Genomic DNA, 57,671 nt, shown 5'->3' with positions numbered 1-57,671 from the left:
ATCTTATCTCCACTCCCTCTATTCTATTAAATAAAAACTATAATTCAAAAGAATATCTTGAAAATCTTCTTAGATCAAATATAAGAATTTACTATATTAATTAAATTTTATGTTATTTATATAATTTCAGATACTATAAATTAAAATCCTGCATCATAGCATCATAATGTACGGCATTCTTTTGCCAGCCAAATATATTTAAAAGGTGTTAGCAAAATTTTGCTAACACCTTAACTAAATTGTAATATTAAATTATTTATCTTTAATGTTTAAAATGTCTACGTCCCGTAAACACCATAGCAATTCCATGTTCATTAGCAGCAGCGATTACCTCTTCATCTCTCATTGAACCACCAGGCTGAATAATTGCTTTAATCCCTTTCTTAGCTGCTTGTTCGATAGCATCAGGGAACGGGAAGAAAGCATCAGAGGCAACAACTCCCCCCTCTTGTCGTCCATCTGCTTTCCGAGCAGCTATAATCATCGCATCAATTCGGCTCATCTGTCCTGCCCCAACACCGACTATCATTCCATCTTTGCCCATTACAATAGCATTAGAGTTAACATGTTTAACTACCTTCCAGCTAAAGATTAAATCCTTCAGCTGCTGAGCTGTAGGTTCAACCTCAGTCACAACCTCTAACTCATCTTCTTTAAGTTCGACAATATCACGATCTTGTACTAGTAAACCTCCAGTCACCTTCTTTAAATCATAACCTGGCTGTTTACGATTTATACTCAATGGGCCAGTCTCCAGCAAACGAACATTGTCCCATCTCTCCTTTAAAATTTCTAAAGCTTCTTCACTAAAGCTAGGAGCAATCACAACCTCAACGAACTTATCCTCTCCTGCTATCTCTTGAGCTACATCTGCACTAACATCTTGATTTAAAGCTACAATACTACCAAAAGCAGAAGTAGGATCTCCAGCATGAGCCTTCTGATAAGCCTGTGCCAAATCATCTGCTACTGCCATCCCACAAGGATTAGCATGCTTAATCACTGCTACTGCAGCTTGCTCTGTAAACTCTTTAACCAACTCCAAAGCTCCATTGGTATCATTAATATTATTAAAGGATAATGCTTTCCCATGTAATTGCTTAGCTGTTGTTACTGATGGTTCATTTAACTTCTGCTCTTGATAAAAGGCAGCTTGTTGATGAGGGTTCTCTCCATACCTTAAATCTGCCTTCTTAGTATATTTATCTTGGATAATTGCTGGTAGACTTTCTTCATCTTCTGTAACAATGTTAGCTAAATAATCTTGAATTAAATGATCATACTCAGCTGTATGTTTAAAAGCTTTATACGCTAGCTTTAGTCTTCTTTCTTCAGTTAAAGCGGTATCATTAGCTTCAAGCTCTACTAAAATACTATCATAATCACTAGTGTCAACAACGACTGCTACATCTTGATTATTCTTAGCAGCAGAGCGGATCATCGTTGGCCCGCCAATATCTATATTCTCAATTGCTTCTTTTAATGTTACATTATCTTGAGCAATCGTTTCTGCAAAAGGATAAAGATTACAAACAACTAGATCAATTGGCTTAATTCCCTGCTCCTTTAATTCACTCAGATGCCCTTCATTCTCTCTAACTGCTAAGATCCCACCATGAACAGCAGGATGTAAAGTCTTAACCCGTCCATCCATCATTTCTGGATAATCGGTCACTTGACTGATCCCAACTACCGGTAGACCTGCTTCCTTTAACTTCCGAGCTGTCCCACCTGTCGAGATTAACGTCACCCCTAACTTATGTAAACCCTTAGCAAAATCAACAATCCCTTCTTTATTGGAAACACTGAGTAGTGCTTGACGGATTTTTGTCATCTCGATCACTCTCCTTTTATTGATATAAAGTTTCACTTTATATCAATAGTTTATAGTTGATAATTGATAGTAGATAGTTAGAAAACTCTAAAACATTAAAATTATATTATCTCTTAGTTATAAAGTCTTTAAAAGGGTTAGATTTTGAATTTTAACTCTCAATTTTAAACTATCAATTATCAATTGAAGTTACGCTATTTTGCAATTCTAACTCTTCCATCTTCAATTTCTAACTTACCTTCTGCATACAGCTTAATCGCTGCTGGATAAATCCTATGCTCTTCTTCTAAGATCCTATTAGCTAAACTCTCTTCCGTATCATCTTCCTTAACTGGTACTGCTGCTTGTAAAATGATTGGCCCTGTATCCATGCCCTGGTCAACAAAATGAACCGTACAGCCACTGACCTTGACCCCATAATCTAAAGCCTGCTGTTGAGCATGCAATCCTTTAAAAGCAGGCAGTAAAGATGGATGAATATTCATAATTCTACCCTGATAATGCTCAATAAAATAAGGACTCATTAACTTCATAAAACCAGCTAAGATCACCAACTCTACATCATTTCTCTCTAAATCATCAATAATAGCTTGCTCAAAATCTTGATTATTATTATAATCTTCCGGGCCAACATACTGAGCTTCAATCTGATGCTTAGCTGCCCGCTCTAAAGCTTGAGCATCCTCATTATCACTGATCACAACCTCAATCTCAACTGACAGCTCACCAGCTTCAACAGCATCGATAATCGACTGTAAATTACTCCCTCGCCCTGAAGCTAACACACCTAGCTTTAACATCTTGCCACCTCGCCATTCTAGTTGACAGTTTACAATGTACAATGTACAATTTACAATTAAAAATCAAAGAAATTTATAAATTCAAAAACTCTCCGTGAGCCACTGATAACTTACTGCTTAAAAATTGTAATTTCCTACTAGCGGCTCTTCACTGCTCTTAATTAATATCAATTTGTGTAATAATTTGACTTTAAGATTTTGACCTTTAACTATCAATTATCAATTGATTTTTAACTGTACACTGTCAACTGTTAACTGTAAACTGTACTTTGTTCTCCCCTGCCTTAACTTCTCCAATCAAATAAGCCGCTTCACCTAATTTTTGAGCAGTTTTAATCACTTCTTCTGCTTCTTCTTCTGGTACTACCAAGACCATTCCTATCCCCATATTAAAGGTACGATACATCTCTTTTTCTTCGATCGCCCCTAATTCCTGCATCAGATTAAAGACTGGCTGTACTTCCCAACTATCTTGGTTGATTACTGCCTTAGTCTCATCTGGTAAGATTCGTGGTAGATTCTCGATTAATCCTCCACCAGTAATATGGGCAACCCCTTTAATTTGATACTCTTCTAGCAACTTCAAAACTGGCTTGACATAGATTCGAGTCGGCTTTAATAACTCTTCACCTAGCGTAGTTCCTAATTCATCAATCTGATCATTGACCCCATACCCTGCCTTTTCAAAGAAAACCTTTCGCACTAAAGAATAACCATTACTATGGATTCCATTCGAGCCTAAACCGATGATTTGATCGCCTGGTTTAATCTCATCTCCAGTGATAATTTTATCTTTATCAACAATTCCTACTACAAATCCTGCCAAATCATACTCTCCAGCTTGATAAAAATCCGGCATCTCAGCAGTCTCTCCACCGATCAACGCAGCCTCAGACTGCTTACAACCAGCGGTAATCCCTTTCACTATCTCAGCTACATGATCAGGATCTAACTTTCCAGTTGCTAAGTAATCTAAGAAGAACAATGGTCTAGCACCTTGGGCCAAGATATCATTAACACACATTGCTACTAAATCAATTCCAACTGTATTATGTTCTTCCATCATAAATGCTACTTTAAGCTTAGTTCCAACTCCATCCGTTCCTGAAACCAAGACCGGCTGTTGATAATCAGTCAAATCTGGAGCAAATAAAGCCCCAAAACCACCCAACCCAGTTAACACCTCAGGGCCAAAGGTCGCTTGCACATCATCCTTTAACTTAGCTACTGCTTTATCTCCTGCTTCAATATCAACACCTGCATCTTTATAAGATAGTCCCATCTTAATCCCCCCAAAAAAACCATTTAATAGTTAATATTTAATATTGAATAACTAAAGAGCAAAAACTAAAAAGATAAAATTTTCATCTTTTCTGGTTTTAACTATTAAATATTCATTATTCAATATTCAATGCTTTATTCAACCCTGAACCCAACTCTAGTGGATACTCTCCATCAAGACAAGCCGTACAGAAACCATATCCATTAGCCTTAATCGACTTAGCCAATCCTTCTTGACTTAGATAACCTAAAGAATCAGCTCCAATGTGCTTGCAGATCTCTTCGATACTATTATTAGCAGCAATCAACTCCTGACGCCGTGAAGTATCCAATCCATAAAAACAAGGATGGGTCACTGGTGGAGAAGAAATAGCCACATGAATCTCTTTGGCCCCTGCTGCTTTAACAGCTTTAATAATCAATTTACTTGTTGTCCCCCTAACAATTGAATCATCAACCAAAACAACCTTCTTACCTTTAATAATATCTTTGATTGGATTTAATTTGATCTTGACCTTTAAATTTCTGATCTCTTGGGTCGCTTGGATAAAGGTTCGACCAACATACTTATTTCTTAAAATCCCTTGTTCATAAGAAACCCCTGACTCTTCAGCAAAACCTAAAGCAGCTGGAATTCCAGAACTGGGAACAGGAATCACTAAGTCAGCTTCAACTTCCATCTCCTTAGCCAACTGTCGTCCCATCTCTCGACGGGCCAAATGGACATTCTGCCCTCCAATCACACTATCTGGTCGAGCAAAATAGATAAATTCAAAGACACAAAAGTTATTTAGCTCTCGCTCCCAATAATAGATACTATTAATCCCATTTTCATTGATAATTACCATCTCTCCTGGATTAACCTCTCTGACTAGCTTAGCTCCAATAATATCAAAAGCACAGCTCTCTGAAGCAACGACATAACTATCTCCCAACTTACCTATAGCTAGTGGTCGAAAACCATGAGGGTCTCTAGCTGCTATTAAACTATCTTCAGTCATTGCAACAATACTATATGCTCCTCTAATCTGTTGTAAACTATGAGTAAATGCTTCTATAATATCATCCTTAAATGAACGAGCTACCAGATGAGCTATTACCTCTGTATCAAGAGTTGAATGAAAGATAGAGCCTTGTTGTTCTAAGTTGGCCCTCATCTCAGCACTATTGACCAAATTACCATTGTGAGCAATAGCAAGATCTCCTTTGATTGAGTTGATCAATAATGGTTGAGCATTAGCCAATAAACTAGAGCCTGTTGTTGAATAACGGACATGACCAATTGCCATCTCTCCAACCAACTTTGCTAACCTCTCTTCATCAAAGACATTAGTAACTAAGCCCATATCTTTATAATTTCTAAATTTACCGTTATGATTAACACAGATCCCTGCACTCTCTTGACCACGATGCTGTAAAGCATGAAGCCCTAAGTAGGTTAAGTTAGATACATCTACTTCTTTATTAGCATAAATTCCAAAAACACCACATTCCTCTTCCATCTTGTCAGTCAAATCTTTATTATGGAGTGAATAATCCTTTTTCATCTCTTCCTCCCCTTTACTTAAAATATCAATTGATAGTTTACAATTGACAATTGACAGTTAAAGATCTTAAATACTTAAAATTTAAAAATCTTAAAGAGCTTAACTATAATTTTTAACATTGTTTTTGTTCTTGAAGTTCTAACTATTCATTATTCAATATTATCTATTCATTGATTTTTATTAACCGCTAATTCTCTCTAAAATCTCATGGTAAGCCGCTTCTACCTCTCCTAAATTACGTCGGAACCGATCCTTATCCAACTTCTTTTTAGTCTCACTATCCCAGAACCGACAAGTATCTGGAGAGATTTCATCAGCTAAATAAATCTGATCATTCTTATCTTTCCCAAACTCTAACTTGAAATCTATCAGATCAATCCCTCGTTCTGCTAAAAATCCGCTTAAAATCTGGTTAATCTTTAAAGCCAACTCTTCAACCTCTGCTATCTCTTCTGCAGTTGCCAATTGTTGAGCATAAATATGATAACGATTAATTAATGGATCACCTAACTGATCATCCTTATAATAAAACTCTAAGACTGGTTGATTTAATTCAACCCCTTCTTCTAAACCTAACCGCTCAGCCAAACTACCTGTTGCTATATTCCTGACTACAACCTCTACTAAAATAATATCTAATTTCTTAACTAATACCTCAGTTTCAGTCAACTCTTTAACCAAATGGGTTGGAATACCATTCTCTTCTAACAACTCAAAAAAGATGGTTGAGATTTTAGCATTCAACCTACCTTTTTCTAAAATTTGACCCTTTTTCTCCCCATTAAAAGCAGTAGCATCATCTTTATACTCTACAATTACCTGATCCTGCTCAGCAGTACTATAAACCCTTTTAGCTTTTCCCTCGTACAACATCTCTTTTTTTTCCATCTTTTAACCCCCAAATCCTAATCTTTCTTCCCAATAAGCAACGACCTGTTCCGTCTTTTTAGCAGAAATTCCTGTATACTTCTCTGGATTAATCAGTAACTCCTTTTGTTTCTCAGATAGCTCTTCCCAATATGATTCTAATTCAGGCTCAGTTTGAATCAACTCTCTTAATGGTTGCTCTTTTTGTTGTGCTTCTAAGGTCAATTTTCTAACTGCTTCATGAGCATCAGGATGACCTAGTGAAGCTAACAGGATATAAAGTGGTTCTGCTACTACCATCTCTTTATTCTGTGCAAAATTTTTCTCCAAATTATCATAATCAACCACTAACTTCTTACAAACCCTAATCAATCGATTAGTTGCCGATAATAAACCGACTATTATTTCAGGAATAAAACGGCTTGAAGCTGAATTGGTCAAATCACGCTGATGTTCAGATAACTGATCTTGATAAACTGTAACCATCCGTGGCATAAACTGCTTCCACAAACTCTTTACATTTTCATAGTTAATCGGATTTCTCTTATGAGGCATCGTTGAAGAACCAACCTGATCTTTAGCAAAATGTTCTCCTACCTCTCCAATCTCCGAACGTTGTAAATGGCGCATATCATCACTAAAGCTGGCTAAAACTCCAAAACAAGAGGTCAAAGCATGGACAAAGTCAGCTATATACTCTGGTTCAACAATCTGAGTCGAATGAGTACCAGCCTCCATCCCTAACTCTGCTAAGACATCACTTTCAAACTTTTCTGGATCAGCAAAGAATAGGTGACTGGCATTATAGGCCCCAACTGCTCCAGCAATCTTTCCTTTTAACTGTTGACCGGTCTTGTTAACTACTTCAATTCGATTCCCCAACCTGCTGACATACTCAGCAACCGCAAAACCAAAAGTAATCGGTACTGCATGTTGACCATGAGTTCTACCAACTTGAATCGTCTCCTTCTCCCGCATAGCAATCTCCATCAGTACCTCTTCTAACTCCAATAAAGTAGGTACAATCAATTCTGCCATACACTCTTTATAGCGTAATGAGTTAGCAGTATCAACTATATCAAAAGAGGTCGTTGTAAAATGAACATATGGCTTTGCTTTCTCACTAACCTTTCGTTGTAGGCAATTAACCAAAGCCCGAATATTATGCTTCGTCTTCTTCTCTTCTTGATAAACTTCTTGAGGAGTTATCTGCTCAGCAGCATCTACTAGCTCTTGAGCAACTTCACTACTACAGATCCCATTCTTAGCTAAGGCTTTAACTAAAGCTACTTCTACTGCTGCTTGATAATCTATTTTGGCCCATTCCGATAAAAACTTACCATATTCCTTAAACTCCTCTTCTCGTAAGGAATAACGATGATCTAATGGACTTATATTCTCAAAAATATCACGTATGGTCATTACTATATCCACTCCTCTGCCTCAATTTTACAATGATTTTAGTATTTTTAATTATTAAATATTAAATGTATTTCTAGTTCTGTTCTAAATAATCTTGATACCCTAATTCTTCAACTTCTGCTGCTGTCTTTTCCACTTTAGCTCTTAGATTTTCCTTATACTCCTCTAACTGCTGACTGATTTTTTGCTCTGCTACCCCTAAAATCTGCAATGCCAATAAACCAGCATTCTTGGCCCCATTAATAGCTACCGTAGCTACAGGAACCCCTCCTGGCATCTGAACGATTGAATGTAAAGAGTCAACACCATTTAGAGTAGAAGTCTTAACTGGTACCCCAATAACTGGAACTGTAGTGATCGAAGCTACCATCCCTGGTAAGTGAGCTGCTCCCCCTGCTCCAGCAATAATCACATCTACCCCTTTCTCTTTAGCTTCCTTAGCATAGTTGTATAACCGTTCAGGTGTTCGGTGAGCAGATACAACAGTCAACTCATAGTCAACTTCAAATTGATCTAAGATCTTTGCTGCTTCTTTCATCACCGGTAAATCTGAATCACTTCCCATAATAATTCCTACAGTTGGCTCCATTTTAATTCCTCCCTATTTATATCAGTGTACAGTTTACGGTTGCCAGTTGACAGTAAAAACCAAAGGCAAAAATAATAAAAAACTAACTCAAATTTTGAATTATAATTTATTTGCTTTTAAAGGCTCTTGATTTTGAACTTTAACTGTAAACTGTTCACTGTAAACCGTCAACTTTTTATGACTATCCACTATCAATTATCAACTATACACTGTTATTTCCCTCTAACTTGAATCAAACCCTCAGCTTTACTCGCCCGTTCAGCTGCTTGTTCTATATCATCTGCCATCACAGTAAGATGCCCCATCTTCCGTTCATAATAAGACTCTCGTTTACCATAAATATGAACTTTAGTCTCTGGAATTCTTAAAGCTTCTTCAATTCCATCAACTGCTGTTTGACCTTCTTGCTTGCCTCCTAGTAAATTCCGCATCACTATCGGTCGCAATAAAGTCGTTGGCCCTAATGGCAAACCTGTAACTGCTCGAATATGCTGTTCAAATTGAGAGGTAATACAACCTTCAATACTATAATGTCCTGAGTTATGAGGACGAGGTGCTATCTCATTAATTAATACTTCTCCGTTTTCAGTCGTAAACATCTCAATACAAAAGATACCAACCCCTGTAAAGACATCTATTACCTGCCGGGCCAACTCTACTGCTCGCTCCTTTACTTGCTCTGTAATTTGAGCAGGAACTTTAGTCTCGATTAAGATGCTATTTTGATGCTCATTCTCCGCAATTGGATAAACTACTCTCTTACCAGCAATATCACGACAGATAATCACAGATATTTCTTTAGTAAACGAAACAAATCGTTCTGCCATCAATGATCGCTGACCTGCTCCTAATTCCTGATAAGCTGACTCAACTTCAGCTTCTTCACTGATCAAAGCATTACCTTTCCCATCATAACCACCAATACAGCTTTTTAACATTATAGGATAATCAAGTTGACTAGCTACCTCTTTAATCTCTTCTACTGTACTGACCTTCTTAAACTCAGGTGCTGGAATATCTGCTGCCATTAACTTTTTTTTCTGCTGATATTTATCTTGAATAACTTCTAAACTGGTTGGTGTCGGATAAATCTGATAACCTTGTTCTTCTAATTGCTTTAAAATCTCAACATTAATATGCTCAAACTCATAAGTTACAACATCTGACTTATCAGCTAACTGCTTAATTGCTTGCTGGTCATCAAATTGAGCAACAATCTGCTGATCAGCAATACTACTAGCAGGACAATCAGAACTAGGGTCTAAGATAATAACTTCAAAGTCCATCTTCTTCGCTTCTAGAATCATCATCTTCCCTAGTTGACCCCCACCAATAATTCCAACCCTTTTATTTGTAATTTCTTCCTGACTCATAATAACACCTCGATTTCATAAAGTTTACAGTTTACGATTTACAATTGACAGTTAAAAATCTAAATTCAAAATCACTCTAGACCTATAATTCTAAAGCTTTTTATGGGTTTAAAGCTTTTAAGATTTTAAACTTATCCTTCGGTTCTTTGAACCCTTCGTGATGAAAAAATCCGCTCTTAGATTTTTTCTATTCACTGTAAACTGTTCACTGTTCACTGTCAACTCTTTTCAAAGCTTTTTGCCCAATATCAGTTCGATAATGAGCTCCAGCAAAATCTATTCTTTCCACCACTTGATAAGCCTGCTCAATTGTAGCTTGATAATCATTACCTACAGCAGTAATTCCTAATACTCTACCTCCTGCTGTGACTAACTTCCCTTCTTCTGTAGCTGTTCCTGCTTGAAAGACAATCGCCTGCTCATCTGTTATCTGCTCCAACCCTGTTATCTCTTTACCCGTTTCATATTCAACTGGATAGCCTCCAGATGCCATAACTACACAAACAGCCTTCTGTTTACGCCAGTTTACTTCTATCTCCTCTAGTTTACCAGCAATCACTGCTTCTGCTATCTCGACTAGATCAGTCTGGAGTAATGGTAATACAACCTGAGCTTCAGGATCACCAAAGCGAACATTATACTCTAATACCTTAGCTTCACCTTCTTTAATCATTAACCCTGTATACAAAACACCTTTAAAGGTAATCCCCTCTTGCTGTAAAGCCTCAATTGTAGGCTTTAAAATATTTTCGTAAACATCGTTTAACAGCTCTTTTGTAGCTACTGGTGCTGGAGCATAAGCGCCCATTCCTCCAGTGTTTGGCCCTTGATCACCATCATAAGCCTGTTTATGATCCTGAGAAGCTACCATCGGAACTATCTCTTCCCCATCAGTAAAGGCCAATACTGTAGCTTCTTCCCCAGTCAAAAATTCCTCAATAACAACCTGTGCTCCTGCCTGACCAAATCTCTGATCAACCATAATCTTCTTTACTGCTTCAATTGCTTCAGCCTCAGTTTCAGCTACTATTACCCCTTTGCCTGCAGCTAAACCCTCTGCCTTAACTACAATTGGTGCTCCCTCTTGTTTTATGTATTCAATTGCTGCTTCTGCATCACTGAAACTTTGATATTTAGCTGTTGGAATCTCATACTTCTCCATTAGATCCTTAGAAAAGACCTTACTACCTTCTAATTGTGCCGCTTTTTGATTCGGGCCAAAGATCTGTAAACCTTCTTCCTCAAAGCGATCGACAACCCCTGCCACTAATGGAGCTTCTGGCCCTACAAAGGTCAGATCAATCTCTTCCTCTAAAGCAAAGTTTAATAACCCTTCAATATCATTACTATCAAGGTCTACATTAGTAGCCAACTCAGCTGTTCCAGCATTACCTGGTGCTACAAATAGCTCTGTTACCTGTTTACTCTGCTTTAATTTCCAAACTAGAGTATGTTCTCTCCCTCCACTGCCAATCACTAATATCTTCATCAAACCCCACCTTTCTCAAATTAGTTTACACTATATCCGGAATAATATAAGTTGCATACGATCTAAAATACCCAGCCAGAAAGGCTCTACTAGTAATCAAACTAAGAGTAGAACCTCCCCGCCTGGGCTTTTTTCCCTTCGGTGTAATATAAATATCTGTATCGCTTGGACCAGCCACTGAAAAGCAGTTAATACTTAACATTTAATATTGAATAGTTAACATTCAAAACCTTAAAAGATAAAAAGTTGATTTTTTATTTCTAATTATTCAATATTCATTATTCAATATTAAATAAACTTCAGTGCGGAACCCTAGATACACTTCCCCCCATAGTCAGATAGTTTGCGGCTATCCGGTAGAAACTTGTGAGCCTTATTCTCACCATTATATGAGGTGCTTATTCACCACTATTTTCTTTACAAGTTTATAATAACAAATAAAAGTTAGTAAGTCAATATTGAACCGAATATTTTTCCCTGAAACATTTTTATTATTCAGCATTAAGCTAACTATCTGCTTTATCTAATAACTAATCCTCAAGCTCTTCTAGTCTGCTCAATACCAGTTCCCCTTTAACTTCTATTACCTGATCACTTTCAGACATCTCGATTGCAGTTTCTAAATCATCAATTGCTTCTTCTAACCTTTCAAGTTCTTTATTCTCTACTTCATCTTCTAAACTTTGATCGAGCGCAAAATATAAGCCTTTTAACCTCTCTAATTCAATTTGCTGTTCTTTTTGTAACTCCTCTTCATCTAGTTTCAAGCGATTTAAAAAAATTATCTTTCTGGTAGTAGCCATTGTCTCTTTTATCTCTGCTTCTCCTTCTAGATCATATCTTCTATATAACTTAGCAACTTCTAAATCAAATTGGATTGTACTCACTAATGCTGCTAAAAAGAGCTTATCAGCAATCTCTTCTGTCAATTGATTGAGTTCAGATTCAATTTTTTCAATCTGCTCAGGTTTTAATTTAACCTCACTTTCATACTCATTCCAATTTTGGTGAAGAGCTTCAACTTCACCTTCTAATTCATCCCAACTTTCTTCTAATTCTTCTGCTAATTCTTCCTCTTCTTGGGGTAATTCATTATTTTCTTCGTTGTTCTGTTCGTTATTTAATTGATTTAAATCAGCTTCCCTACTTTGTTCTCTTCTTTCTAACCTTATTTCTTCTTCCTCTCTCCGCTCCTCAATCTGATTATAAATTTCCTCTAACTCTTCAATAATCCCTTCACTAATAGTACTAATTTCCAATAAAGAATCAGGAGGGAGATTTTGTTTGGGTTCATTTTCATTATTCTCTTCTTCACCGCAACCAACTAAAATCATTAGAAAACTGATAACTACTATCGTAATTAATTTTTTAGTAACTAACACCTTTGCCACCCCTAAATGAAGGCTTTTACCTTAGCATAACTCAGCTTAAACTCTCTTATTCATAACTAAAATGACCTTGGGTTATAGTCTAAGGTTAAGTCTGAGTCTAAGTAACCCATTTAAAACTTCAAAAATAAAACCTGACTGGTGATTAATCACCAGTCAGGTTAATTAAAGTAAACTATTCATCTCTTCCAAATAATCTATCAAGCACCATTGCTAAAATAACCACACCCAAACCAGCTTCAAAACCTAAACCAATATCAACTGTAGATAAAGAACGTAAAACGGGTTCACCTAATCCTCCAGCTCCAATCATAGCAGCAATTACTACCATAGATAATGATAGCATAATACACTGGTTAATCCCCAACATAATTGAAGGTAATGCTAACGGTAATTCAACTTTATATAACATTTGCCAAGTAGTACAACCATAAGCTCTACCTGCTTCTTTTAACTCATCAGAAACCTGTTTAATCCCTAAAGCAGTTAAACGAATTGGTGGAGCAATAGCAAAAATTACAGTAGCTAAGACCCCTGAAACATTTCCTAATCCAAAAAACATTAACGCAGGAATTAAATAAACAAACGGAGGAATCGTCTGGATGAAATCAAGAAATGGTCTTGTAATTAAATCAATTACACTATTATGAGCCTTTAGAATTCCAATTGGAATCCCTAACATTAAAGAAATAATAACTGAAGTAATAATGGCAGCTAAGGTAATTACTAAATAGTCCCACATCCTCAAATTCAATACTAATAAGAAACCTACAGCTACAAAGGTAGCTATCTTAACACCTTTCAATTTCCAAGCCAATAAAACAAAGATTATAATTAATAATAACGGATGACCAAAAGACAAAACCCCTTCAAAACCATCAATTAATGAACTGACAACTTCAGAAAAAAGATTTAATGGTCCACTAAAATTAATAATTAAAAAATCTACTACTGCTTCTACCCAATCCCCTAAAGGAATTTTAGTACTTAACAGATCAACTAAATTATTCATCATCACTCAACCTCCTCTAACCAAATTAACACTATAAAATTTAGCGGCATTCATGATCATGAATGCCGCTAGATAAAAACTTAGCAAGCCTTATTTAACTTTTCGCTCAATCACTTCTATTGCATCTTTCCCTTCTACAGAACTAAGTCCTACGACCCATTCTTCAACAAGGTCTAAATTATGCTTAATCCAGTCTGCAGCTACTTCATCAGCCGGTCTTTCTTGTTTTCCATACTCATAAATCCATTCATTTTGAATCTCAGAAGTTACAGCAAATCGCTCTAAAAACTGATGAAACTCAGGTAATTCATTCTTAACTTCAGGTCGAACTACAGTCTTAACCCGATCATCCTCACCCCAAATTCCTTCTGGATCATCTAAGTACTTAATATCATAAGCAACATTCATCCAATGAGGCTTCCACCCATGAAAAGCAATCCATTCATCATTTCTAACTGCCCGTTCCAAAGAACTCATCATAGCTGGAGTACTAGCTACTGTCAACTCCCAATCTCCTAATTGATAAATATCATCTTCAATAGCTTCTTGGATAATGATATTACCATCATTACCTGGCTCCAATCCAACTATTTCATGATCAAATCTTTCTCCATGCTCATGTAAGTCCTCTAAAGACCGAACCCCAGCTTCCCAAACATACTCAGGAACTGCAGTCCGATACATAGTCTCATCAAGATTAACTCGAACAGGCTCAACGCCCCCTCGTTCCTCATACTCTCTATAATTTACTTCCATAGTTGGCAACCAAACTGCTAAAAAAGCATCAATATCCCCTGCTTCCATACCTTGAAGCAATGGCTGCTGCATTAAAGCATGCATCTCTGTCTCATATCCTAAGTAATCAAAGATTGTCCCTACTACATGAGTCTTGACTGTAGCTCCTGGCCATTCTACATAACCAAAATCAATACTAACCTCTTCTTCAGTAATTACATCTTCCTCTTGCCCACAACCTACTACAGTAAATACTAATAATAAAACCAATAAAACTGAAATCAACTTAGCTTTAAACATATATTCCCCTCCTATTTAAATAATAATTAAACTTTATTCCCAGCTAAATTTGCTAAAACATTACTCTTAATCACTATCCCTAATAACCGACCTTGATCATCTAAGACCGGTAACGGAATATCTAAATCAGCTATTTGAGCAAACAATTCATTTATATTATCTTCTGGGCCAACTGTAGAAACCTCCTGAATTAAACCATCCAACTCCTCTTCCCCTTGATTAATTGCTGTCACTACATCCTCAATCTTAACTATTCCTTCAAGCTTTCTTTTATCCTTCACAGCAAAGATACTAGAAATTTGATTCGTTCTCATCTTATGTAATGCTGTATGTGGGCCATCCTGCTCATAAACCAATTCAAGTGGTTCAGTCATAATATCTTCTGCAGTTAAGATACGAGAACGATTGACATCTTGGACAAACTCACGAACATAATCATTTTTAGCATTAGTTAAGATCTCTTCTGAAGTCCCTAACTGAACAATCTCTCCATCATTCATAATCGCAATCCGATCTCCTAATTTTAAAGCTTCATCCAAATCATGGGTAATAAAGATTATTGTCTTATCCAATTGATAATAAAGGTCTAATAATTTGTCCTGCATTTCCTTTTTGATTAAAGGATCCAAAGCACTAAAAGGCTCATCCATTAATAAAATATCTGGATCAACAGCTAAAGCCCTAGCTAACCCTACTCGTTGTTGCATTCCCCCACTTAATTGTTCTGGATACTGCTCTTCCCAACCAGCTAAGCCAACCTTCTCTAATGCCTCCTTGGCTTTAACTTCTCTTTCCGACTTATCTACTTGCTGTACTTCTAGTCCAAATTCTGCATTTTCCAACACAGTTTTATGTGGAAAGAGAGCAAAGTTTTGAAATACCATACCAAATTTATCCCTTCTCAGTTGACGTAACTCCTCCTGATCCAACTCTAATAAATTCTCTCCTGCTAACTTAATTTCACCTGCAGTTGGTTCATTCAATCTATTTAAACATCTTAATAGTGTTGACTTTCCACTACCTGATAACCCCATAATTACAAATATCTCTTGCGAGTTGATGTCAAAACTAACATCATTCACTCCAACGGTCAAATTAACTTCTTCCAATACTTCAGCTTTAGAATAGCCTTCATTTAATAGTTTTAATCCTCGCTCTGGATTATCACCAAATATTTTAAATAAATTTTTAATCTCCATCATCTTCATTATCTAAGTCAACCTCCTCAACTTATTATCTCTCCTAAATAAAAAAAGCTTTGAAATAAACTTAAGTTTATTTCAAAGCTTTTAAATCACTATTTTGCTCCATTGAATAATTATCTCTCAACAATTCCCTTATAAGGATATAATATCTAGAGTAATTTGTCAAATGTATGCAATTGTTAATTTGTGGAATGTATTCTCCCTTATTTAAATAACACCCTGCTCTACCATAGCGTCAGCAACTTTCAAGAAACCAGCAATATTGGCCCCTGCTGCTAAATCACCCTCCATACCATACTCTTTAGCTGTCTGACTTGAAATCTTATGAATGTTGATCATAATTCCCTTTAACGTCCCTTCTACCCGCTCAAAAGTCCAAGACTCTCTCATGCTATTTTGTGTCATCTCAATAGCTGAAGTAGCAACTCCACCTGCATTGGCAGCCTTAGCAGGTGCAAATAAGATACTATTTTCTTTAAAGACTTCAATTGCTTTAGGAGTTGAAGGCATATTAGCCCCTTCACCAACTAGTATAACATCATTATCCACTAAAGCTTGAGCTGATTCTTCATTCAATTCGTTTTGAGTAGCACAAGGTAGAGCAATATCACAGTCAATCTGCCAAATAGCAGAGCTATCAGCAGTAAATTCTGCAGAAGGATGCTCTTCAACATACTCTTTGATTCTTCCTCGTCTTACCTCTTTGATCTCCTTAACTGTATCAAGCTTAATTCCTTCTGGATCATAAACATAACCACCAGAATCACTGAGTGCTACAACCTTACCACCTAATTCTTGTACCTTCTCTGTTGCATAGATTGCAACATTACCAGAACCAGAAATTACAACCTCTTTATCAGCAATTGAATCACCTTGTTCTTTAAGCATCTCTTCAACTAAATAAACCAAACCATATCCTGTAGCTTCAGTTCTAGCAAGACTTCCACCCCAGTTTAAACCTTTTCCAGTCAACACCCCTGCTTCATAAGCATTGACTATTCTTTTATATTGCCCAAATAGATAACCAATCTCCCGACCACCAACACCAATATCACCAGCCGGAACATCTAGATCAGGGCCAATATGACGGTACAGCTCAGTCATAAAACTCTGACAGAATCTCATAATTTCACCATCTGATTTTCCTTTAGGATCGAAATCACTACCACCTTTACCACCACCGATTGGGCGTCCAGTTAAAGCATTTTTAAAGATCTGCTCAAATCCTAAAAATTTAATAATTCCGACATTAACAGATGGGTGAAATCTTAACCCACCTTTATAAGGGCCAAGAGCACTATTGTACTGTACTCTAAAACCTCGATTCACTTGAACATTACCTTCATCATCTACCCAAGGTACCCGAAACATAATCTGACGTTCAGGCTCTACAATCCTTTCCAAAATACCAGCTTCTTTATACTCCGGATTCTTTTCAAAAACTGGTTCTAACGACTCAACTACTTCCTTAATCGCCTGATGAAACTCAGGTTGATTAGGATTTCTCTCCATCATTTCCTCAATTACTCTTGTCGTATATTGACTCATTCTCTCACTCCTCAATTTTAATTTAAGTATAACTTGATGAAATTTTCTCCTCCACTACTTCCAGGCTCTTTTACATTATAAAAACAATTTTCATAATGTCTATTGTTTTATTAATTCTAGATTAATTTGAAAAATCCTGCTTTAATAATCAAAAAAAGTATGATACCCTAGGGTACCATACTTTTAGCTTAATTACTAATTAATCTAATAAGTCTTTTAAAATCATCGTTTCTTTTCTTTTCGGGCCAACAGAAACAATTGAAAGCTCAACTCCTACTAATTCTGAGATATATTCTAGATAATTTTTAGCATTCTCAGGTAATTGATCGTAAGATTTAATTTGAGTAGTCTCCTCTTGCCAACCAGGTAAAGTTTCATAAACCGGTTCACAACCTGCTAAAATATCATCTCGCGTTGGAAAGTCCTTAATAATCTCTCCTTGATACTTATAACCTGTACAGACTTTAACCTCTTCCATACCATCCAATACATCCAATTTAGTAACTGCCAAGCCAGTCAGTCCATTAACTCTAACAGCATAATCAAGAATTACTGCATCAAACCAACCACAACGGCGTGGTCGACCTGTGGTAGTACCAAATTCATGCCCCTTTTCCCTTAAATGTTGCCCCATTTCATCCTCTAATTCTGTTGGAAATGGCCCTTCACCAACTCTAGTAGTATAAGCCTTGACTATCCCTAAAACATCTTCAATCTTCGTTGGGCCAACACCTGTACCACTACAGACACCACCAGCAGTTGGGTTCGATGAAGTTACAAACGGATAAGTTCCATGATCAATATCTAATAAAGTACCTTGTGCTCCTTCAAATAAGACATTCTTACCAGTTGCTAGCTCTTGATTGATTAAGACTGAAGTATCTGTAATTAAATCTTTAATCTCTTCTGCATATCCTAGGTATTCTTCAATAATTTCATCCGTTTCTAAAGGTTCGAGACCATATACCTTTTCTAAAGTTAGATTCTTCAACTCCACAGCTTCTCTCACTTTATCAGCAAAGGCATCTGGAGTCAATAAATCTTCCATCCTAATACCGAATCTACCTATCTTATCCATATAGACTGGGCCAATCCCTTTCCCAGTCGTTCCAATCTTACCGTCTCCCTTTCTAGCTTCCTCAGCCTTATCTAACAGACGATGATAAGGCATAATCATATGAGCCTTAGAGCTAATATAAAAATCAGTTACTTCAATTCCTTTTTGCTTTAAGTAATTTAACTCTTTAATTAAGACCTGCGGATCAACAACTACTCCATTACCAATAACACATTTAGTATTTTGGTAAAGAATCCCTGATGGAATTAGATGTAATTTATACGTTACATCATCTACAACAACAGTATGCCCTGCATTGTTACCTCCTTGATAACGAACTACAAGAGCGGCCTGCTCAGAGATCAAATCTGTAATCTTACCCTTACCTTCATCGCCCCACTGCGTCCCAACTACTATTATCGTTGACATCTAAATCCCCCTCGAAAAAATCAAATTTACAGTGTACAATTAACAATTGACAATTGACAATTAAAATTCTTAAAGCTTAAAATCGAAATCAACCAAAACTTATATAATATTTATTCACAGATTTTAAATTTTTAAGCTCTTGATCTTTAATTGTAAATTGTACATTCTGTCAATTGTAAATTAATTTTAACTATCCATTATTCACTATTAAATATTAAATGTTGTCTGCTACTCTAGTCCAAGTCTTTGATAAATAGCATCAATATTTCTTAAGTGATAAGCATAGTCAAAGAGCTCCTCTATCTCTCCCTCACTTAAATGCTCCCTAACACCTTCATCTACTAATAATAATTCTTTAAAACTCTTGTTATCTTCCCAGGCCTGTAAAGCATTACGCTGTACTAGTTCATAAGCATCATCCCTTAATAAACCCTGATCAACTAAGGTAAGCATCACCTTCTGAGAAAAGATCAGCCCCTTAGTTTTATCTAAGTTAGCTTCCATATTCCCTTCATGAACCCCTAGATTTTGTACTACATCGATAAACTTAGTCAGCATATAATCAATCAAAATACTACTATCAGGTAACACTACCCGTTCTGGTGAAGAATGGGTCAAATCCCGTTCATGCCACAGATTGACATTATCTAACCCTGTCTGTACATTCGATTTTACTACTCGTGATAAGCCAGATACCCGTTCACAAATGATCGGATTCTTTTTATGCGGCATTGCTGATGAACCCTTTTGGCCCTTCTGGAAGGACTCCTCTACCTCTAAGATATCCGTTCGTTGTAAATTCCTAATCTCAGTTGCAAATTTATCTAAAGAACTAGCAATGATCGCTAAAGTCGATAAGTATTCAGCATGACGATCCCGCTGTAAGATCTGTGAGGATATTGGTGCTGGATTAATCCCTAACTTTTGACAAGCTAACTCCTCTACTGCTGGAGTAATATTAGCAAAAGTACCTACTGCTCCAGATATCTTACCCACACTGATCCTTGCTAATAGTTGCTTTGTTCGCTCTAGATGCCGCTCTATCTCAGCATACCAAATAGCCAATTTCAAGCCAAAGGTTACTGGTTCAGCATGAACCCCATGGGTTCTACCGATCATTACCCTCATCTTATACTCTTTAGCCTTGGCCCCTAAAACCTCTTTTAACCTTTCTAAATCAGCAATAATCAACTCAACAGCTTCTTTCATCTGTAAAGCACGAGCTGTATCCTTAATATCAGATGAAGTTAAACCTAGATGAATATACTTAGACTCTGCACCCAAACTCTCAGCTACAGCAGTCAAGAACGCTAAAATGTCATGGCGTGTCTCCTGTTCAATCTCTTTAACCCGATTGACTTCAAATTGAGCATTCTCTTTAATCTTTTCTACTGCTTCCTGTGGTATCTCCCCTACTTCAGCTAAGGCTTCACAGACAGCTATCTCTATCTCTAACCAATAATTTAATTTATTATTTTCTTCCCAAATCTCTTTCATTTCAGCTAAACTATAACGTTCAATCATTTATTAGCCTCCTATAAAATTAAACTTGAAAGTTTTAACAACACTAATATAATAGCAAATTATCAGCTTATTGTCAATAATATATCGAATTTTATTAGGTAAACATATTATAACATTCGTTTATTTTGTTACTTTAATACCCTAAAGAATGGATTGTACGTAAACAAAAAATCGTGTAGGCTAATATTAGCCTACACGATTACTAATCTACTTATCCTTTTTTAAAGCTTTTGGTACCTTTGGCTCATAAAGCGAAATACCACTAGTACAGCTACTACTTTTATGAGCAACCTTCGTTAATACTTTCGCTATTACCTTTTTCCCTTTCATTAATCACACCTCCTTATGTATTGTCTATTAAATAACTTATAAGCAACTGGAGTAGTTGAAAACAAAGTCCAAAGCATTCCTAATAATCCTGCTAATATATAAGAACTAGCAACTTGATTTAAACTTAAAATTAAAAAAACTAGATTTAGACAACTAAAAATAAGAATTGAATGGATCTTAGCTTTAGATTTCTTTTTAACTGAATCTAGAGGTTTTTCTTCTACATCAGCTGGTGCATATAAATATAAAATATAAGTTCCACTTAAAAATACAAGCCCTAATAATAGATTGTTTTCAATAATTATTAAAGAATCAGCATGATAACTAAACCAACCTATTGTTGTAAAAATAATTGCACTAATAGTAGCACAAGTTCTAAAATTAGCAGCATGAACACCACCTGAAAAGAGTTTAACTATTGAAGCACTTACAGCAGCAGTTATAGCTAACGGTGTTATCCCTACTAAGCCAGATAAGAAAATAATTGCTAAGAAACTACCAATTGTCGTACAAACAACTGTCAACCCATAAGCTATGATTTCCTGTTCCTCTTCTGTTTCATCAACAAATAATTTATCGACCAGAGCTGCACTGAATTTTTCCACCTTGGTTTTATTATCCATTGTTGCTACCCCTTTCATTTTATGTATTAATTATACTACATTCGTATTTTTATGTCAAATTAAATAAAGCAGACTGCTTGTCTGCTTTATTAATACTCAATCTTTAATTGGTAGTTGACAACGAAATTCAGTTCCATAGCCCTCTTCACTTTTGACAATCAACTTACCTCCCACGTCTTCTACTAAAGACTTAATAATATGTAAGCCAAAACCTCTATCTTCTCCCTTAGTTGAAAAGCCTGCTGCAAAGATCATATCTTCTAGCTCGCCTGGAATAATTGGCCCTGTATTATAAACCGAAATAAGATATTGCTTCTCTTTTCTCATTCCTCTTACTTTAATCTTTCTCTTTTTTTTATATTCTTGAGTAGCGTCCAAAGCATTATCAACCAGGTTAGATATAATTCGAAAAACCTTATTCAATGGTAAAGCTACCTGCTCCACCTCTTCTTCAATCTGGTATTCAAATTTAATCCCTTGTTTGACTGCTTTCATCTTTTTAGGAATCAAAATTGAATCAAGCACAGAATTAGCTACATCCGTCTGACCAAAATTAAGCTGAGTTAATTCCTGACTTAAAGACTTAATATAATCTTTTGCTTTTTGTTGTTTATTTAATTGAATCATTCCATATAGCGTCTGTAAATGATTCGAAAAGTCATGTTTTTGCTGTCTTAAACTCTTGATTAACTTCTGGTTTTCTTCTAATTTAATCTGTAGTACTTTAAACTCAGTTTTAAATTTACTTAACTTAAATAGTTCTTTGACCATTACTATTGATAAAATCGATAGAATAAGTGCTAGAAATAAGATAAGATCTAACAACATCTGACAATAAAATAGCTCTAAAAAACCGACACTTCTCCACGTACTGAGTAGCAACAATAAAAAGGATTGGGCCAATAAAACAATTATAATAGTCTTGAAATTGAAATAATTGGACTCAAACATGCTTTTCACCAACTAACTGGCTGAAATCAAGGTCAAAGAAACGACTGACCTGGGCAATTATCAATAATAGTAGTTGAGTTGAATAAGCAATCAAATAATTTAAAGTTGAACTTTCGATAACCTCTATCAGAGTAAAGCCAAAGTAATTAGTAACTACCAGTAATAAACTTGATTCTACTAAGAGAAGAATAATAAGACCCAATAAAGTAGCTCCAAAGGCTACTTGTAGATTTAATTCAACTATTAATTTTAATAAGATTACTAATAATGAACCTAATAACAAAGTATGTAGTCCATGTATATCAAGTACACCTCTAATAATTATTGCACCAATCGTCTGTAGTACACCAAATTTAAGATAATTATTTAACTCAGTATTAATCCCCAATAAGCCCAAGCTAAGATAGGCTAATAATAAACTTTCTGGAAACCCAATCAAAATAATTCTTAATATTGATAGCTCCATCTTCTCCCCCCCTAACTATTACATAATGCTCTCAGCTAAATCAAAGCCTGTTATTACAATGCTTCGCAAATAACTAAATTTCTCTGCACCCCCGTCTTAATGTACAATTTACAATGTACAGTTGACAATTAAATTCAAAACCACACAATCAAAATACTAAAAAATCAATGTCTAGGAGCTAAAAACTAACTACTTCTTTGAATTTCTAATATTTTCTTTTAGCTGAAAGTACTCTTACAGTACTCTTAGCTAAATTTCTCTGCCCCCGTCTTAGTGTACAATTTACAATTTACAATTTACAATTGAGTTCAAAATCATAAAATTTATTCCATTTCTAAAGTAAAAAATCAGATTCAAACATGATCTACATCAGCTAGTTCACTGAATTTGAAATCGAAAAAATGAATCAACAGAGCAATCATCAATAATGGTAATTGTTGTAAGTAACTAAGTAAAAGCTTTAAAAATAAGCTATTATTAATAGTTGCCCAATCAATCTTAGCATAATTAATAATAACAAAAAATATAATTGCCTCTATAATAAACAAAATAATAAATACTAATAAAACACCTATCACAGCTAATTTTAAATCTACTTTGACTATTAACTTTAATAGTGTCATTAGTAATAAAATCAATAATAAACTATGTAATCCATGAAATTGAAATACATATCTAAGCAATATCATACCACTCGTATAAGCTATACCAACCTTAAGATAACCCTTAACCTCTGTCTTAACCCCTACTAAACCCAAGCTAACATAAGCTAATAGTAGACTTTCTGGAATTCCAGCTAAAATCATTCTCCATAGTGATACCTTCATCTTCTGACCTCCTAACTATAAAACTTAAAACCTTCATAGAAAACATAAAAAAAGAGCAGATAAAAACCTCTACTCTTCTGCCCGTTTGGCTAAATCGACAAACTTTGTATATTCCTTTTGGAAAGCCAATTCAACAGTACCAACTGGGCCATTTCTCTGTTTACCAATAATAATTTCCGTAATCCCTGCTTTTTCAGAATCAGGATTATAATAATCATCCCGATAGATAAAAGCCACTATATCAGCATCCTGTTCAATAGAACCACTAGATCGTAAATCACTTAACTGTGGTCGTTTATCATTTCTCTGTTCTACAGCTCGACTGAGCTGAGATAAAGAAACAACTGGTACATCAAGTTCTCGGGCCAACCCCTTTAGTGACCGAGAAATTTCCGATACCTCTTGTTGCCTACTTTCAGAATTCTTTCGCCCCCGCATCAACTGCAAATAATCGATCAAGATCAACTCTAGACCATGTTCAGCTTGGATTCTACGAGCCTTGGCCCGCATCTCCATCACTGTGATCCCTGGCGTATCATCAATAAAGATCTTAGCTTCCCCTAACCGACCTGCTGCCTGAGAAATTCTCTGCCAATCAGTCTCATTTAAATAACCAGTTCTTAATCTATGGCTATCAACTTGTGCTTCTGAGCATAACATCCGCTGTACTAATTGAGCTTTAGACATCTCTAAAGAAAAAATAGCAACTGGAGTATCCTCTTCAACAGCCGTGTATTGAGCAATATTCAAAGCCAAAGCAGTCTTTCCCATACTAGGTCGAGCAGCTATAATTACTAGATCTGCCTTTTGAAAGCCTGAGGTCATCTTATCTAAATCTCTAAAACCAGTTGGAACCCCAGTCACATCGCCCTTATGCTTATAAAGTTGCTCTAAATTATCAAAAGTATCCATTAGAATATCCTTGATCACCGAAAAGCTCTGAGTATTTCTCCGTTGTGAAAGATTAAAGACCAATTGTTCAGCCTCATCTAACACAAAATCAATCTCTTGCTCCCCTTGATAACCCAACTGAGCTATTCGGTTAGAAGTCTTAATCAGCCTTCTTAAAATTGACTTTTCCTCTACAATCTTAGCATAATGCTCCACATTCGATGCTGTAGGGACACTATTAACTACAGATGTAATATAAGATGCACCACCAACTTCTTCTAATTTTCCTCTTTCCCGTAACTGTTCACTCATTGTAACTAAATCAACCGGTTCTCCTTTATCAAACAGATCATTAATTACATTAAATATAATAGCATGACTTTGACGGTAAAAATCTTCTGCTTGTAAAATTTCAATCACCTTAGCTATTGCATCACGATCAAGTAACATTGAACCTAAAGTAGATTTTTCCGCTTCCAAACTATTTGGAGGAATCTTATCTACATCTTCCATTCACTTACCTCCCCTCTAATATCAAAGATTTTAGCCAATACTTCTTCTATATCGGTTACTGAAGTAACCTTAATATCTTCATCCTCTACAAAACAGGATTGATTCTCTGCGGGAATTAAAACTTCATCTACTCCAGCTTGGTATGCACCATGGATCTTTTCTACAACCCCACCAACAGGTTTGACCTTACCATGTAATGAAATTTCACCGGTCACTGCTATATTCTGCCTCACAGGAATCTTCTTTAAGGCACTAATAATTGCTACTGAAATAGCTACCCCCGCTGAAGGGCCATCAACTTGGCCCCCTCCTACTAAATTAACATGTAGATCATAACTATTTATATCTTCACCGGTTACCTTTCTAACTATAGAAGCAGCATTAAAGATCGAATCCTGAGCCATACTTCCTGCAGTCTGATTAAACTTTAATTTACCTTTCCCAGCTTCAGTAGCAGGAAAAGCTACAGCCTCTACTTCTAAGACTGAACCTAAAAAGCCACTGACTCCTAAGCCTAAGACTTGTCCGATCTGACTATCTTGACTTCCTGTTGAACGATGAATCGGTACCAAACGACTCAACTTAATCGCTTCTTCTACCTCTTGTTTAGTAATTCTTTGTTGCTCAGTTTCTAATACTAAATTATAAGCATCGATCAATAAATTAACAGCCTTCCGCCCTTGGACTGTATATTGAGCTATTAATTCACCAACCCCAACTTCTAACTCAATTCCTAATTTAGCACTAGCTTGATTAACAATTTCTCTAATATCATCCTTAGTCAAAGGAGCAAAAAAGATACTCGTCGCTCTAGAACGCAAAGCTGGATTGAGCTCTTGAGGACTCCTAGTTGTTGCTCCTACTAAAATAAAATCAGCGGGTGCTCCATCTTTAAATAACTTTTTAATATATTGTGGGATATTTTCATTGTTTGGATCATAATAAGAAGAATCAAAATTGACTCGCTTATCCTCTAATACCTTTAATAACTTATTTTGCAATAAAGGATCTAACTCCCCAATCTCATCAATAAATAAGACCCCTCCATGGGCTTCTGTAACTAAACCCGGTTTTGGTTCTGGAATTCCCTGTTTAGCCAAATTACCTTTACCACCTTGATAAATTGGATCATGAACAGAGCCTAATAGAGGATTGGTCACTTCTCGTGGGTCCCAACGTAAAGTAGTAGCATCGACCTCCACAAAGCTAGCATCATTTTGAAAAGGACTCTGCTCTTTAACTTTAGCCACTTCTAAAGCCAAACGAGCTGCCGTTGTCTTACCAACTCCTGGTGGTCCATGAATAATTATATGCTGGGGATAAGGAGAGGCTAGCTTGGTCAATAAAGCTTTGATCCCTCTTTCTTGTCCAATAATTTCTGTCAAGCTGTCAGGTCTAACTAAACCTGTTGCTGAAGAATTTAATCCCTGTTCTTCTAACTGCTCTAATTTGATATATTTTTTTAAAGTATGAGAATTGTCTATTGCTCCTTCTTCAGTCTCATTTTTGATAATCTCTTCTTTAATTTCATTTAGATATTCCTGATGCTTTTTCTGCAATCGATCATTAATCTTATCTTCTAGATCTTCTTTAGCTGCTTTTTGCGCTAGTTTATCAGCCAGTTCATTCTCCAATTCTTCAAGCAATTCTAACTTACAACTAAATTCTTCAGGAATATCATCTAACATTGGATGATCAAAAATTAACTTCTGTAGTGCAATTAATTGTTTGTCAATTTCTTCAGCATCTAATAGATCTAAAATATCTAATTTTCCTGCTTTTAATAGTAGTTCATCTGTGCCATATAGTTCAGTTAACAGACCAAAAAGAGCAGTGACTTTAACTGTTAACTGCTCTTTTCGCTCTTGCTTTTTCTCATCCATCTAATCACCCTTCTATTTCTATGCTTTATGCTTCTATAACTTTAACTTTTATCGTAGCTGTTACATCTTTATGTAGCTTAATATCTACTTTTCTAATCCCTAAACTTCTGATATTTTCAGCTAGATCAACCTTACGTTTATCAATCTTTTCTCCCAGAAACTCTGCAACTTGCTCAGCAATATCATTAGTAGTTACTGAACCGAATAATCTACCATTCTCTCCTGCTTTAACCGAAATTGTAAAGACTTGATCGGCAATCTTGTCTGCCTTTGCTTGAGCTTCCTCAAGCTCCTTCTCCTTCTTCCTAGCTTTAACCTTCTTTTTCTGCTTCAATTTCTTCATATTAGCATTCGTTGCTTCTTTAGCTAACCCTCTAGGAATCAAATAATTTCGAGCATGACCATCAGCTGCCTTTACAACTTCTCCTTTACTACCTAAACCTTTAACATCCTTTTTTAAAATAACCTTCATTGATTATCCCTCCACTAACTTAATGTAATTATATATTACCAAGTTAAGATTGACAATAAATTATTGTTGACAAAAATCTAAATCTTATCCAATTTACGAAAGTCAAACCACAGATCCAAAATCCCGATCAATAACAATAGGGGGTTAAACAAAGGAAAGAAAATTAATGTAAAGATTAAGACCACAGCTAATCCTTGATTTAAATCCCACTGCATAAAGTAATAATAACAGACTGCTATTCCTTCTAATAATAATAAAAAGGTTATAATCACATAAATATTCTGCCATATAACTGAGTGATTGAAGATTATAGAAATAATATAGAAGATTACTATTATTTTGGGAAACTTAATCTCTTGTACTGAAAACCTAGCAGGCAACTGAACATCTAATCTATCCATAATAGTATAACTAAAATAATAATTTACCCCAGCAATAACAGCTCCTGCAGATAAAAATAAAGCAGGATAAGTAGCTGTGATCAGTTCAATAATTTGTTCAAATAACTCCTCTGCTTGTAAAATAACTTCAGCTGGGAGACCTATTTCTCGATACAGATCTAAAGAGATTTGTAAACTTTGCTCTAATTGAACTATAACATCAACTTCTAGAATATAAATACTGATCATCAAACTCAACAACAGAGAAAATGCCCCAGCAATAATTCCTATTAATAAAATCGTTACTGAAGAAAAACCATCTTCAAAAGCTGCTCCCATACTGATTCCAATCAATCCAATATTCAAAACAACAACTAAAAACATCACCGGATTAATCAAAAAAGCTAAAATTAGAGCAGTTGCTAAACTGGCTATAATCCCAGGCTTTCCACCAGCTCTAACAGTCAATACAATTAAGGGAACAGGAGTCAACAAAAACAAGAAACTACCTAGGATCGGTAAATAAATTGCTAAAATAGCTAAAATTACTGTAATTGTTGTTAAAATTGCTCCCTCTACCACTGCCTTAGTTTTCAATTGCTCCACCACCTTAACTCCTATCCTTTAGATGCTCTAATAACTTAGTCAAATCTCCATACCAAGCCTCTATCTGGTGCTTATCGTTTACATTATCTTTAATCTTCTTTTGTAACTTCCTATCTAGTTGCTCAAATGAATAACCCAATCGTTTAGCTAGTAAGTAAGTTATCATGATAATATTTGTAACTATCTCTAATAATCTTGCTTCATTATTTTTAATTATTACCTTAAATAACAATGACACATTACTCAATAATTCTGTCTTCAACCACTCAATTATCTTTAAATTTTTAGTAATAGATCCCTTCTTAGAATTAAACTTCTTCATGGCGAACCTCCTGCCAAAACAATCTATCTACCTATTTCTGCAATCAAAAATTTTTTCCTGCAAAATAAAGATAAAAGGAGACAATAATTGTCTCCTTTTATCTTACTTACTTAGTCAATTTTAAATGGCAATAAAGCAACATTCCTTGCTCTTTTGATTGCCTTAGTTAATTCTCTTTGGTGTTTAGCACAATTACCAGAAATCCTTCGTGGTAAGATCTTGCCACGATCTGTTATATATTTGCTTAAGATGTTAGTCTTTTTATAATCGATTCTATCTACTTTATTAGCACAGAAATCACATGACTTTCTTCTGCCTCGTCCCATCTATTTTCCCTCCTTCAGCCAATTTTAGAAAGGGACATCTATATCTTCTTCAATAGCTTGCCCTTGTTTCTTATTATTTTTGCCTCCGTTACTGCTTGGCCAGTCCAAAAACTGAACATTATTAGCTACAACTTCAGCATTTCTCCTTTTTTGTCCCTCATCAGTTTCATATGAACGAATCTGCAATCTACCTTCAACTGCAACTAAACGTCCTTTATTCAGGTGGTTTGCACAATGTTCTGCTTGCTTGCGCCACACAACAATATCAATAAAGTCAACATCACGTTCCCCATCTCTGTTTTTATAACTTCTCTCTACAGCTAAAGAAAAATTACAAACAGCCGTACCATTTGGAGTATAACGCAATTCTGGATCTCTTGTTAGTCGACCTATCAAAATAATCTTATTAAGCACTTCAAAACACCACCTAGTTTATTTATTATTCATCTTTTAAAATTAAATAACGCATGATATTATCATCAATACGATAAACTCTTTCTAATTCATCAAGTGTAGCAGGAACAGCTTTAAAATTAACTACTGCATAATAACCAGCAGTATGATCATTAATTTCATAAGCCAACTCCTTAGTACCCCACTTGTCCAACTTAAGTACTTCGCCTTCATGATCCTCAATTACACTTGTTACCTTCTCTACTGTTGCTTCAGTAGCCTCTTCATTCAATTCAGGACTTACAATTAACATAGTTTCATACTTAGTCATCTCTGTCACCTCCCCCATTCGGTCACTGGCCCTTAATTTATTAAGAGCATGGATTTTACCTACCTATTATAACACTAACCTAATCAAATTGCAACAATTAGACATTAAACTTGAAATGGCAGACATCACCATCTTTAATAATATAATCTTTCCCTTCCAACCTTAAGGTACCTGCTTCTCTAGCCTGAGCAAAAGAACCTGCCCCTATTAACTCTTGATAACTTACTACTTCAGCTCGAATAAATCCTCGTTCCATATCAGAATGAATCACCCCAGCAGCTTCTGGAGCGGTAGCTCCTTCTCTAACTGTCCAAGCTCTTACTTCCTTTTCTCCAGCAGTAAAGTAAGTAATCAATCCCAATAACCGATATCCAGCTTTTATTAGTTTATCCAAGCCTGATTCCTTTATACCTAATTCTTCCAGGAACAACTCTTTTTCTTCGCCACTCAATTCAGCAATTTCTGCTTCTACTTGAGCACTAATTACTACTACTTCAGCATCTTCTTCTTCAGCTTTATTCTTTACTGTAGTAACTAGTTGCTTATCTGCTGATCCGATCTTATCTTCAGCAACATTAGCAGCATATAAGACAGGTTTTAATGTTAATAGATTTAAATCTCTAATTAACTTTTCTTCTTGAGCAGTTAAGTCAACATTACGAGCAGGATTGCCCTCTTCTAACACCTCATTGACTTTAGTCAACACCTCAAACTGCTCTTGATAAATTTTATCCCCAGTCTTCAATTGTCTTTCTGTCTTTTCTAACTTTTTACTAACACTTTCTAAGTCCGCTAAGATTAATTCCATTTCAATGATTTCAATATCACGTAACGGGTCAACATTTCCTTCGACATGGGTAATATTTTCATCATCAAAACAACGAACAACATGAATAATTGCATCTACTTCCCTAATATTACCTAAAAATTTATTACCTAATCCTTCCCCTTTACTAGCCCCTTTAACCAAACCAGCAATATCAACAAATTCAATTGCTGTAGGAACTGTTTCTTGCGGTTCAATCAATGCTGTCAGCTTGTCCAATCTCTGATCGGGCACTTCTACAATTCCAACATTAGGATCAATTGTACAGAACGGATAATTAGCTGAATCAGCTCCTGCTTCAGTAATTGCATTAAACAATGTTGATTTACCTACATTAGGTAACCCAACGATTCCACATTTCATTCCCATAATCTAAACTCTCCTTTATATTAGTTTACAGTGTACAGTTGGCAGTTGACAGTTGACAGTTAAGTTTAAAATTATTTATCATGTGCGTCAACTTAATACATTCTTTTCTAACTAAATTGTTCTTAGTTGATATATAGCTTCACTCAATTTACAATGTACCATTAACAATTGACAATTAAAACTAAAGCTTATTACTATAAAACTTTTCAAAGAAATTATGCTTTTAAGAACTTGATCTTATCCTTCGTGATGAAAAAATCTACTCTTAGATTTTTCTATCCATTATAAATTGTACATTCCGTCAATTGTCCATTGTGTAGTTATTTTGCAATAAGATTTCAATTTGAATTCTTATAATATCAAAACTTGTATTAATTTAACGTGTATGAATCATTTATTTAAAAACTGTCAACTATCAATTATTAACTATCAACTATTTTTTTAACACTCTTTTCAAATTTAGAACGTGATAACATGATTACTCGTCCACATTTTAAACATTTAACCCTAAAATCCATCCCCGTCCGTAAAATCTCCCACTGATCACTACCACAGGGATGCTCTTTTTTAAATTGTACGACTTCCCCAACTACAAATTTCATCCTGCCACCTCCTAAATTTTAACTAATGCTCTCAGCTAAATCAAAGCCTGTTATTACAATGCTTCGCAAATAACTAAATTTCTCTGCACCCCCGTCTTAATGTACAATTTACAATGTACAGTTGACAATTAAATTCAAAACCACACAATCAAAATACTAAAAAATCAATGTCTAGGAGCTAAAAACTAACTACTTCTTTGAATTTCTAATATTTTCTTTTAGCTGAAAGTACTCTTAACTTCAACTAACAGTATATAAAGAAACTTTTTTAAATTCAAGCCTCTTTATCCTTAATTTTGGTTTTAAACATTTTATACGGTCTAAGTTTAAGTTTGAGTTTGAGTTTGAGGCTAAGTCAACCACTAAAAACTAAGGTTTTAGCTCTTACTTAAACTTGAACTTAGACTTAACCTTAAGTTATAGGATTTATCGGCAGAAAACCAGATGGGCTTGCCCTCTGGATGAATGCCGATATTTCTAAAATAATTCGATATTATTTTAGAAATATGATATACTAAAAATAAGTTAAGGTAAATCTAACAACTAAATATATGGAGTTGCAACAGGAATTGAAGCGAAAACCAAGCTCCTCTGTTGCGTAAAATATTCAAGGTATCAGAAATCCTTAATCGTCAGCCTACAAGTCTAAAAATCAAGACTTTTCGTGAAATACATAAAAATCATATCTACCGTAGGGCGTACGGGATTCTAAGCCTCTGGAGAAACTGTAAGACCTACCAAATCTAATAATTGATATTAGGTTGACAATAGGCTTGTTTCTAGGAATGAGGAATCCACGTTGGGCTTGCCCCGTGGAGCGTCAATCTTTATTAACAACAGTCAGGTGTTGATACGGAATTGTAATTCCGACTTGGTCAAACCTTTCTTTAATCCTCTGTTTCATAACCCTTCCTATCTGCCATGACTCCATTGGCTCTACCATCGCTATCACTCTGATCTGAACGCTGGAATCAGCTAACTCTTGCACTCCCTGCACAGTTGGCCCTTCCTTTATCTCTTGATACTCGTTTTTCAATTCACTAGCTAACTCTTCCAAAACTGAAATTGCTTCCTGAATACTCTGTTCATAATCAATTGGAGCATTGACCACTACTCTTCTTGCCTCTGTACTAAAATTAGTCACCTGCTCAATACTACCATTAGGAATAATATGTAAATCTCCATCAAAGTTTTTAATTTTAGTCACTCTTAAGCCTATCTCTCTTACAATACCTTCTACTTCCACAATCTGTACATAATCTCCAACTACAAATTGCTTTTCAAAAAGAATAAAAAAACCTGTGATTATATCTTTAACTAAATTTTGAGCACCAAAACCTAAAGCTAGACCAACCACCCCAGCTCCTGCTAAGATAGAGGTTGTAGGAACTCCTACTACGTCCAAAGCCATCGTTCCCCCAATAAAATAGATTGAATACCTTAAACCACTTTTCAAAACAAAATTCAAGGTTTTATTTCTCTGTTTAGTATATTTTTCATATTCTTCTCTTTCTTCAAACAACCTCTCAATTAAAAAATCTCCAAACCTTAATAATAGTTTAATAGCAACTAAAATTGCAGCTAACTGTAAAAAGGCTAATCCAATCTGTTGTAGTATTGTAGCTGATAACAAATCAACTGTAATCATTTTAAAGAGTTGATCCCAAGCATCACTTAACTTATCCATTATCTTCCTCCTCTATTCCAATTTTAAAGCCTTTTAAACAGATTTAAACAGCAATGGATTAATGTAAACATCTCCTTGTTAAAATCTATCTTGGCATAAGTAATTTATAATTAATAATGATAATAATCCTAAACTAGCTTTTCCCAATTGTGGATAAATCCATTCGATCAATCTAGCAAAAGAGAGATTACTAATCGGGCCAATCAATACCATAAGTATAATTAATATTTTCTGTCTAGTCAATTTAACTGTTGACTCAATTCTATCTAACAAACCATATAAATTACAACTAGCAGTTGTTAACATTGCTAACCATAATGTAACTGCATAGATATGGTATAAATCTTTTCTATGTTGTGAAATTATTTCTAACATTGGAATTTCTGTATTTAATACTTGGGGATAAAATTGATTCAATACATAACCGATCAAAAAAGCTAATAACCCTAACAGTAAACCTCCTGCTATAACCCCTAAAGTCAGTTCCCTCTTCTCTGCCTTATCCGCTAGTGGAAGCAAAACTGTTAATCCTAAAATTAGATTATAGCCACTATAAACCAAAGAAGAAAATATCCATTCTAATTCAAAATCAACTGTAGTTAAATCAATTTCAAATCCAGTTACTAAGCCATTAATTACAAGCAAAGTAACAATTATCAAGAAGGGAATTAATACTAAGTTCAATTTCATAATTCCCTCTAGACCATAATAATTAGCTAGTACTACTATTACTATTGAAACTAAGAGTGCTATATTAGAATTAATACTAAATAAAAAAGCAACTATCTCCTTACTTCCTGCCAGCATAACAACTAAACTCCCGAACAAAAATAAACTAAAAAAGAAATCGGCTACACAACCTAACTTCTTTCCAGCAAGTCTATAAAATAATTGCTGATAATTAGCTACACTTAAATTCTTTCCAATGTAAACAATGTTGACGCCTAATATACTAAAAATTATTCCCGCTAAAATTATTCCTAACAAACCATTATTTCTATAGATAATAAAGAACTGAAATATTTCTTGTCCCGAAGCAAATCCAGCTCCTATTACCGCTCCTATATAGGTTACTGTTATTTTCATAGTTACTCCTAACTTCAAAGTAATCCCCCCTCTACACATCTATATTACTCTTACCTTTAATAAATCAAGGTAATAATTTACAGTTTAATTAAAAGGATAATTACATACATTAAGAGTAAGTAAGGGACAGTCTATGATTAATCATAAAATAATTCTGATTCACTAAACGTATGATTTAAATTTAGCATTCTCAACTAAACTATTGAAAGATGAAAATTTCAGTTGTCTTCTAGTTCCTAAAGTCATAGGTGTTCGATAAAAATTGTGATAATAAAACTAAATTTAGCTGAGAGCACTATATATTAAGTAAGGGGGGAACCAATGAAAAATAACAAACAAGTTAGTTGCTATTATTGCGGCAAGATATTAGATAGCCCAAAATTAATTGCTCAAAAAAAGTTCTTTTGCCAAAATTGTTATTCAAGTTATCAAAATATATCTTCGACTAAATCAACTAATTTTAATCGCCACGAGTTATTGAGTCGTAATCGAGTACATATTGATGATCCTTTGGCAATGACCAATCTTAAAAAAATAATCAATAACCAGTTAGAACAAATTTATAATCCCCTCAAACAAAAGTTAGCAGTAATCTGCATTGGAACCGATCGCTCAACAGGAGATTCTCTAGGACCCTTAACTGGTTCAAAATTATCTAATTTTAAATTAAATAACAGTATTAGAGTCTTTGGTACCTTAAACTCGCCAATTCATGCCACTAATTTAAATAATAAACTAGAATCTATCAATCAAAAATACCCTGACTCATTTATCATTGCTATCGATGCTGGATTAGGAAAAAGTAATAGTGTAGGTTCAATCTGTGTTAATGAAGGGCCACTAAAACCTGGTTCAGGCGTTGATAAAAAATTACCTAAAGTCGGTAATATGCATATAACAGGTCTAGTCAACGTTTCAGGATACATGGAGTACTTCGTTTTACAGAGTACTCGACTAAGTTTAGTAGTCAAAATGGCTAAAATCATCTCTTATTCGTTAGTTCAAGGGATCAGAAAAGTTTATCAACAAATTAAATAAGGCTTTAATCTTTTAAAAGATTAAAGCCTTATTGTTATAATTTCATACCCATTTTAACATGTTTACTTCCTGCTTCGGTAAAAACTTGATCAGATATAACTTCAAAATCATGATTTAGATAAAAATCTTTAACTTGCAATTGAGCATGAATAATAAGTTCAGATAAACTTCTTTTCTTAGCCACCTTAATAACCTCGGTCAATAAAGCAGAACCTACCCCTTGTCCTCTACATTCCTTTATAACAGCCATTCTTTCTATTTTTCCAACTTTCCCATTTGTAAGTAACCGACAAGTCCCTACTATTTTACCAGTTGACTGAGCTATAAATTGAGCTGCCTCTTTATCTTTACCATCAAATTCTAGCTTTGCCGGTACCTTTTGTTCTTTAACAAATACTTCTTGTCTTAACTTTAAAGCCTGTTTTAAAACCTTCTCATCGCTAACTTGTTTAACCTTAAGCCGATTTATTTCTTTTTTTTTTGCTATTATCATCTTTAGGAGTTTTTTCTTCCTTGCTTTCAGCCATCTTAGATGTACTATTTCCTTTAAATATAGCCCCATCATGAATAATTAAATTTGAGATAAAAATATCTCCAATTAACTTTCCAGTAGTAACAATTTCTAGTTTGCCTTCTGCTATAACATCTCCTTCTACCTCTCCTGCAATCATTATGTTAGCACCTTTAACATCTGCTCTTAGTTTCCCTTGTTTGCCAATAAAAATATCACCTTCAACTTCTAACTTTCCTTCTATTTCCCCATCAATCCTAATTGATTCATCAACTTTAATTTCCCCTTGAATCTTTGTGCCAGCACTTATTACAGTTCCTACATCTTTAGTGTTTTTACTCTTTTTCTTCTTTTTACTTCCAAACATTATTTTTAGCCCCCTTATTCCAACTAATATAAGTTTAATACACAATATCTAATAAAATTATCCCATGAAATATCAATCTATCTTATGTAATCAATCGGATCAATTGGTTCATCATTAAAATGAACTTCATAATGAAGGTGAGGACCCGTACTTATACCAGAACTACCAGATAAAGCTATTGTTTCTCCTCGCTCTACCTTATCGCCTACTCTGACTAATAATCGATTATTATGAGCATATAAAGTTTGATAACCAAAGCCATGGTCTATAACCACAACCCGACCATATCCCCCTTTATTTCCTGCCTCAACTACTGTTCCCTCTCCAGTAGCAATCACTTTATGATTATACCAAACTGCTATATCAATTCCATTATGAAAGCTCTTCCGCTCTAAAACTGGATGGAAGCGTTCCCCAAAGGTAGAGGTTATTCTTCCTTCTTTATTTTTAATTGGCCACCCCTCTGGTCTTGCGGCTAAATAATCACTATACTCTTCAATATCCCTCTCTAAGTAATTTAATTCTTCCTGCTTTTGTGGTAAAGATGTTTGTAACCTTCTAATAGTAGATTCTGTATGTTGAACTAATTCTTTACTAGAATCATTAAATTGACTATAATCAACCGTTTGAATTGCATAATCATTAGAATCATTAAATTCAAATTCTTTACTGCTAAACTCTTCCTGAGAATCTATTAATTCTTTAATCTTCTCATTCTCCCGTTTAATATTATTAAATTTCACCTCAATCTGTTCTGTCTGCTGTGAAATCTCGGCCAACTTATCATGTAAGTACTGATTTTTTTCAACTAATTCTACATTTTCTTCCCTATAATGAATCAGTTGCTCAATTCGCTGTAAGGAAAAATCATACTGCCGATTATAATAATACAACGCCCCCACTAAACCCAATAAGCCAACTAGCATTAAAGTTGAAATAAATTTAATCAATTTTTTTGAGATTCGTAAAGTAAGTATATCCTTTTGTGTATGAGGAACAATTTTAATTGTTACCTTTTCTTTTTGCTTATAATATGACATATTACTGCCCCTCCAGTTTTGATAATCTAACATCTAGTACACATATTCTACATAAAGAACTATTTTCCTTTTTTTTTTAAGATAGGAAATTAAAATTTAAATTACTAATTATAAAATAATTACTTGTTAACTGCTAATATTTCATTATAAATATAATTATTAAAAATTTATGTAATTAAACTAAAATAAATATACCAAAAATATAACTACAGCAATGGCTGGTAATAAATTACCTACTTTAATCTCGGTTATTTCTAATAAATTTAATCCAATAGCAAAAATCAACAACCCACCAACAGCTGTCATTTCAGTAATTACAGCTGAAGTCAAAATTACTGTAACTTGAGCAGCTAATAAAGTAATTATTCCTTGATACACAAAAACAGGTATAGCTGATAAGACAACTCCTATCCCTAGTGTTGAAGCAAAAGCAACTGCAGAAAAACCATCCAGTAGTGATTTAGCGTATAAAATAGAAGGGTCTTGTTGTAACCCATCTTGAATAGCACCCATAATAGCCATTGCCCCTACACAATAAATCAAACTACATTGAACAAAGCCTTCAGCTATTTGTCCTTGATTACTTAATAACGATTCAAACCACCTTGCTAATTGCTTTAGTTTCTTCTCAATATTAATTCCTTCTCCAATCAGTCCGCCTAACAGTAAAGCAAAAATAATATAAACTGGACTTTCAGTTCCTAAAGCCATTTTAAACCCAAGCAATAAAACTGCCAAACTTAACCCTTGCATTGCAATCTTTTTAAATCGTTCTGCCAACCTATTTCCTAATAAGATTCCCAAACTTCCTCCAATTACAATTGCTACTGTGTTAACTATTGTCCCTCTCATGTTAGTCTCCTTTAGTATTTATTACTAAATCTTCAGTTAAATTTCACCAGCTATTTCATTAATAGCAGTAATAAATTCCTCTATTTCCTCTTTAGTATTAAAACAACTAGGACTTACTCTTATAATCCCTTGTTCTAAAGTTCCTAGAGATTTATGAACCAAAGGTGCACAATGCAGCCCAGTTCTAACCGCAATATTAAAAGCCTTGTCTAAAACATAACCAATTTCTCCTGAATTTTCAAACCCAAGATTGAATGCTACTAACGGAACCTGTTGCTTTAAATCTGCTGCACCATATAGGGTTACCTCTGGTATCTGCTTTAGTTGATCTTGTAAATACATTACAAGATCATTGTCATGCTCTTTAATCTTATCCACCCCTTCTGCTAACACAAACTCTATCCCTGCTTTTAAACCCACAATCCCAACTGTATTTGGTGTTCCACTCTCATAAAGATCAGGTCTTAACTTAGGTTGATTAAGATCTTCTGAATAACTACCAGTCCCCCCTTGAATTAATGGTTCTAATTCAATTCCTTCCTTAAGATATAATCCTCCCGTTCCCTGCGGGCCAAACAAGCCTTTATGTCCAGTAAAAGCTAACATATCAATTCCTAACTTTTGTACATCGATCTGATAGACACCTGCTGTTTGAGCAGCATCAACCAATAACTTAACCTCAGAATCTGCCACTAATTGACCGACTTCCTTAATCGGTAATAAAGTTCCTGTCACATTAGAAGCATGAGCCATTACTACTAATTTAGTATTTTTTCGAATAGCATTCTTTATCTTCTCAGCTTGAATTTGTCCCTGCCGATCAGCCTCTATGATCGATACTTCTACCCCTCGCTTTTCTAGCTCTTTAACTGGTCGTAAGATAGAATTATGGGCCAAACTAGTAGTAATTAGATGCTCGCCTGGCTTTAAATATCCTTTGATTGCTAAATTCAACGCTTCAGTGGCATTAGCAGTAAAAATAATCTCCTGTATACTGGCAGCATTAAATAATCTAGCAACCAGTTTTCTGGTAGTAAAAATTATCTTTCCCGCTTGATTAGCCATCTGATGTCCAGCCCGTCCAGGGTTGGCCCCATAATTTCTCATAAAATTATCCATTGCTTGATAAACTTGTTCTGGTTTAGGCCATGTAGTAGCTGCATTATCTAGATATATCATCTTGCTCCCCCTTTTAATTAGTTTGCCAAATTCTATAAACTGTTCCCGTTTGATATCCAAAAAAATCCCTTCCTCCCGGGAGGAAGGGATTTTTTACTCCACTTTCTAATTTAACTATAATGGACTTTTTTTAGGTTTCCCTGCTCGGCGGGGATATTGGACAGGGGTCTGAGCCATTTTATCGATCACAACTAAATGGCGTTCTGCCTCACTATAAGGCAAATTGACCTTTCTTAGATCAAAAATTGCACCTCCTAAGCTTTGCACTGCTTGTTGGCTTTCTATTACCTCTTGTTCAGCTTCAGAACCTTTTTGAGCAATCAATCTACCATTTATTCTAGCAAAAGGTAGGGTATATTCAACTAAAATATTTAAAGAAGCTACTGCTCTAGCTACTACATAGTCATATTGCTCTCGATAATTTTGATCTTGCCCATAATCCTCTGCCCTACCATGGATAAATTCTATTCCTTCTAAGTTTAATTTATAGCATAATTGTTTTAAAAAATTAGTTCGTTTTCTTAATGAATCAAGTAAGGTTAATTTAAGTTGGGGATAAATTATCTTAAGAGGTACTCCAGGAAATCCAGCTCCCGTCCCCACATCAATTACTTTCTCTCTTCCAGTCAGATCCAACTCTACTAGGCAAGTTAATGAATCTAAAAAATGCTTGACAATAATTTCTCGAGCAGTATCTAAAGCAGTTAAATTCATCTTTTGATTCCACTCTTGTAATATTTCTAGATAATCTATAAATTTATCTATCTGCTCCTCAGTCAACTCAACTCCTAACTGTTGAGCACCAGTTACTAATAGTTCTTTCTCTTCCATCAATTACTCCTCCTCATTCCTACTGATCTGCTCCAAATAAACGGTCAACACCGATATATCTGCTGGAGAAACTCCAGAGATACGAGCAGCCTGTCCGATAGATACCGGTCTAATCTGACCTAGTTTCTCTCTAGCTTCAATTCTTAGACCTTCTATCTGCTGATAATCTATCCCTTCAGGGATCTTTTTATCTTCTAACTCTCTCTGTTTTTCAATCTGTTTTAATTGCTTTTTAATATAACCTTCATATTTCAATTGAATTTCAACTTCTTCTTGGACATCATAGGATAGATCCGGTCGGTTCGAATCAAGTGGAGCCAACAATTCATAATCAAGCTCTGGTCTCTTAATTAACCTCCCTAGATTATCCTTATTCTTCAACTTAGTACTACCTAAATCCTCTAACTGCTTTTGAATCTCTTCTTCAGGATAAATAGTAGTCTCTTTTAAGCGAGTCATTTCCTCTTCAATCGCTTCCTTTTTAGTTTCAAATTTCTCAAATCTTTCCTCAGCAATCAATCCCAACTGATAACCTAGAGGAGTTAACCTTAAATCTGCATTATCTTGTCTTAAAACCAACCTATACTCAGCTCGAGAAGTCAGCATTCGATATGGTTCTTCAGTTCCTTTAGTAACTAAATCATCGATTAAAACTCCAATATAGGCATCAGAGCGTTTCAAAATAAATGGATCCTCTTCCTTTAATGCTAGAACAGCATTGATTCCAGCTAACAAACCTTGAGCTGCTGCTTCCTCATAACCACTTGTTCCATTAATTTGGCCCGCTGTATATAAATTTTTGACCCGTTTAGTCTCTAATGATGGTTTTAACCTGGTAGGATCAATAGAGTCGTATTCGATTGCATACGCAGGTCTAATAATCTCTGCTTCTGCAAATCCATCTAATGTCCGTAACATTTCAACCTGAACATCTACCGGTAAACAAGTAGAAAAACCGGATAAGTACATTTCATAAATATATTCTCCCTCAGGCTCAACAAAAACCTTATGGCGATCCTTATCAGGAAATCTATCGACCTTAGTCTCAATTGAAGGACAATAACGAGCCCCTTCCCCTTCAATCTGACCGCAATGCATTGGAGAACGCTCTAGATTATCCATAATTACTTGATGAGTCTGCTGATTAGTATAGACCATCCAACAATCACGACGTTCCAGTTGATTATCAATCTGTTGATTAGTAAAAGAAAAAGCTATCGGTCGATCAATGCTAGGTTGTTTTTCTAATTGACTAAAATCTATAGTTCGCTTATCGACTCTAGGAGGCGTACCTGTCTTAAATCGTCTTAACTCAAAACCTAATTCTTTTAAATAATCAGATAATACATTAGAGGGAAATTGATTATGCGGACCAGAGTTAAATCTTCTCTCTCCAATAATTATCTCACCTTTCAAGAAGGTTCCCGTCGTTAAAATAACCTTCTTCCCTTTAAATTCAACCCCACTTTTAATCCTAACTCCTGTTACAATATCCTGCTCAACAATTAACTCCTCTACCATCCCTTGCCGTAAATCAAGATTTTCTTCCCGCTCTAATGTCTCTTTCATCTTCAGATGATAGATCTTCTTATCAGCTTGAGCCCGTAAAGCATGAACTGCTGGCCCTTTACCTGTATTCAACATCCTTAACTGAATACAAGTCTTATCAATATTTTTAGCCATTTCTCCTCCTAAAGCATCTATCTCCCGTACAATATGGCTCTTAGCTGGCCCGCCAATAGCAGGATTACAAGGCATCAAAGCAATATTATCTAAATCAATAGTCAATACCAAACTCTTAAATCCCATTCGAGCAGCAGCTAAACCTGCCTCACAACCAGCATGTCCTGCTCCTACCACAATCACATCATAATCAGTCATCTTGCCTTCCTCCTCTTTGTAGCTCTTCCAAATGAATCATCAAGACTGAAATATCAGCTGGTGAAACTCCAGAAATTCGAGAAGCCTGTCCTACAGATACTGGTCTAATCCGCTCTAACTTCTCTCTAGCTTCTTTCCGTAAATTATCTAAGCTTTGATAATCAATCTCTTCAGGAATCCTTTTATCTTCCCTCTGTTTAAACTTCTCAACCTGACTCAATTGGCGATCAATATAACCCCGATATTTAGTCCTAATCTCCAATTGTTCTGCTATCTCTGGAGTAACCTCTGGCACTTCAGAAGTAAATTTATCTAAATTTTGATAATCTATCTTTGGTCTTTCTAAGATAGTAGCTAAGCTGACAGGTTTCTTTAAACCTCCACTACCCAATTCCTTGAGTGCTTCTAATACCTTTTTAGTTGGGGTAATTTGAATATCATTTAATTTCTCTAAATTTTTAGCAATAGCTTTACGTTTATCTTCAACCTGCTGATATTGCTGCTCACTGATCAATCCTAAACGATGACCAATTGAACTCAATCTCAAATCAGCATTGTCCTGTCTTAAAATCAATCTATATTCTGCTCGAGAGGTCAACATTCGATATGGTTCATTAGTTCCTTTAGTAACTAAATCATCAATCAAGACTCCAATATAAGCATCCGAGCGCTTTAAAATTAATGGTTCTTTACCTTTTAAAGCCAAAACAGCATTGATTCCAGCCATTAACCCTTGAGCTGCTGCCTCTTCATAACCACTTGTTCCATTGATTTGACCTGCTGTATATAGATCTTGAACTACCTTATTCTCCATTGTTGGTTGCAACTGATATGGTGGAATATAATCATACTCAACTGCATAACCAGGTCGCATAATCTCGGCTTCTTCTAAACCAGGTACACTTCTGATAATATCAACCTGAAATGCTTCAGGCATACTCGTTGTTAGGCCATTAAGGTAAAGTTCATTAGTATGTAATCCTTCAGGTTCAACAAATACCTGATGGCTATTTTTATCAGGAAATCTCATTATTTTACGATCGATTGAGGGACAATACCTTGGCCCTTCCCCTTCAACAATTCCAGTTGTCAACGGTGAATGTTCAATATTATCTTCAACTACCTGCTTAGTCTTATGATTAGTATAAGTCAACCAACAGGGAACATCTTCTCTTTCTTGACGAGGTTGAAAAAAAGAAAACTGAATTTTTTCTTTCGAACTAGGATGAATTGTCATCTTAGAAAAATCTACAGATTCCTTATCAATTCTAGGAGGAGTTGCTGTTTGAAATCTCTCTAATTTAATTCCTGCCTCCGTTAAACTTTCTGCCAAATCAGTCGCTGCAAATTCCCCTTGTCTACCGCCAGTATATTTAATATCTCCAATAATTACTTTGCCATTAAGTGAAGTTCCTGTCGTCAGGATAACTTTAAAGGCTTGATAATCCATTCCAGTTATCGTCTTAACTCCTGTTACTTGTTGATTATCTACTATCAAATCAGTTACTACAGTCTGTTTCAGATCTAAATTATTCTGTTTCTGTAGGACTTTAGTCATCTCAAACTGATACTTATGCTTATCAGCTTGAGCCCGTAAAGCATGAACTGCTGGTCCTTTAGAGGTGTTTAATAACCTAATATTAATATAAGCCTTATCAATATTTTTAGCCATTTCTCCTCCCAAAGCATCTATCTCTCGCACAATATGCCCTTTAGCTGGACCACCTATTGATGGGTTACAGGGCATTAAAGCAATATGATCAGCATTTAAAGTTAATAATAAAGTTTTACAACCCATTCGTGCACTAGCTAAAGCTGCTTCACAACCAGCATGTCCTGCTCCAATAACTATAATATCATAATTCTTCATCTTTCCCCCTCCTTATTTCCCTAAGCAAAAATCAGCAAAAATTTGATCGATAATATCTTCACCAATTGTATCCCCCGTAACCTCTCCAACTGCCTCTAGAGCTGCCCGTAAATCAATCGTAATAAAGTCATTCGGCAATCTTCTTTCAAAAGTTTGTTGAACATCTAATAGCCTCTGGCGAGCTCTATCCAAAGCATTTTTATGCCTCATATTCGTAATTAAAGTCTGATTACTAGCTCTAATATCACCACTGAATACTAAATCTGAAATTACATCCTCTAACTTATCAATTCCTTGATTCTCTATAGCAGAGGTCTTAACAACAGGAGCTTGAGGTAAAAGTTGATCTATAACTTCTAAATCTAAATTATTATCTAAATCAAACTTATTAGCAACAACAACTGTCTGTTTACTCTTAATCAATCTCATTAATTCACGATCTTCTGCACTAATTCCTTGATTTATATCTAGTACTAATAATACAAGATCTGCTCGTTTTAAAAACTTTTCACTCTTTTCTACTCCAATCTTTTCTACTTTATCCTCTGTCTTTCTAATTCCAGCCGTATCAATTATCTTTAATGGAATTCCATCAATATTAATTACTTCCTCAATCACATCCCTTGTCGTTCCTGGCACCTCGGTTACAATCGCTCTGTTTTCCCGTAATAATGCATTTAGTAGGCTTGATTTTCCAACATTTGGTCTCCCGACAATAGCAACTTCCAATCCTTCTCTTAAAATTTTACCCCGTTGGCTTGTTTCCAATAACTCACTTGTCTTCTTAAGTGCTCCATCAATTCTATCACCTAACTGTTCGGGATTAAAATCTTCAATCTCGTCTTCTGGAAAATCAATAGTTGCCTCTAAATGGGCCAATAAAGAAACTATATCCTCCTTAATCTGATTAACCTTGTTAGATAAACCACCTTCTAGCTGATCAATAGCCACCTCTAACCCTATTTCAGTTTGAGAACGAATTAAATCTATAATTGCTTCTGCTTGAGCCAAGTCTATTCTCCCATTTAAGAAAGCACGTTTTGTAAATTCACCAGGATCAGCTAGTCGTACTCCCATATGTAAGACTACATCTAATATCTTCTGTAATACTATTGGCCCACCATGACAATCAATCTCTACAATATCTTCAGTGGTATAAGTTTTAGGTGCTTTCATCACTAAAGTAATCACTTCATCAACAACCTGTTGGTTACGCGGATCAATAACCTGACCATAATGGGCAGTATAACTATCTACCTCAATTAGACTCTTCTCCTTCTTATTTTTGAAGATCTCTTCTGCTATCTCAATAGCCTCTGGTCCGCTAATTCTAACAATCCCAATTCCACCTTCACCTACTGCAGTAGAAATAGCAGCAATTGTATCAGTTACATACATCCATATCACCTCTAATTAATAGATTACCCTAAATCAATATTTTTAATTAACAATTAAACAAGCCCAGTATTCTAGAATACTGGGCTTAAATCTTAGTCAGCTACAATAACTACCTTGCGATAAGGTTCTTCTCCCTCACTATAAGTAGAAATACCAGATTTATTTTGCAAAGCTCTATGAATAACCTTTCTTTCATGAGCAGGCATTGGATCCAACATCACTCTTCTTCTTTTCTTTTTAGCTTTCTTTGCCATACGAAAAGCTAATTTTTCTAACGTTTTCTCCCGTCGTTCTCGATAACCTTCAGCATCTACAATTATTCGTACATATTCACTATTACCTTTATTAACTGCTAAATTAGTTAAATACTGCAATGAGTTTAAAGTTTTCCCTCTATATCCGATAATAATCCCTAATTCATCGCCAGTTATATCTAAAGTTATTCTTTTATTAGTTGAATCTTTATCAATAACTTTAATTGTCAAATCTAACTCCATCTGCTCAATAATTTCCTCTAAAAAATTCTTAGCTAACTCAGTTTTATTTAACCTTTTAATTACCTCTAGTTTAGCATCTTTCTTCCCAAATAAACCTAAAAAGCCTGATTTAGCCTCTTCTAATACTTCATAATCTACATCTTTTTTACCTACTCCTAATTTTTCTACTCCTTTAGTAAGGGCCTTTTGAATCGTCTCCCCTGTTACAATGACCCTCTCCATTTTAAGTTGATTCCTCCTTTAAATCAGCAGGTTCCTTATATAAAAAGTATTGCTGAACTGCCATGATCAAATTAGAAGTAAACCAATACACTAAAACACCAGCCGGTAATCTAAATCCAATTAAAATAATAAATAGTGGCATAAATAATGCCATCTTATTATTTCCTTCTTTACCTGATAGTTTTTGAGTCATTAAACTTTGTCCTAACATTACTAAACCAGTTAAGATAACTAAAGGTAGATAAGGTCCACTTAAATCAGGAATTAATAAGAAAGATTCCCCTACTAATTCTTCCCAATCCTGCAACGCCCTAAATAGAGCAACTAAAATTGGCATTTGAACAAGTAATGGTAAACAGCCTGCCGCAGGATTTACTTTATGTTTTTGATATAACTTCATTGTCTCCTCTTGATATTTTTCCTTGTCGTCACCATACTTCTCCTTTAATTCTTCCATCAAAGGTTGTAACTCTTGCATTTTTTTCATAGAACGTGTTTGTTTGGATACTAATGGAAATAAAAGCAACCTAATACTTAGAGTTAATAAAATAATCGCTGAACCATAACTCCCAGTAAAACCATATAACTGGGTCAATAAATTTTTCATGAATTCTCCTAACCATCCAAATACCCCTACTGAAAATAAATTTATCAAAATAAACCCTCCCAAGTAATTTAATCTACTGGATCATATCCTCCAGAATTAAATGGATGACATTTAAAAATTCTACCAACTGCCTTAATTCCTCCTTTTAAAACCCCATATTTTATAAGTGCTCTAACTGTATATTCAGAACAAGTAGGGTGAAAACGACAACTCCTCCTTAGCTTCAAGGGAGAAATAAAGGATTGATAAAATCTAATCAAATTGATTAATACCTTACTAATTAGTTTACTCATCAGATCAACCTTTCAATATTTTAGCTTTCCTAAATAAATGATTCAATCTATTTTCAATCTGTTGATAAGATGCGTTCACAATTGGCTTTCGTGCAATCAAAACAAGATCAATTCCTGAAACCAATTTACTATTATTATGTCTATAAACTTCTCTTAAAACCCTTTTCACTCTATTCCTAACAACAGCATTACCAACCTTCTTAGTAACTGAATATCCTACTCTTCTATTCGAATCTCCAGTAAATAATACATATAGAACAAGTAATCGATTAGCAACAGACTTTCCTTTTTTATAAACTTTCCTAAATTCATATGTCTTTTTCAACTTTCCATCTTTGACCATTAAAAGTTCCTCCCTAAAACTAGAGCAGCTAAATTGACAATATTTTATAATCTAACTAAGACACTATACTAAATTATAGATTATCTAGTCAGGACATGTCAAGACTAATTAAATTATTTTAATAAATTATCCACAAAACTTGTTGATAAGTTGTTAATAATTTGTTATTATTAATTTGTATCTAGAGTTTAATTTCTCTAGAATTTAATGTCCTAAAATTTAATAATTTGACTACTTAAATTTATAAAATTAGTTGTTCACCCAAGTCAAGTACTTATTGTGGATAACTAATTCTTTTTTTAGCTTTATTTTTAGATAACAAATAAACCATCCACAAAATGTCAACATTTTGTGGATAACTTTTCTAGGAGGTTGTACTGTGCTTGAAAAAACTCCAAAAAAATTATGGAACAAGACAATGAGTAAAATTGAAACTAAGCTAAGTAAACCAAGCTTTGAAACATGGTTTAAATCAACTAAAATAGTCACAATTCAAGGCAACTCACTCGTTATTGAAGTTCCAAATGAGTTTGCTAAAGATTGGCTAGAAACAAGATATTCTAATCTAATCAAAGAAACAATTTCAGAAATAACCAATGATTCTTATAATATTAAATTCACTATCCCGCAACTAAAAGAAACTGAGGAAATAATTTTGGAAGATGACTCAAAAACATTGGAAGAAAAAAGCAAACAAAAAGATAATCCTTCCGTCTTAAATTCTAAATATACCTTTGATACTTTTGTTATTGGTAATAGCAACCGCTTTGCTCATGCAGCTTCTCTGGCAGTAGCAGAAGCTCCAGCTAAAGCTTATAATCCTCTTTTTATTTATGGGGATGTCGGTCTAGGAAAAACTCATTTAATGCATGCAATTGGAAATTACACTTTACACCATAATTCTAATATGAAAGTCATGTACTTAACTTCGGAAAAATTTACTAATAAACTAATTAATTCCATTAGATATGACAAAACTATAGAATTCAGGGATCAATATCGAAATATTGATATCCTATTGATTGATGATATTCAGTTTTTAGCTGGTAAAGAAAGAACTCAAGAGGAATTTTTTCATACTTTTAATGCTTTGCATGATGCTAATAAGCAAATTATTATCTCCAGTGATCGCCCCCCTAAAGAAATACCTACTTTAGAAGAAAGATTGAGATCAAGATTTGAATGGGGACTTATTACTGACATCCAAAAACCAGATCTAGAAACTAAAATAGCTATTTTGAAGAAAAAAGCAACTTTGGAAGACCTTGATATTCCAAATAATGTACTAGTTTATATTGCTAATAAAATAAAATCAAATATTCGCGAGTTAGAAGGAGCTTTAATTAGAGTAGTTGCTTATTCATCATTAATTAATGCAAATATTACAATCAATCTGGCTCAAGAAGCACTTAAAGATATCGTAAGTGATTCTTCAGTTACTAGAAAACCTAAAGAAATTACAACTAATCTAATTAAGAAAGTCGTTGCACAACATTATGGAATTGGAATCGAAGATATGAAATCTAAAAAAAGAACAAGAGCAATTGCTTTTCCACGTCAAATAGCAATGTATATTTCAAGAAAATTAACCGATCTTTCTCTACCTCAAATTGGTAATAGGTTTGGAGGGAGAGATCACAGCACAGTATTACATGCGTATAATAAAATTAAAACTAAAATAAAAGAAGAACCAAACTTTGAAAGTACTATAAATAAATTAACAAATCAAATAAAAAAACCTTAAATAGATCAACAAAACAACTCAACAACCTGTGGATAACCCTGTGGATAACTTGTGGATATCCTGTGGATATCCTTCTTTTTTTGTGGATAATCAAACAGAAAGTATCAAGTTGTGGATATGTGGATAACTATCCACAACTTGTCCACAACTTGTCCACAGGCACAATTACTATTGTATCAAGGGCTGAGCCAACTTATCAACATTATCCACAGCCCCTACTACTACTACTACTATCTTTTAAAATAAAAAAATAATAATAGTGTTTTATGTAAGTAACTACATAAACCTAAAATAGATAAAAATTAATTAATTGTGATATAATGAATAAGGAGGTTTCAAAAATGAGAATTAAACTTCAACAGAAAGAATTTTATCAAGGAATTCAAACAGTACGAAAAGCAGTCTCATCAAAAACAACTTTACCTATTTTATCAGGAATATTACTAAAAACAGAAAAAGGTAAATTAAAACTTGTTGGTACCGATTTAGAAATAGGAATAGAGTGTTATGTTGATACTGGAATTATCCAAGATGGTTCTATTGTTTTACCTGCACAACATTTTGCTAATATTATTAGAGAACTACCTAATCAAGAAATAATTTTATCAGCTGAAACATCTAATAACACTGCTCAAATTAAATGTGGAAACTCTCAATTTAATATCCATGGTTCACCAGCAGATGAATTTCCATTATTACCTGAAATTGATTCAGGAACAATATTTACAGTTGAACAACAAAAATTAAAAAAAATAATTGAGCAAATTAAATTTGCAACTTCTAAAGATGAAAATAAACCATTTTTATCTGGAGGTTTGTTATTACTTGAAAACAAAGATATAAAGTTAATTGCTACGGATACTTATCGTCTTGCTTACAAAGAAGATGTTACTGATAATAAAAAAAGTGACTTGACTAAAGCAATAATTCCTAATACCACTCTACAAGAATTAACAAAACTATTAGATAACAAAGAAGAAAGGGTTGAGGTTATTCTTACTGATAATCAAATTTTATTTAAATTTTCTGGAATTTCAGTTGTATCAAGATTGATAGAAGGACAATTCCCAAATTACAAACAAGTCATTCCAGATGCTTCAGAAACAGAAGTATCAGTTGATACAAAAGAGTTATTACAAGCTACTAAACGAGCAGCTTTATTAGCTAAAGAAGATTCTGATATCATTAAAATTAATTTCAATGAAGATAAATTGATTATCACTTCTAATGCTCCTGAAATTGGTCAAGCATATGAGGAAGTTCCTATTTCTTTATTGGGTCAAGAAACTGAAATTGCCTTTAATGCTAAATATGTTTTAGATGCTCTAAAAGTGATTTCTGATGAAGAAGTTAATATTAAATTGTCAGGACCATTAGCTCCAGGCGTTATCGAAACTAGTTCAGAACAAAAATATATTTATGTAATTATGCCAGTAAGAAGTGCTTAATCAACTTATAAAAGGAGGGTGATTTCATGAAAAAAATCAAGTTGAAGACTGAAACTATTAATCTAGATCAATTTTTAAAATGGACCAACATAGTTAGTACAGGAGGAGAAGCAAAATTGATCATTCAAGCAGGAAAAGTAATGGTAAACCAAGAAGTAGAAAAGAAGAGAAGTAGAGTCTTAACAGAAGGTGATGTAATTCAATACAATGACCATAAATATCAAATAACTACTTAGTTAGGGAGTGGGTAGGCTACATTGTTTTTATCCCAGCTTTATTTAAAAAATTTTAGAAATTATAAGCACCAGCACTTAAAATTCAATCAAAATTTAAATTTAATTGTTGGTGCTAATGCTCAAGGGAAAACTAATATTTTAGAAGCTATATATCTATTGGGAACTGGAAATTCCCATCGGACTAATTTAGATTCTGAATTGGTTAACTGGAATAAAGATAATTTTTATATAAAGGGAGAATTAATAAAAAAGAGTCAAAATTACCAACTAGAAGTTAACTATCAAGGAAGAAACAAAATAATTAAAATTAATTCTAATAAATTACAGCGAATAAGTGACCTAGTTGGTTATCTGAATATAGTTATTTTTTCTCCAGAAGATTTAAGCTTAGTTAAAGGCAGTCCTAGTCGAAGAAGAAAATTTATTAACTTAGAGGTTTCTCAAATCAGCTCTTATTACAAACACTTATTAACAGAATATGGAAAAATTTTAAAACAAAGAAATAATCTACTAAAAGAAATCAGAGATAATAATATTCCTCAACATATGTTACAAGTCTGGGAGCAACAATTAATTGATACAGGAAGTAAAATTATAAAGAGAAGGTTAGAAGCACTTGATAAGTTAAGTATTTTAGCTAAATTAATGCAACGAAAGATCACTGATGGCAAAGAAACACTTTTGTTAAAGTATGATACTAAATTAGAAATTAATACTGAAAGCTCAATTCAAGAGATCAAAGAGCAATTCAAATATCTATTAAACAAAAAAAGAGAACGGGAAATTGAACATGGAGTTACAAAAGTTGGTCCGCATAGGGATGATATTTCCTTAATTGTAAATAATATAGATATAAGAAAGTTCGGCTCTCAAGGACAACAAAGAACGACTGCTTTAGCCATTAAGTTAGCTGAATTAGAATTTATGAAAGCAGAAATAGGAGAATATCCAATACTTTTACTAGATGATGTGTTTTCAGAATTAGATGAGGGACGACGTTTTAAATTGTTAAAAGTAATTCAAAATAAGATTCAGACTTTCATTACAACTACTCATTTAAAACAGGTACAAGAATTTAATGGAAAACATAAATTTTTTAAAATCAAGAAAGGATCCGTGATTGAGGGATAACAATGCCTAAATCTATCAAAGAAATTTTAGATAATACTTTAAACCAATTAGGAATTGAAAATAAAATTAAGGAGAAACAGGTATTAGATCTTTGGGAGAAGATTAACAAAAAAGAAATTAATCTTCATACACAAGCAAAATATATTAATAACGGGATTTTATTTATAACAGTAGATGATCCTACGTGGGCTCATCAGTTGTTATTTATGAAAAAAAAGTTAACAACCAAAATAAATGATAAATTGGACTTAAACCTAGTTAAAGATATCAGGTTTAAAGTGGGTAGTATCTCTAAGAGTAAAAGAAAATTACAAATTAAAGGACAAAACAAGGAGCAAGAGATTAAATTAAATTCGCAAGAACAAAAAGATATAGAAGAAATAACACAAAAAATTTCAGATCCTAAATTAAAAGATAACTTGTACAAGTTAATAAAAACATTTAAAGAAAAGAATAAATGGAAGAAAACAAATAGTTGGAAAGTTTGTCCTGATTGCTCAGTTTTGATTTCACCAAATAATAATAAGTGTCCAATTTGTGAATTAAAGAATAATAAAGAACTTAGTTTAGAGATTGAAAATTTATTGTCTAGTAGTCCTTGGGTTAAACATGAAGATATTGTCGAAATTTATCCTAACTTAACAAAAAAAGAATTTGAATCAATAAAAAATAGTTTACTTAAAAAATTAAAAACTAAAATAGATCAATTAATAATAAAGGCTTTAGAAAAGAAAGTAGAATCTAAACAAGTAAAAGTACTAATCCAAAATTATGTAATGTTAAAGACAGAAATAAAACCAACCAATTTAACTAATAGATTAATTAAAGAAATAATTGGAACAAATTACATGAAGATTTATCAACAATTATAAGGAGGAAAATTAATCTATGTTGCATCTAGGAAAGGGAAATACTATCTCTCTTAAAGATGTTGTTTTGATAGCTGACTTAGAAGCCACGACTTATTCAAAGGAAACAGAAAATTTTTTAAAAATAGCTGAAGAAGAGGGGTTTATAATTGATTACTCTGGAGGGGATCCGAAATCTTTTGTTGTTACAGATGAAACAGTTTATTACTCAATGATTTCATCAAATACATTAGCTAAAAGAGTAAACGTTAAAGATAACCTAAACTGTGATTAATTAATCACAGTTTAATAAGTTTAAACGGGGGTTTTATAATGGAAAGAGAATTGAATTATAATGCAGAACAGATTCAAGTGTTAGAGGGACTAGAAGCTGTTCGTAAACGACCAGGTATGTATATAGGAAGTACTGGAGAAAAGGGATTGCATCATTTAGTTTATGAAGTTGTTGATAATAGTATAGATGAAGCATTAGCTGGTTACTGTGATCAAATTGAAGTTCAGATTAAAGACGATAATGTGATTACAATAATCGATAATGGACGTGGTATTCCAGTTTCAGCACATTCAAAAATGAAAAAGCCAGCTGTTGAAGTTGTAATGACTGTATTGCATGCTGGAGGTAAATTTGATGGGAAAAGTTATAAAGTTTCCGGTGGTTTACATGGTGTTGGAGTATCTGTAGTTAATGCTTTATCAGAATGGTTAGAAGTAGAAGTTTGGAGAAATAATGAAGTTTATTATCAGCGATATCAAAGAGGAATTCCAGAAGAAGAATTAAAAGTAATAGATAAAACTGATAAGACTGGAACTAAGATTACATTTAAAGCTGATGAAGAAATTTTTGAGAACATTAAATATAAATATAAAATCCTAGCTCAAAGGTTAAAAGAGTTAGCGTATTTAAATAAAGGTATTGAAATTAAAATAGTTGATACTAGAAAAAAAGAAGTGATCGAGCAAAACTTTAAATATGAAGGTGGAATTATTTCATTTGTAAAAGAAATAAATAAACATGAGACTACCTTACATGAAGAGGTTGTTTTTTTTGAAGAGGAAGTAAACGATGCTCAAATTGAAGTTGCAATTCAATATAATACTAATTATGTAGATAAAATATTTACATTTGCTAATAATATCAATACTCATGAAGGGGGTACTCATCTCAGCGGATTTAAAAGTGCCTTAACAAGAACGGTTAATGACTATGCTCGAAAGAGTAACTTTCTTAAGAAAAATGATAATAATCTTTTAGGAGATGATATTAGAGAAGGAATTGTAGCTATAATAAACATAAAATTAGTTGAGCCTCAATTTGAAGGTCAAACTAAAACTAAACTAGCCAATAGAGAAATAAGAGGGGTTGTAGATTCAATTGTATCCCACAAATTAAGTACTTTTCTAGAGGAAAACCCTAAAGTTGGAAAAAAAATCGTAGAGAAATCACTTACTGCTGCTAGGGCTAGGAAAGCTGCTAAGAAAGCAAGGGATTTAACAAAGCGGAAGAGTGCCCTAACAAGTACTTCCCTACCAGGAAAATTAGCTGATTGTTCGTCTCGTGATCCAGAAAAAAGTGAAATATATATAGTTGAGGGGGATTCTGCAGGAGGTTCTGCTAAACAGGGAAGAGATAGAAAATTCCAAGCTATTTTACCACTAAAAGGTAAGATTTTGAATGTTGAAAAGGCTCGACTGAATAAAATTCTAAATAATAAAGAAATAAGAGCTTTAATTACTGCTTTAGGTGCTGGTATAGCAGATGAATTTGAGATTAATAACCTCAGATATGAAAAAATTATTATTATGACTGATGCTGATGTAGATGGAGCCCATATTAGAACTTTATTATTAACCTTCTTTTATCGTTATATGAAACCTTTAATTGAAAGAGGACATATTTATATTGCTCAACCTCCTCTTTATAAAGTGACTAAAGGAAGAAAAAAGAAATATGTTTATAATGATAGACAACTACAAAATTTACTAAATGAAATTGGTTCAAATAGAGTTTCTTTACAGAGATATAAAGGGTTAGGTGAAATGAACCCAGAACAATTGTGGGACACTACAATGAATCCTGGAAATAGAACACTATTAAAGGTAAAAATAAATGATGCTATTATGGCAGACAAAATATTTACGAAATTAATGGGAGATAAAGTTAAACCCCGTCGTGAATTTATCCAAAGTCACGCCAAAGAAGCTCAGAATTTAGATGTTTAGGAGGATATTTTATGGAAGAATTAAATGATAGTGTAAAGATAGTAGGTATTGAAGATGAAATGCAGGAAGCTTATATTGATTATGCAATGAGTGTTATAGTAGGTCGTGCCTTACCAGATGTACGAGATGGTTTAAAGCCAGTTCATAGAAGAATTTTGTATGCTATGAATGAATTAGGAATGAAACCAACTCAGTCACATAAAAAATCAGCTAGAATTGTAGGAGAAGTTTTAGGTAAATATCATCCTCATGGAGATACTGCTGTATATGATACTATGGTTAGAATGGCACAAGATTTTTCTTATCGTTACCAGTTAGTTGATGGGCATGGAAACTTTGGTTCGATTGATGGTGACTCAGCTGCAGCAATGAGGTATACAGAAGCAAGAATGACCAGTATAACTACAGAATTACTATTAGATATTAATAAAGAAACTGTAGATTTTAGTGAAAATTTTGATGGTACCTTACAAGAACCAGAAGTTCTGCCAGCAAGAGTTCCTAATTTATTAATTAATGGTTCTTCTGGTATTGCGGTAGGCATGAGTACAAATATTCCACCTCATAATATTAAAGAAGTTATTGATGGGGTTATAGAATTAATAAATAATCCAGAATTAGAAATTACTGAATTAATGAAAATAATAAAAGGTCCTGACTTCCCTACAGGTGGGAATATAATGGGACGCAAAGCTATAAAAAAATACTTTGAAACTGGAAGAGGTAAGATTAAACTTAGAGCTGAAACAAAAATTAAAGAATTAAACAATGAAAAAAATCAAATAATAATTACTGAATTACCATATCAAGTTAATAAAGCAAAACTAATCAAGAAGATTGCTAGGTTAGTAAGAGAAGATAAAATTGAAGGAATTGCTGACTTGCGAGATGAATCTGATAGAGAAGGAATGAGGGTAGTTATTGAATTAAAACAGGGAGCTAATCCACGAATCCTGTTAAATAAACTTTATAAACATACTAGACTACAAACAACTTTTGGTATTATTATGTTGGCCCTAGTTGATAAGCAACCAGAAATCTTAGGGATCAAAGATGTGTTAAAATATTATGTGAATCATCAAAAAGATGTAATTACTAGAAGAACAAGATACGATTTAAATAAAGCAACGGTGAGAGCTCATATTTTAGAAGGGTTTAAAATAGCTTTAGATAATATTGAAAGAGCAATTAAGATTATTCGTTCTTCTAAAAATTCTTCACTTGCTCAAAAGAAATTAAAAGAAGAATTTGAATTATCGAAAAAGCAAGCTAAGGCGATTTTAAATATGAGATTACACCGGCTAACGAATTTAGAAAGGGATAAAATCGAAGTCGAATATAAAGAGTTGCAGCAAAAAATTGAGTATTTAGAGTCAATTTTAGCTAGTGAAGACAAGTTATTGAGTGTTATTAAAGAAGAATTAATAGAATTAAAAGATAAGTATTCTGATGGAAGAAGAACAAAGATTATTGATAAAGATATTGATTTAGATTTAGAGGATTTAATTGAAGAACAAGAAATAATAATCACTTTGACAGAAGAAGGATATATCAAAAGAATGCCATTAGATACATATCGTAATCAACATCGTGGTGGAAAAGGAATCATAGGTATCAAAACTAAGGAAAATGATACAGTTCAAAATATTTATACTAGCTCAACTCATGATTATATCTTGTTCTTTACTAATAGAGGACGAGTTTACCGTTTAAAAGGTTATCAACTTCCTGAAACAGGAAGACAAGCTCGAGGAACAGCAATTATAAATTTATTAGAACTTGATGCAAATGAAAAAATTACAACTGTAATGCCAATTTCTGAATTTGGAACTGATCAATATTTAGTGATGGCTACTAAGCAAGGCATTATAAAGAAAACTAAACTCGAGGAATATAATACCAATTATACAGGTTTAATTGCTTTAAATTTATTAAAAAATGATAAATTGATTGATGTTAAATTGATTAATGATAGGCAAGAGATTATACTAGCTACTAAACAAGGACTAGCTATTCGCTTTTCTGAGCAAGATGTAAGAAGTATTGGTCGAACAGCTAGAGGGGTTAAAGGCATTAGTTTAGAAGAAGGTGACCAAGTAATTGGTATGGAGATTGTAAAAGGAAATAAGGAACTATTAGTGATTACTGAAAAAGGATATGGCAAGAGAACACCATTAGAGCGGTATAGAACTCAAAGTAGAGGTGGCAAAGGGTTAATTACTTTAAATAGAACTGATAACAACGGTTGTTTAGTTGAGATTAAAGTAGTAGATGGAGATGAAGAAATTATTATTATTAGTGAAGAAGGTATCTTGTTAAGAACTTCAGTTTCTGAAATTTCCTGTACCGGTCGAAATACGCAAGGGGTTAGAGTTATGAAACTAAATGAAGATGATAAAGTTGCTTCAATTGGATATGTTGATTAGAAAGCAGGGGACTTAATCCCCTTTACTTTGTTCCTTTTGATTTTTTTGGTTTATGATGTATACGAGCTCGTATACATCATAAACCAAATTTTTTATTAACAACTTTGAAGTAGATTGATATACTGTTCGATGTTGCTGTAAAAAAAGATTTTAAAAAGTTCTTGACAATTGAGAACAAGTTTGATATTCTGTTAACTGTCGCTTGAGAAAGTGACAGGAATTAAACAAGCTATTCGGTCTTTGAAAACTAAACAATGCAATGTTTCAACTAAGCAAGAAGAGCTAGTCAAACTCATAATTTTGTAAACAGTGTACACATTGTTTACATTATATAAACTTTAATTGAGAGTTTGATCCTGGCTCAGGACGAACGCTGGCGGCGTG

At 34.1% G+C, this 57,671-nt stretch carries 55 protein-coding genes and 1 riboswitch; of the genes, 9 read left to right on the top strand and 46 right to left on the bottom strand.

Annotated elements, in window-relative coordinates; all coding sequences use genetic code 11:
- Window positions 1-262 precede the first annotated feature (262 nt).
- From purH to MWH25_RS03700, 33 genes are all read right to left on the bottom strand, one after another.
- Window positions 263-1,834: a bifunctional phosphoribosylaminoimidazolecarboxamide formyltransferase/IMP cyclohydrolase gene (gene purH, locus MWH25_RS03860; protein WP_248626043.1), complete on the bottom strand. Its 1,572-nt coding sequence runs from the start codon at window positions 1,832-1,834 to the stop codon at window positions 263-265.
- A gap of 194 nt (window positions 1,835-2,028) precedes the next feature.
- A complete protein-coding gene (gene purN, locus MWH25_RS03855) occupies window positions 2,029-2,634 on the bottom strand; it encodes a phosphoribosylglycinamide formyltransferase (RefSeq protein WP_248626037.1) in 606 nt (201 codons plus the stop codon).
- 244 nt (window positions 2,635-2,878) lie between these two features.
- Entirely contained in the window at window positions 2,879-3,916 is a 1,038-nt protein-coding gene (gene purM / locus MWH25_RS03850) for a phosphoribosylformylglycinamidine cyclo-ligase (protein WP_248626035.1), read from the bottom strand.
- 115 nt (window positions 3,917-4,031) lie between these two features.
- Window positions 4,032-5,462 carry an amidophosphoribosyltransferase gene (gene purF, locus MWH25_RS03845; RefSeq protein WP_248626033.1) on the bottom strand — a complete coding sequence of 477 codons (1,431 nt, stop codon included), beginning with the start codon at window positions 5,460-5,462 and terminating at the stop codon, window positions 4,032-4,034.
- Between the two features lie 180 nt (window positions 5,463-5,642).
- Window positions 5,643-6,350, bottom strand: a complete 708-nt coding sequence (gene purC / locus MWH25_RS03840; protein ID WP_248626031.1) for a phosphoribosylaminoimidazolesuccinocarboxamide synthase — start codon at window positions 6,348-6,350, stop codon at window positions 5,643-5,645.
- Window positions 6,351-6,353: 3 nt separating this feature from the next.
- Entirely contained in the window at window positions 6,354-7,751 is a 1,398-nt protein-coding gene (locus MWH25_RS03835) for a lyase family protein (RefSeq protein WP_248626028.1), read from the bottom strand.
- A gap of 73 nt (window positions 7,752-7,824) precedes the next feature.
- Window positions 7,825-8,340 (bottom strand): 5-(carboxyamino)imidazole ribonucleotide mutase, encoded by a 516-nt coding sequence (purE, locus tag MWH25_RS03830; RefSeq protein WP_248626026.1) that lies wholly within the window; start codon window positions 8,338-8,340, stop codon window positions 7,825-7,827.
- A 212-nt stretch (window positions 8,341-8,552) separates the two neighbouring features.
- Window positions 8,553-9,713 (bottom strand): 5-(carboxyamino)imidazole ribonucleotide synthase, encoded by a 1,161-nt coding sequence (locus MWH25_RS03825; protein WP_248626024.1) that lies wholly within the window; start codon window positions 9,711-9,713, stop codon window positions 8,553-8,555.
- Window positions 9,714-9,918: 205 nt separating this feature from the next.
- A complete protein-coding gene (gene purD / locus MWH25_RS03820) occupies window positions 9,919-11,202 on the bottom strand; it encodes a phosphoribosylamine--glycine ligase (protein WP_248626022.1) in 1,284 nt (427 codons plus the stop codon).
- 311 nt (window positions 11,203-11,513) lie between these two features.
- Window positions 11,514-11,615, bottom strand: a riboswitch (purine riboswitch).
- 117 nt (window positions 11,616-11,732) lie between these two features.
- The gene (locus MWH25_RS03815) at window positions 11,733-12,584 is read right to left on the bottom strand and encodes a hypothetical protein (protein WP_248626016.1); all 852 of its coding nucleotides are present in this window, start codon (window positions 12,582-12,584) and stop codon (window positions 11,733-11,735) included.
- A 181-nt stretch (window positions 12,585-12,765) separates the two neighbouring features.
- Window positions 12,766-13,605 (bottom strand): ABC transporter permease, encoded by an 840-nt coding sequence (locus tag MWH25_RS03810; protein WP_248626014.1) that lies wholly within the window; start codon window positions 13,603-13,605, stop codon window positions 12,766-12,768.
- An 87-nt stretch (window positions 13,606-13,692) separates the two neighbouring features.
- Entirely contained in the window at window positions 13,693-14,637 is a 945-nt protein-coding gene (locus tag MWH25_RS03805; protein ID WP_248626012.1) for an ABC transporter substrate-binding protein, read from the bottom strand.
- Between the two features lie 26 nt (window positions 14,638-14,663).
- On the bottom strand, window positions 14,664-15,845 hold the full coding sequence (locus tag MWH25_RS03800) for a quaternary amine ABC transporter ATP-binding protein (protein ID WP_248626010.1): 1,182 nt from the start codon (window positions 15,843-15,845) through the stop codon (window positions 14,664-14,666).
- Window positions 15,846-16,049: 204 nt separating this feature from the next.
- Window positions 16,050-17,390, bottom strand: coding sequence for an NADP-specific glutamate dehydrogenase (gene gdhA / locus MWH25_RS03795; protein ID WP_248626008.1), 1,341 nt, complete (start codon window positions 17,388-17,390; stop codon window positions 16,050-16,052).
- A 199-nt stretch (window positions 17,391-17,589) separates the two neighbouring features.
- The gene (locus MWH25_RS03790; RefSeq protein WP_248626006.1) at window positions 17,590-18,876 is read right to left on the bottom strand and encodes an adenylosuccinate synthase; all 1,287 of its coding nucleotides are present in this window, start codon (window positions 18,874-18,876) and stop codon (window positions 17,590-17,592) included.
- A 228-nt stretch (window positions 18,877-19,104) separates the two neighbouring features.
- Entirely contained in the window at window positions 19,105-20,400 is a 1,296-nt protein-coding gene (gene purB / locus MWH25_RS03785) for an adenylosuccinate lyase (protein WP_248626004.1), read from the bottom strand.
- A gap of 207 nt (window positions 20,401-20,607) precedes the next feature.
- Window positions 20,608-20,730 carry a cyclic lactone autoinducer peptide gene (locus MWH25_RS03780; RefSeq protein WP_248626002.1) on the bottom strand — a complete coding sequence of 41 codons (123 nt, stop codon included), beginning with the start codon at window positions 20,728-20,730 and terminating at the stop codon, window positions 20,608-20,610.
- On the bottom strand, window positions 20,730-21,353 hold the full coding sequence (locus MWH25_RS03775) for an accessory gene regulator ArgB-like protein (RefSeq protein ID WP_248626000.1): 624 nt from the start codon (window positions 21,351-21,353) through the stop codon (window positions 20,730-20,732). The genes MWH25_RS03780 and MWH25_RS03775 overlap by 1 nt, the downstream gene beginning before the upstream one ends.
- A gap of 96 nt (window positions 21,354-21,449) precedes the next feature.
- Entirely contained in the window at window positions 21,450-22,304 is an 855-nt protein-coding gene (locus tag MWH25_RS03770) for a sensor histidine kinase (RefSeq protein ID WP_248625995.1), read from the bottom strand.
- Window positions 22,297-22,770 carry a hypothetical protein gene (locus MWH25_RS03765; protein ID WP_248625993.1) on the bottom strand — a complete coding sequence of 158 codons (474 nt, stop codon included), beginning with the start codon at window positions 22,768-22,770 and terminating at the stop codon, window positions 22,297-22,299. Before MWH25_RS03765 ends, MWH25_RS03770 begins: the two co-directional genes overlap by 8 nt.
- Before the next feature lie 353 nt (window positions 22,771-23,123).
- Window positions 23,124-23,597, bottom strand: coding sequence for a hypothetical protein (locus MWH25_RS03760; protein WP_248625991.1), 474 nt, complete (start codon window positions 23,595-23,597; stop codon window positions 23,124-23,126).
- Window positions 23,598-23,666: 69 nt separating this feature from the next.
- Window positions 23,667-25,001 carry a replicative DNA helicase gene (dnaB, locus tag MWH25_RS03755; protein WP_248625989.1) on the bottom strand — a complete coding sequence of 445 codons (1,335 nt, stop codon included), beginning with the start codon at window positions 24,999-25,001 and terminating at the stop codon, window positions 23,667-23,669.
- Entirely contained in the window at window positions 24,989-26,884 is a 1,896-nt protein-coding gene (gene lonC, locus MWH25_RS03750; protein ID WP_248625987.1) for a Lon family ATP-dependent protease, read from the bottom strand. Before lonC ends, dnaB begins: the two co-directional genes overlap by 13 nt.
- A 25-nt stretch (window positions 26,885-26,909) precedes the next feature.
- Window positions 26,910-27,356 (bottom strand): 50S ribosomal protein L9, encoded by a 447-nt coding sequence (rplI, locus tag MWH25_RS03745; RefSeq protein WP_248625985.1) that lies wholly within the window; start codon window positions 27,354-27,356, stop codon window positions 26,910-26,912.
- A gap of 77 nt (window positions 27,357-27,433) precedes the next feature.
- Window positions 27,434-28,342 (bottom strand): DUF2232 domain-containing protein, encoded by a 909-nt coding sequence (locus MWH25_RS03740; RefSeq protein ID WP_248625983.1) that lies wholly within the window; start codon window positions 28,340-28,342, stop codon window positions 27,434-27,436.
- Between the two features lie 4 nt (window positions 28,343-28,346).
- A complete protein-coding gene (locus MWH25_RS03735; protein ID WP_248625981.1) occupies window positions 28,347-28,664 on the bottom strand; it encodes a MazG-like family protein in 318 nt (105 codons plus the stop codon).
- A 110-nt stretch (window positions 28,665-28,774) separates the two neighbouring features.
- Window positions 28,775-28,990, bottom strand: a complete 216-nt coding sequence (rpsR, locus tag MWH25_RS03730; RefSeq protein ID WP_248625979.1) for a 30S ribosomal protein S18 — start codon at window positions 28,988-28,990, stop codon at window positions 28,775-28,777.
- A gap of 24 nt (window positions 28,991-29,014) precedes the next feature.
- Complete coding sequence (locus MWH25_RS03725) at window positions 29,015-29,404, bottom strand: single-stranded DNA-binding protein (protein WP_248625977.1); 390 nt, start codon at window positions 29,402-29,404, stop codon at window positions 29,015-29,017.
- Between the two features lie 25 nt (window positions 29,405-29,429).
- Window positions 29,430-29,714 carry a 30S ribosomal protein S6 gene (gene rpsF / locus MWH25_RS03720; RefSeq protein ID WP_248625972.1) on the bottom strand — a complete coding sequence of 95 codons (285 nt, stop codon included), beginning with the start codon at window positions 29,712-29,714 and terminating at the stop codon, window positions 29,430-29,432.
- A 97-nt stretch (window positions 29,715-29,811) separates the two neighbouring features.
- Window positions 29,812-30,909 carry a redox-regulated ATPase YchF gene (gene ychF / locus MWH25_RS03715; protein ID WP_248625970.1) on the bottom strand — a complete coding sequence of 366 codons (1,098 nt, stop codon included), beginning with the start codon at window positions 30,907-30,909 and terminating at the stop codon, window positions 29,812-29,814.
- 422 nt (window positions 30,910-31,331) lie between these two features.
- Window positions 31,332-31,511, bottom strand: a complete 180-nt coding sequence (locus tag MWH25_RS03710; protein ID WP_248625959.1) for a DUF951 domain-containing protein — start codon at window positions 31,509-31,511, stop codon at window positions 31,332-31,334.
- 820 nt (window positions 31,512-32,331) lie between these two features.
- Complete coding sequence (locus MWH25_RS03705; RefSeq protein ID WP_248625956.1) at window positions 32,332-33,198, bottom strand: mechanosensitive ion channel family protein; 867 nt, start codon at window positions 33,196-33,198, stop codon at window positions 32,332-32,334.
- Between the two features lie 78 nt (window positions 33,199-33,276).
- Complete coding sequence (locus tag MWH25_RS03700; RefSeq protein WP_248625953.1) at window positions 33,277-34,302, bottom strand: YkvI family membrane protein; 1,026 nt, start codon at window positions 34,300-34,302, stop codon at window positions 33,277-33,279.
- A 303-nt stretch (window positions 34,303-34,605) separates the two neighbouring features.
- Between MWH25_RS03700 and yyaC the strand changes: the two genes are divergently transcribed.
- Complete coding sequence (yyaC, locus tag MWH25_RS03695; protein ID WP_248625951.1) at window positions 34,606-35,322, top strand: spore protease YyaC; 717 nt, start codon at window positions 34,606-34,608, stop codon at window positions 35,320-35,322.
- A 34-nt stretch (window positions 35,323-35,356) separates the two neighbouring features.
- On the opposite strand, the gene MWH25_RS03690 is transcribed toward yyaC, so the two are convergent.
- The 13 genes from MWH25_RS03690 to rnpA form a co-directional block, all read right to left on the bottom strand.
- Window positions 35,357-35,815: a GNAT family N-acetyltransferase gene (locus MWH25_RS03690; RefSeq protein ID WP_248625949.1), complete on the bottom strand. Its 459-nt coding sequence runs from the start codon at window positions 35,813-35,815 to the stop codon at window positions 35,357-35,359.
- A complete protein-coding gene (locus MWH25_RS03685) occupies window positions 35,778-36,200 on the bottom strand; it encodes a bactofilin family protein (RefSeq protein ID WP_248625947.1) in 423 nt (140 codons plus the stop codon). The genes MWH25_RS03690 and MWH25_RS03685 overlap by 38 nt, the downstream gene beginning before the upstream one ends.
- 77 nt (window positions 36,201-36,277) lie before the next feature.
- On the bottom strand, window positions 36,278-37,240 hold the full coding sequence (locus MWH25_RS03680; RefSeq protein WP_248625945.1) for a M23 family metallopeptidase: 963 nt from the start codon (window positions 37,238-37,240) through the stop codon (window positions 36,278-36,280).
- A gap of 180 nt (window positions 37,241-37,420) precedes the next feature.
- The gene (locus tag MWH25_RS03675) at window positions 37,421-38,092 is read right to left on the bottom strand and encodes a DUF554 domain-containing protein (RefSeq protein WP_248625941.1); all 672 of its coding nucleotides are present in this window, start codon (window positions 38,090-38,092) and stop codon (window positions 37,421-37,423) included.
- Window positions 38,093-38,128: 36 nt separating this feature from the next.
- Window positions 38,129-39,271 carry an aminotransferase class V-fold PLP-dependent enzyme gene (locus tag MWH25_RS03670; RefSeq protein ID WP_248625934.1) on the bottom strand — a complete coding sequence of 381 codons (1,143 nt, stop codon included), beginning with the start codon at window positions 39,269-39,271 and terminating at the stop codon, window positions 38,129-38,131.
- A 114-nt stretch (window positions 39,272-39,385) separates the two neighbouring features.
- Window positions 39,386-40,102, bottom strand: a complete 717-nt coding sequence (rsmG, locus tag MWH25_RS03665; protein ID WP_248625932.1) for a 16S rRNA (guanine(527)-N(7))-methyltransferase RsmG — start codon at window positions 40,100-40,102, stop codon at window positions 39,386-39,388.
- A 3-nt stretch (window positions 40,103-40,105) separates the two neighbouring features.
- Entirely contained in the window at window positions 40,106-41,983 is a 1,878-nt protein-coding gene (mnmG, locus tag MWH25_RS03660; protein ID WP_248625930.1) for a tRNA uridine-5-carboxymethylaminomethyl(34) synthesis enzyme MnmG, read from the bottom strand.
- Window positions 41,976-43,853, bottom strand: a complete 1,878-nt coding sequence (mnmG, locus tag MWH25_RS03655) for a tRNA uridine-5-carboxymethylaminomethyl(34) synthesis enzyme MnmG (RefSeq protein WP_248625928.1) — start codon at window positions 43,851-43,853, stop codon at window positions 41,976-41,978. The genes mnmG (MWH25_RS03660) and mnmG (MWH25_RS03655) overlap by 8 nt, the downstream gene beginning before the upstream one ends.
- A gap of 12 nt (window positions 43,854-43,865) precedes the next feature.
- Window positions 43,866-45,251, bottom strand: a complete 1,386-nt coding sequence (gene mnmE / locus MWH25_RS03650) for a tRNA uridine-5-carboxymethylaminomethyl(34) synthesis GTPase MnmE (protein ID WP_248625922.1) — start codon at window positions 45,249-45,251, stop codon at window positions 43,866-43,868.
- 92 nt (window positions 45,252-45,343) lie between these two features.
- The gene (gene jag, locus MWH25_RS03645; protein ID WP_248625920.1) at window positions 45,344-45,970 is read right to left on the bottom strand and encodes an RNA-binding cell elongation regulator Jag/EloR; all 627 of its coding nucleotides are present in this window, start codon (window positions 45,968-45,970) and stop codon (window positions 45,344-45,346) included.
- A 1-nt stretch (window position 45,971) separates the two neighbouring features.
- Complete coding sequence (locus MWH25_RS03640; RefSeq protein ID WP_248625918.1) at window positions 45,972-46,625, bottom strand: YidC/Oxa1 family membrane protein insertase; 654 nt, start codon at window positions 46,623-46,625, stop codon at window positions 45,972-45,974.
- Window positions 46,626-46,645: 20 nt separating this feature from the next.
- Window positions 46,646-46,870 carry a membrane protein insertion efficiency factor YidD gene (yidD, locus tag MWH25_RS03635; protein WP_248625914.1) on the bottom strand — a complete coding sequence of 75 codons (225 nt, stop codon included), beginning with the start codon at window positions 46,868-46,870 and terminating at the stop codon, window positions 46,646-46,648.
- 4 nt (window positions 46,871-46,874) lie between these two features.
- Window positions 46,875-47,213, bottom strand: a complete 339-nt coding sequence (rnpA, locus tag MWH25_RS03630; protein ID WP_248625908.1) for a ribonuclease P protein component — start codon at window positions 47,211-47,213, stop codon at window positions 46,875-46,877.
- Window positions 47,214-47,631: 418 nt separating this feature from the next.
- Here rnpA and dnaA point away from each other — a divergent pair, with 418 nt between their 5' ends.
- From dnaA to gyrA, 8 genes are all read left to right on the top strand, one after another.
- Complete coding sequence (gene dnaA, locus MWH25_RS03625) at window positions 47,632-48,957, top strand: chromosomal replication initiator protein DnaA (RefSeq protein WP_248626052.1); 1,326 nt, start codon at window positions 47,632-47,634, stop codon at window positions 48,955-48,957.
- 341 nt (window positions 48,958-49,298) lie between these two features.
- Window positions 49,299-50,405, top strand: coding sequence for a DNA polymerase III subunit beta (dnaN, locus tag MWH25_RS03620; protein WP_248625905.1), 1,107 nt, complete (start codon window positions 49,299-49,301; stop codon window positions 50,403-50,405).
- 26 nt (window positions 50,406-50,431) lie between these two features.
- Window positions 50,432-50,641: an RNA-binding S4 domain-containing protein gene (locus MWH25_RS03615; RefSeq protein WP_248625903.1), complete on the top strand. Its 210-nt coding sequence runs from the start codon at window positions 50,432-50,434 to the stop codon at window positions 50,639-50,641.
- A 21-nt stretch (window positions 50,642-50,662) separates the two neighbouring features.
- Window positions 50,663-51,772, top strand: a complete 1,110-nt coding sequence (gene recF, locus MWH25_RS03610) for a DNA replication/repair protein RecF (protein ID WP_248625898.1) — start codon at window positions 50,663-50,665, stop codon at window positions 51,770-51,772.
- Between the two features lie 2 nt (window positions 51,773-51,774).
- The gene (locus MWH25_RS03605) at window positions 51,775-52,644 is read left to right on the top strand and encodes a DciA family protein (protein ID WP_248625893.1); all 870 of its coding nucleotides are present in this window, start codon (window positions 51,775-51,777) and stop codon (window positions 52,642-52,644) included.
- 16 nt (window positions 52,645-52,660) lie between these two features.
- The gene (gene remB, locus MWH25_RS03600; RefSeq protein ID WP_248625891.1) at window positions 52,661-52,915 is read left to right on the top strand and encodes an extracellular matrix regulator RemB; all 255 of its coding nucleotides are present in this window, start codon (window positions 52,661-52,663) and stop codon (window positions 52,913-52,915) included.
- A 38-nt stretch (window positions 52,916-52,953) separates the two neighbouring features.
- The gene (gene gyrB / locus MWH25_RS03595) at window positions 52,954-54,861 is read left to right on the top strand and encodes a DNA topoisomerase (ATP-hydrolyzing) subunit B (RefSeq protein WP_248625889.1); all 1,908 of its coding nucleotides are present in this window, start codon (window positions 52,954-52,956) and stop codon (window positions 54,859-54,861) included.
- Window positions 54,862-54,872: 11 nt separating this feature from the next.
- Window positions 54,873-57,287, top strand: coding sequence for a DNA gyrase subunit A (gene gyrA, locus MWH25_RS03590; protein ID WP_248625887.1), 2,415 nt, complete (start codon window positions 54,873-54,875; stop codon window positions 57,285-57,287).
- The last annotated feature ends 384 nt before the right edge of the window (window positions 57,288-57,671 follow it).

This window comes from Natroniella acetigena (assembly GCF_023227745.1).
Taxonomy (GTDB): Bacteria; Bacillota; Halanaerobiia; order Halobacteroidales; family Halobacteroidaceae; genus Natroniella; species Natroniella acetigena.
The sequence above is the reverse complement of the archived record's forward strand: the minus strand, read 5'-3'. Positions and strand labels throughout refer to the sequence as shown.

Coding starts and splice junctions, on each gene's coding strand:
- MWH25_RS03805 (WP_248626012.1), bottom strand. CDS start 14,637: ATGTTTAAAGCTAAGTTGATTTCAGTTTTATTGGTTTTATTATTAGTA.
- MWH25_RS03705 (WP_248625956.1), bottom strand. CDS start 33,198: ATGGATAAGTTAAGTGATGCTTGGGATCAACTCTTTAAAATGATTACA.
- purM (WP_248626035.1), bottom strand. CDS start 3,916: ATGGGACTATCTTATAAAGATGCAGGTGTTGATATTGAAGCAGGAGAT.
- MWH25_RS03775 (WP_248626000.1), bottom strand. CDS start 21,353: ATGGATAATAAAACCAAGGTGGAAAAATTCAGTGCAGCTCTGGTCGAT.
- gyrB (WP_248625889.1), top strand. CDS start 52,954: ATGGAAAGAGAATTGAATTATAATGCAGAACAGATTCAAGTGTTAGAG.
- jag (WP_248625920.1), bottom strand. CDS start 45,970: ATGGAGAGGGTCATTGTAACAGGGGAGACGATTCAAAAGGCCCTTACT.
- MWH25_RS03780 (WP_248626002.1), bottom strand. CDS start 20,730: ATGAAAGGGAAAAAGGTAATAGCGAAAGTATTAACGAAGGTTGCTCAT.
- purF (WP_248626033.1), bottom strand. CDS start 5,462: ATGAAAAAGGATTATTCACTCCATAATAAAGATTTGACTGACAAGATG.
- yidD (WP_248625914.1), bottom strand. CDS start 46,870: ATGAGTAAACTAATTAGTAAGGTATTAATCAATTTGATTAGATTTTAT.
- yyaC (WP_248625951.1), top strand. CDS start 34,606: ATGAAAAATAACAAACAAGTTAGTTGCTATTATTGCGGCAAGATATTA.
- rpsR (WP_248625979.1), bottom strand. CDS start 28,990: ATGGGACGAGGCAGAAGAAAGTCATGTGATTTCTGTGCTAATAAAGTA.
- purB (WP_248626004.1), bottom strand. CDS start 20,400: ATGATTGAACGTTATAGTTTAGCTGAAATGAAAGAGATTTGGGAAGAA.
- remB (WP_248625891.1), top strand. CDS start 52,661: ATGTTGCATCTAGGAAAGGGAAATACTATCTCTCTTAAAGATGTTGTT.
- gdhA (WP_248626008.1), bottom strand. CDS start 17,390: ATGAGTCAATATACGACAAGAGTAATTGAGGAAATGATGGAGAGAAAT.
- mnmE (WP_248625922.1), bottom strand. CDS start 45,251: ATGTATGTAACTGATACAATTGCTGCTATTTCTACTGCAGTAGGTGAA.
- MWH25_RS03825 (WP_248626024.1), bottom strand. CDS start 9,713: ATGAGTCAGGAAGAAATTACAAATAAAAGGGTTGGAATTATTGGTGGG.
- MWH25_RS03770 (WP_248625995.1), bottom strand. CDS start 22,304: ATGTTTGAGTCCAATTATTTCAATTTCAAGACTATTATAATTGTTTTA.
- MWH25_RS03605 (WP_248625893.1), top strand. CDS start 51,775: ATGCCTAAATCTATCAAAGAAATTTTAGATAATACTTTAAACCAATTA.
- mnmG (WP_248625928.1), bottom strand. CDS start 43,853: ATGAAGAATTATGATATTATAGTTATTGGAGCAGGACATGCTGGTTGT.
- MWH25_RS03685 (WP_248625947.1), bottom strand. CDS start 36,200: ATGTTTGGAAGTAAAAAGAAGAAAAAGAGTAAAAACACTAAAGATGTA.
- purC (WP_248626031.1), bottom strand. CDS start 6,350: ATGGAAAAAAAAGAGATGTTGTACGAGGGAAAAGCTAAAAGGGTTTAT.
- MWH25_RS03690 (WP_248625949.1), bottom strand. CDS start 35,815: ATGATAATAGCAAAAAAAAAAGAAATAAATCGGCTTAAGGTTAAACAA.
- rpsF (WP_248625972.1), bottom strand. CDS start 29,714: ATGACTAAGTATGAAACTATGTTAATTGTAAGTCCTGAATTGAATGAA.
- rnpA (WP_248625908.1), bottom strand. CDS start 47,213: ATGGTCAAAGATGGAAAGTTGAAAAAGACATATGAATTTAGGAAAGTT.
- gyrA (WP_248625887.1), top strand. CDS start 54,873: ATGGAAGAATTAAATGATAGTGTAAAGATAGTAGGTATTGAAGATGAA.
- MWH25_RS03675 (WP_248625941.1), bottom strand. CDS start 38,092: ATGAGAGGGACAATAGTTAACACAGTAGCAATTGTAATTGGAGGAAGT.
- dnaA (WP_248626052.1), top strand. CDS start 47,632: ATGAGTAAAATTGAAACTAAGCTAAGTAAACCAAGCTTTGAAACATGG.
- MWH25_RS03680 (WP_248625945.1), bottom strand. CDS start 37,240: ATGTCATATTATAAGCAAAAAGAAAAGGTAACAATTAAAATTGTTCCT.
- purD (WP_248626022.1), bottom strand. CDS start 11,202: ATGAAGATATTAGTGATTGGCAGTGGAGGGAGAGAACATACTCTAGTT.
- MWH25_RS03765 (WP_248625993.1), bottom strand. CDS start 22,770: ATGGAGCTATCAATATTAAGAATTATTTTGATTGGGTTTCCAGAAAGT.
- purN (WP_248626037.1), bottom strand. CDS start 2,634: ATGTTAAAGCTAGGTGTGTTAGCTTCAGGGCGAGGGAGTAATTTACAG.
- MWH25_RS03760 (WP_248625991.1), bottom strand. CDS start 23,597: ATGAAGGTATCACTATGGAGAATGATTTTAGCTGGAATTCCAGAAAGT.
- MWH25_RS03670 (WP_248625934.1), bottom strand. CDS start 39,271: ATGATATATCTAGATAATGCAGCTACTACATGGCCTAAACCAGAACAA.
- ychF (WP_248625970.1), bottom strand. CDS start 30,909: ATGGGAATGAAATGTGGAATCGTTGGGTTACCTAATGTAGGTAAATCA.
- MWH25_RS03790 (WP_248626006.1), bottom strand. CDS start 18,876: ATGTCAACGATAATAGTAGTTGGGACGCAGTGGGGCGATGAAGGTAAG.
- MWH25_RS03735 (WP_248625981.1), bottom strand. CDS start 28,664: ATGAAGAAGTTTAATTCTAAGAAGGGATCTATTACTAAAAATTTAAAG.
- MWH25_RS03710 (WP_248625959.1), bottom strand. CDS start 31,511: ATGAAATTTGTAGTTGGGGAAGTCGTACAATTTAAAAAAGAGCATCCC.
- MWH25_RS03800 (WP_248626010.1), bottom strand. CDS start 15,845: ATGAAGATGATGGAGATTAAAAATTTATTTAAAATATTTGGTGATAAT.
- dnaN (WP_248625905.1), top strand. CDS start 49,299: ATGAGAATTAAACTTCAACAGAAAGAATTTTATCAAGGAATTCAAACA.
- purH (WP_248626043.1), bottom strand. CDS start 1,834: ATGACAAAAATCCGTCAAGCACTACTCAGTGTTTCCAATAAAGAAGGG.
- MWH25_RS03810 (WP_248626014.1), bottom strand. CDS start 13,605: ATGATGAATAATTTAGTTGATCTGTTAAGTACTAAAATTCCTTTAGGG.
- rplI (WP_248625985.1), bottom strand. CDS start 27,356: ATGAAGGTTATTTTAAAAAAGGATGTTAAAGGTTTAGGTAGTAAAGGA.
- MWH25_RS03835 (WP_248626028.1), bottom strand. CDS start 7,751: ATGACCATACGTGATATTTTTGAGAATATAAGTCCATTAGATCATCGT.
- lonC (WP_248625987.1), bottom strand. CDS start 26,884: ATGGATGAGAAAAAGCAAGAGCGAAAAGAGCAGTTAACAGTTAAAGTC.
- purE (WP_248626026.1), bottom strand. CDS start 8,340: ATGGAGCCAACTGTAGGAATTATTATGGGAAGTGATTCAGATTTACCG.
- MWH25_RS03615 (WP_248625903.1), top strand. CDS start 50,432: ATGAAAAAAATCAAGTTGAAGACTGAAACTATTAATCTAGATCAATTT.
- rsmG (WP_248625932.1), bottom strand. CDS start 40,102: ATGGAAGAGAAAGAACTATTAGTAACTGGTGCTCAACAGTTAGGAGTT.
- mnmG (WP_248625930.1), bottom strand. CDS start 41,983: ATGACTGATTATGATGTGATTGTGGTAGGAGCAGGACATGCTGGTTGT.
- dnaB (WP_248625989.1), bottom strand. CDS start 25,001: ATGGAAGATGTAGATAAGATTCCTCCAAATAGTTTGGAAGCGGAAAAA.